The following is a 52223-nucleotide window of genomic DNA, read 5'->3' as shown; positions in this document are numbered from 1 at the left end:
GCCGTAACCCGGCGAGAATCCGTCGACGAACCGGTGCACGACGCCCAAAGCGTGGGCCGCGCCGCCGAGTCCGGCGATCGCGCCGGAGACGAGCATCGAGACGATGACCACCCTGGCGACCCGGATGCCCTGCGCGGCGGCGAACCTCGGGTTCAGCCCGGTCTGCCGCAGTTCGTAGCCGAACACCGAATGCTTGATCCAAACGGCGTAACCGGCGACCAGGATCAGTCCAATGAGGACACCCGAGGTGAGCGCGTAGGGCGGCAGCAGGTCGGGCAGCCAGGCCGGTCTGGCGATCAGCGGTGTCGCGGAGTTGGCAACACCCTTGGCCTGCAAGAACGACGTCACCAGCCAGCCGGCCAGGCCGGCCACGACGAAGTTGAACATCAACGTCACGACGACCTCGTCGACGTTCCACCGCGCCCGCAGCCAGCCGGGCAGCGCACTCACCGCGATGCCCGCGGCCATGCCGGCCAGCATCGCGGCCGGGATCGCCAGCGGCCCGCCGAGATGGGCGGCCACCGTCGCCGAGATCAGCCCGCCGAAGACGAACCCGCCTTCGACGCCGACATTGAAAACACCGGCCCGGAACGCGATCGCGGTCGCCAGACCGGTGAACAGCAGGGGAGTCGCGGCGCTGAGCGTGGCCGCGATCCGGTCCATCCCGCCGAAGGCTTCCCGGATGAGCAACTGATAGAAGGAGAGCGGGTTGTGCCCGGTCGCCAGCAGCACCACCGCGCCGATCGCCAGCGCGATCAGAAACGGCACGACCGCCCTGACCGTGCTGGTCAGGACTCGCGAATACCGGGAATCGGCCAGGACGCTCACGAGGGTTTCCTGCCCAGCATGAGTTCACCTACGGCGTAGCGGCTTTCCGGACCACCGGGCACCTCGCCGGCGACCGCACCGCCGTGCAGCACCACGATCCGGTCGGACAGTTCCAGTAGCTCGTCCAGTTGCTCGGACACCAGCAGAACGCCTGAACCGTTGTCCCGCAACGCCCGCAGTCGCGAGTGGATGAACTCGATGCCGAGCACGTCCACTCCGCGCGTCGGGCCCGCGGCCACCAGCAGCCGTGGTTCGCGGTCCAGCTCGCGGCCGATCACCACGCGCTGCTGGTTGCCGCCGGACAAGGTTCTGGCCGGCTGGGATGTCCGTCCATATCGGACTGAATAGCCGTCGAGCACGCGCTGGACGAACGCCCGCACCTTCGAGGGAGGCAACCAGCCGCGCCGCGCGAGCCCTCGGTGTGTGCCCGCGATCGTGTTGTCGGCAAGCGAAGCGTCCAATGAGAGACCTTCTGCTCCGCGCTCACCGGAGACGTAACCAAGGCCCAGGGCGCGACGTTTGTCTACCGGCAGGGCTGTGACGTCGTTGCCGTCGAGCACAATCCGCCCGGCGCATTTGCGCAGGCCGACGACACGCTCCACGAGTTCGTCCTGCCCGTTGCCCGCGACACCGGCGACGCCGACGATCTCGCCCGCCCGCACGGTCAGGGAAACCCGATCCTCCAGGAGCAAGACCTCGTCACCGAGCTGGGCCGACGAGACCTGGGCCGAGGAATCGAAAACACTGCTTTCCACGTGCGAGCCGACGATGAGTTCGACCAGTTCGGACCGGGTGACCTCGTCGACCGGGCGGGTCGTGACCACCTCGCCACCGCGCAACACCGTGATCTCGTCGGCGATCGCCAGGACTTCGTCGAGTTTGTGGCTGATGAAGACGACCGTCCGCCCGGCGTCGCGTAGCCCGCGAAGCAGCCGCAGCAGCTCATCGACTTGTGCGGGCGCCAAAGCGGCTGTGGGCTCGTCGAGGATCAGCACGTCAGCGCCGCGGCGCAACGCACGCAGGATTTCCACCTGCTGGCGGACACTGATCGACACATCGTCGGTCCTGGCCTGCCACGGCAGTTCGACGCCGGCACCCGCGGCCAGCTCTTCGGCCTCCGCAAGCGCTTTCGGCCAGTCGATCCGCGGTCCGCGACGGGGTTCGGCACCCAGGATCAGGTTCTCCAGCAGGGTCAACGAGCCCACCATGGCCAGTTCCTGTTGCACCAGGCCGATGCCGTGCTTGATGCCGTCCGCCGGGCCGCGCAATCTGACAGGACGGTCGCTGATCACGACCGTCCCGGAATCCGGCTGGTCAAGGCCGTACAGAATGCGCATCAACGTGGTCTTGCCGGCGCCGTTCTCGCCGACGACCGCGTGCACGGTGCCCGCCTGGACGTCGAGGCTGACGTGAGCGTTCGCGCGTACGGAACCGAATGCGCGTGACACATCGCGCGCGCCCAGTCGGACCGGCATCTCAGCCTTGCAGCCAGGCGGGGTAGCCCTGGTCGATGACGTTCCAGACCTTCAGCTGGCCGGAGATGATCTTGTTCTTCAGCTCGTCGACCTTGGCCCGGACCGGCGCGGGGATCTCGTTGCGGGTGAACTCGAAGTCCGTGAGGCCCACGCCGCCCTCCTTGAGACCGAGGTTGATCGTCTGACCGCCGGGGAACTTGTTGTCCGCGAACATTTCGACCACCTGGCGCACGGCGAGGTCGGTGCGCTTGAGCACGCTGGTCAGCACGAACCCGGGCGCCAGCTTGTCCTGGTTGTCGTCCACGCCGATGGCGTAGTGGTTGGCCTTCTTGGCCGCCTCGATCACGCCCGCCCCCGTGCCACCGGCAACGGCGTAGACGATGTCGGCGCCCTGCTGGAACATGGTGTCGGCCAGCTGCGCGCCCTTGGTCGGGTCACCGAACGAGTTGCTGTAGACGGTGAGCACCTCGATGGCCGGGTCCACGGCCTTGGCACCCTCGATGTAGCCGGACAGGAACTTGTCGATGCCCACCGACTTGGTACCGCCGATCACGCCGATCTTCTTGTCCGGGTTGATCTTCGGGTTGCCGGTCTGGGTGGTCATCTGCGCGGCGAGCGCGCCGGCCAGATACGAGCTGTCGTGCTCGGCGAACAGCACCGAGGCGATGTTCGGGCCGTTGATCTTGTTGTTCAGGAACGCGAAGTTGACGTTCGGGTAGGCCGAGGCGACCGTCGGCAGGATCTCGCCGTGGGAGAACTCGAGGTCGATCACCAGCCCGTAGTCCGAGGTGGCGGCGCGGCGCAGCAGCTGCTCGCCCTGCCCGACCACGTCGGTGGACTCGATCGGGCCGCCCTCGACGCCCTTCTCACGCTTTGCCGTGTTGAAGCCGGCCATGGCGAGGTCGTTGTACGACTCGTCGCCGAGACCACCCTGGGCGATCACCAGAGCGGCTTTCTTGGGCGGCGCCGCGGGCGTCTCGGACCCACACGCCGCTACCAGCGCGACCACGGACAGGAGACTTAACGAGACCAGACGGGTTCGCATAGACGGGGAACTTACACCGGGCCAGGCACTACCGAATCCCGCCCTTGTCCGGCTGTCGGCGAACAAGGGCGGGCGGGTGAATCCCGGGGTCAGACGGAGGTGAAGGCCAGCGCGACGTTGTGCCCGCCGAAGCCGAACGAGTCGTTGACCGCGGCCTTCAGGTCGATCTTGCGGGGCTCGCCTGCGACCACGTCGTGCAGGATTCCCGGGTCGACGTCTTCCAGGTTCAACGTCGCAGGTACCACACTGTCGCGAATGGACAGTACGGTCACGATCGCCTCGACCGCGCCGGCCGCGCCGAGCAGGTGGCCGAAGGAGCCCTTCGGTGCGGTGAGCACCGGGTGGTCGCCGATCGACTTGCGGATCGCGAGGGTCTCGGTCACGTCACCGACCGGGGTGGACGTCGCGTGGCAGTTGACGTGCCCGACGTCGGCCGGGTCGATCTGGCCGGTCCGCAGCGCGGCGGTGATCGCCCTGGCCTGGCCCGCGCCCTCGGGGTCCGGCGCGGTGATGTGGTAGCCGTCGGAGCTGGTGCCGACGCCGGCCAGCTTGCCGTAGATCTTCGCGCCGCGGGCTTTGGCATGGTCCTCGCGCTCGAGCACCATGATCCCCGCGCCCTCGCCGAGCACGAAGCCGTCGCGCTGGACGTCGAACGGGCGGGAGGCCTTCTCGGGCTCGTCGTTGCGGGTGCTCATGGTGCGGGCCTGGCAGAAACCCGCCATCGTGATCCCGGCGATCGCGGCCTCCGCGCCACCGGCGACGATCACGTCCGCCTCACCCGTCTTGAGCATCCGGTACGCCCAGGCGATCGCCTCGGCACCGGACGCGCAGGCCGACACCGGGGCGTGCACACCGGCGCGGGCCTTCAGCTCGATGCCGACGTGCGCCGCCGGCCCGTTGGGCATCAGCATCGGCACGGTCAGCGGCGAGACCTTGCGCAGACCAGGACCTTCCAGCAGGTCGTCCTGATTGAGCAGGGTGGACGCGCCGCCGATGCCGGTACCGATGATCACCGCGAGCCGGTCGGGATCGACCGAGTCCCCGGTCAGCCCGGCGTCCGCCCAGGCCTGCCGGGACGCGATCACCGCGACCTGTTCGCAGCGGTCCAGCCTGCGGGCCTCGACTCGCGGCAGCACCTCGGTCGGCTCGACCGCGAGGGTGGCGGCGATCCTGGTGGGCAGGCCGAAGTCCGTGACCCACCCGACGTCGAGTGTGGACACGCCACTCTTGCCGGCGAGCAGTGCGTCCCACGTGGACACGACGTCTCCGCCGAGCGGTGTGGTGGCGCCCAGCCCGGTGATGACGATGTCGTTGCTCAATTGAATCTCCGCCCCTGCACGGTTGGAAGCTTCGCGGGCCGGCGGCCGCCTCGGCGAGGTTCGCGCAAGGCGGGGACGCCGGCTCGTTTCACACGGTGTTCTTGGTGATGTAGTCGACGGCGTCGCCGACGGTCTTGAGGTTCGCCAGCTCGTCGTCCGGGATCTTCACGCCGAACTTGTCCTCGGCCTGCACTGCGATCTCCACCATGGACAAGGAGTCGATGTCCAGGTCGTCCACGAAGGACTTGTCGACGGTGACGTCGTCCTTGGCCACGCCGGCGACCTCTTCGACGATGTCGGCCAGGCCGTCCAGGACTTCTTCGTTCGCCATCGAAATTTCCCTTTCTGTTGCGGTAAATCCACCGGCGGGCAGTATGCCCGCCCGGGAGTCAGGGGCTGATCACTACCTGGCCGGCGTACGACAGGCCGGCGCCGAAGCCGACCATCAGCAGCACGTCGCCCGTGTTCACCCGGCCGGCCTTGCGCATGTGGTCCAGCGCGATCGGGATCGACGCCGAGGAGGTGTTGCCGGTGTAGGTGATGTCGTCGGCCACCTCCATCTTCTCCTTGGCGCCCGCCGCCCGTAGCTTCTTGGCGATCGCCTCGACGATGCGCAAGTTGGCCTGGTGCGGAATCAGTGCGTCCACGTCGGACGGCTGCAGGCCCGCCAGCTCCAGCGCGCGCATCGCGATCGGCGCGATCTGGCCGGTGGCCCAGCGGTAGACCGTCTGGCCTTCCTGGTAGATGTACCGGTTGTCCCGGTTGTAGATCATGTCGACCATGTCGCCCGCGCTGCCCCACGCGACCGGGCCGATGCCCGGCTCGTCGGACGGCCCGACCACGGCCGCACCCGCGCCGTCGGCGAAGATGATCGCGTTCGCCCGGTCGGTCGGGTCCACCCAGTCGGTCAGCTTCTCCGCGCCGATCACCAGCACCCGGCCGGCGGAGCCGGACCGGATCAGGTCCGAGGCGGTGGCCAGGCTGTAGCAGAACCCCGCGCACGCGGCGTTGAGGTCGAACGCGCCTGCGGCCTTCACGCCGATCCGGTCGGCGACCTGGGCGGCGGCGTTCGGGATGGGGGAGGGCATCGTGCAGTTGGCCACGATCACGGTGTCCAAATCGGACGGTTGCAGGCCGGCGTCCTGGATCGCGCGGGTGCCTGCGGTGACCGCCATGTCCACAAGGGACTCATCCGGACCGGCGTAGCGGCGCTCGATGATGCCGACCCGCGTGCGGATCCACTCGTCGCTGGTGTCCATCCGCTGTGACAGGTCGTCATTGGTGACGATGTGCTCCGGCCGGAAGCTGCCGACGCCGACGATGCGGCTGCCGGCCGGGCCGGTCGAGATGTTGAGCGTACTGCTCACTGGGTGCCCTCCACGAACTCCGCGATGGAGTCCAAGTCCTCTGGTGTCTTGAGCCGCACCCGCGCCACGGCGGGCAGCTCACGCTTGATCAGGCCGACGAGCGCGCCCGCGGGCGGCAGTTCGACGACCGCGGCGACCCCGCGCTCGCCGAGCGTAGCCATGCACGCGTCCCACCGGACAGGGCGTGTGACCTGGCTGACCAGCCTGGTCAGGGTCTCCGCGCCGGTGGTCACTTCGCCGCCGTCGGCATTGGACAGCAACGTCTTGGCTGGGTCCGCCGTGGCGACGGTCTCGGCGTACGCGCGCAGCGCGTCCTGAGCCGGCTCCATGTACTTCGTGTGGAAGGCGCCCGCCACCTTCAAAGTACGGGACTTCACGCTGGCCGGCAGATCGGCGACCAGCTTCTCCAGCGAGGCCAGGTCACCGGCGGCCACGATCTGGCCTGCGCCGTTCTGGTTGGCGGGGTCGACGCCGTACTCCGCCAGCTTGTCGACCACCGTCTGACGGTCGCCGCCCAGGATGGCGGTCATACCCGTCGGGTGCAGCGCGCACGCGGCGGCCATTTCACGGCCACGCACGGCGGCCAGGCCGACCGCGTCATCCGCGGTGAGCACACCGGCGACGGCGGCCGCGGCCAGCTCGCCCACCGAGTGACCGGCGACGATGGTGTCCGCGCCGAGCGTGAACCGTTTCTCCAGCTCGGCCTGCGCCAGCAGCGCGGCCGCGACGACCAGTGGCTGCGTGATCGACGTGTCGACGATCTCGTCCGCCGTCGCCGTGGTGCCCAGGCGTTTGAGGTCCAGGCCGGCGCGCTCGGACCAGCCGGCGAGACGCTCTTCGGCGCCGTCCAGCTCAAGCCACGGGGACAGCATTCCTGGCGTCTGGGAGCCCTGGCCGGGGGCGAGTATCGCGATCACACGACAACTGAACACTCTGACCACCGAGTATCGGGATGCTGCCAGTTACCAAGTACGACCCGCTATTTTGTAGCGTGTCTACAACCTGTACCCACAGATGACCGGCTGAAACGCGAAAACGTTGTGGACGTGAACGGTCGTCACCGATGCGCGCCGGGCGTTATCTCGGTCACCACAGGCCCCTCGCCCTGGCCAGGCGCCCCACCGCGAGGGCTACCCGCAGCACGAGCGAGTCCCTCGGGTCGTTGGCGTTGCGGCCGGTCAGTTCCGCGACCCGGCGCAGCCGGTAGCGCACTGTGTTCGGGTGCACGAACAGCTGCCGGGCACACGTCTCCAGGACCCCGCCGACCTCGAGATACGTGTCCACGGTCTCGAGCAACGAGCCGCCTGCGTCCTCCAACGGCCGCGCGACCCGGTCCACCAGCTGCCATTCGGCCTCCGGATCACCGGCGAGCGCCCGCTCGGGGAGCAGGTCGGTTGATCTTACCGGCCGGGGCGCGGCCGGCCAGCCGACCACCGCACGCAGGCCGGACAGCGCATCGGCAGCACTGCGGTGTGCCTCGGCAAGGCTTGCCACGGTCGGCCCCGCGACGACAGGACCGTCCCCGAACGCTGCCGTGATCCGGTCCAGCACAGCCTTGCTCGACGTGCGGCCACGGCGTTCTTCACCAGTCAGGTCGTCCGTCGGCCCCGCGAGCACGACGACAAGACGGGTGCCTTGCACGCTCAGCAGGACCGCGCGACCGGCACGCGCCGCACGGCTACGGACTTCGTAAACGACCGTCGGTGGGTCATCCGACGGCCTGTTGCCCACGAGCACAGTCGCCTCGGCTGCCGGATCCCACCCAAGCGCCGCGGCACGTGAGAGCAGCGCTTCTTCGGCGTCGCCACGCACGATGCCGTCCACGACGAGAGCTTCCAGCCGCGCGTCCCAAGCGCCCCGCGCCTCCGCGGCGGAGGCGTACGACATGGCGGAGGCGAACGCGACTTCCCGGCCGTACCGCAGAACCGCCTCACTGAGGATCGCGCGCTCGGTCGCGTCCGCGGCCAGGTCAGGGACTTGCCCTTCGAACACCTGCAACGCGACCCGCACCAGTTCGACGGTCTGCCGGAGGCTGATCCACCGGGACAGGTCACGCGGCGCGGCGCGGAACGCGTCGGTGGTCAGCCGCAGGGCTTCGTTCTCGTCCTTGAGCCATGCGGTGAACCCCGCGACGCCGGACTGCGCGATCAGCAGGACGCTGGCCCGTTGGTCCGCGGGCATCCGGCTGAACCAGGCGAACTGCGAGTCCATCGCGGCCAGGGTGGCGGAGGCCAGCTTGCCCGACGCCCGCTCCAGCTCGGCGAGCGTCCTGGCGGAAACGGCTCCTGCTCTCATCCGCCCAGCTTCGCACGGGCCGATACTGGGAAAAGTACTAGGCCCTCTGGAGTCCAGTGGGGTTTGGGGGCGCTGCCCCCGAAGAGTCCGGAACGGAAGTTCGGCGAAGGTGCGAAGCGCCGAAGTACTAGGCCCTCTGGAGTGTAGTGGTGCGCTGCACTCCAGAGGGCCTTCTCCCCGGTCCCCACCGGTAGATCCACTATGGACTGATCTTGATCACCGCGCCAGCGGTGTCCCCCGATCGTGGGACCGAGGTGTCCACAAGGGACGATCGGCGCCGGGGTGGAGAGGCAGCTCACACTCTGGCGCGGAACACCCCGGCGCGGTAGCACTGTTGCTGAGAGGCAATGGGGTGAGGAGGCTCGGGTGCGGTTCTTTCTGGATCACGGTGTCACCCTGCTGGGGCAGTGGACGTCCTACGCCGAACTGATCGGCCAGATCTGTGCGTTGGCCGTGGTGTTCCTGGCCAAGTACCGCACTCTCTGGACGTGGCCGGTCCAAGTGGCCGCGACCGTGATGCTCTTCAGCGTCTACATCTCGGCACACCTGGGCGGCCTGGCCGCACGCCAGGTCATCATCCTGCTGATCAGCATCTACGGCTGGTGGGCCTGGACCCGCCACCGCGATCCCGTCTTCGGCGTCGTGGTCCGCCGTTCGACGCCCCGCGAGCTCCTGGTGATCGTGGCGGCTCTTGCTCTGGGGACGGTTGCCACGGCCTTGCTGCTGGACGCCCTCGATGCCTCTTGGGCACCTTGGCCTGACGCCGCAATCTTCGTCGGAACGGTCGTCGCCTTCGCCCTGCAGGGCCGGGGCCTTGTCGAGTTCTGGCTGGTCTGGCTGGCCGTCGACGCGGTGGGTGTGCCCTTGCAGATCGCCTCGAACCTCTGGTTCAGCGCCCTGATCTACACAATCTTCGCAGGTCTGGTGATCTGGGGCTGGTTGTCCTGGACCCGCGACGCCAAACGCGCCAAGGCCGCCGTCTCGACCTAGCTGCTGTGGGGCCGGCGTGGCATCAGGAGCAACGCGCCGACGCTGAGTACCGCAACGACGATCAGCGTGAGGAAGACGTTGTGGATGCCGGTGTACAGGGTGTCCTTGTCGGGGGTCCGGCCGGCGAGCGTGCCGTTGACGATGGCGCCGAAGATCGCGACGCCTATCGCGCTGCCGATTGAGCGGGCGAACATGTTGGTCGCGGTCGCCACGCCCCGGCGTTGCCAGTCGACGGTCGTCTGGACGGCGACGAGGGTGGGGCTGGCGGAGAGGCCCAGGCCGACGCCCACCACGAACGCGGCCCCAGCCGCCTGCCAGACCTGGGCTTCGCGGCCCAGCAGCGCGACCAGGACCGCGCCCGCGATGACGAAGACCGAGCCGATCAGGGCGGTGTCCCGCATGCCTATCCGCATGTAGACGCGGCCGGCGAGGGTGGCCGAGATGGGCCAGCCGATCGTCATCGCGGCGAGGGCGAAGCCGGCGACCAGGGCGCCGGTGCCGATCACGCTTTCGACAAAGGTCGGCAGGTAGGAGGTCAGGCCCATCAGCATGGCGCCGACGATCAACGCCATGAGGTTGCCGCCGATCAGCGTCCGGTTGCTGAAGACCCACATCGGCAGTACCGGTTCGGCGGCGCGGCGCTCGACGAACACGAACGCCACCAGCACCGCGATCCCGACCGCGAAGATCAGCACACTCGGCACCGAGTCCCACGCCCACGCGATGCCGCCCTCGAGCAGCCCGAGCAGCACCAGGGCACATCCGACGGTCAACAGGGCGGATCCGGTGTAGTCGATTCTGTGTTTCCGCCGCTCGATCTTCTCGTGGAAGCCGCGGACCAGCATCCAGACCGCCAGCGCGCCGAACGGGATGTTCACGAAGAAGATCCATCGCCAGGAGATGTAGTCGGAGAACACGCCACCCAGCGCGGGCCCGACCAATGAGGCGGCGGCCCACACACTGGTCACGTAGCCCTGCACGCGGGCCCGTTCCTCCAATGTGTACAGATCACCCAGCATTGTCATGCTGATCGGCTGGACGGCACCGGCTCCGATTCCCTGAACGGCACGCGCGACGATGAGCACCGGCATGCTCCACGCGACTCCGCAGAGCACGGATCCGAGCAGGAAAACCCCGATCCCGAACAGCACGACCGGTTTGCGCCCGAACAGATCCGCGAACTTGCCGTACAGCGGGACGGTGACCGCCTGGGTCAGCAGATAAATGGAGAAAAGCCACGGGAACTGCGTGAAACCACCCAGATCCCCGACGATCGACGGCACCGCGGTGGCGATGATCGTGCTGTCCAGCGCCACCAGCGCCGTCGACAGCATGATCGAGCCGAGCACCGGCCCCCGTTCGGACCGCAGCCCGACAGCACGCTGGGCCGTCTCCGTCATGCCACCCCCAGGAAGTCATAGGTCCTCCCATCATCCCCCTGGAGTGCACTCCGCAACCCTGTGAAACAGGCGACAACAGACAGGACAGATCAACGGGAACGGCACGTCAAAGACCGTCGCAGGTGGCCTTCAGGACCGAGGCCAGGTTCGCTCGCGTGCCGGGCACGAGGTTGATCTGCTTCTGGCCGGTACTGGGATTCATGGTGAGGAACGTGAGGACCCGTCCTCGGTCGGTGAGGTCGATCGCGGACAGTGGGAGGCTGCGCCGCCGGCTCCCGGACCTGCCGCGGACCGCAGCGTAGAGCTGGTGCAAGGCGTCACGGTCGGCGCGCATCACCGCCGCATCCGACCATGCTCATGACAGGCAGTCCAGCAAAACAGGCGACAACAATCCCTCGCCTCACAGGAAACCCCCCAATGATCACCACAAAAACCCCGCACAACCATCCAAAAGCGTGACCGCAAAAGAACAGAAGCCCTCACCCAAAAGCGCCCAACCACGCTGGAACCCAAAGCGCACGAAGTGCGCAAGTGAGTGAAGAGCCACGCTGGAGAGCGAGGCGCGCGAAGCGCGCAAGTGAGTGAGAAGCCACAGCGAAAAGCGGGGCGGCCGAAGGCCGCACGTGGGGGGCTTGGGGGCTCGGCCCCCCAACATCGGACGGGCGACCCGGCTCGCGCTCTCCGCGAGCACACGTCACCCGAGCCCGTGGGCGTAGCAGGTTTCGAACCTGCGACCCCCTCCTTGTAAGGGAGGCTAGCCGTGAGCGGCCCGCTATCTGGTCGTTTACCAGGATAGCGGGGAGCGCAACTAGCCGAATGAGGGGATCGCTAAACGATCAAGGTCCGTCAATCAGTCTCAGCCTCGGCCGCATCGGGATTACCCGTGCACCGTCCGCCGTAACCGGCCCGAAGGCCTCCATGCCGAACGGGTCGCCTCGACTCGCCCTTGCTCGACTTGCGAGGGCGTCGAGGCCTTCGTGAAGTGCGGCGTACCACTCGTCCGTGGGCAGGTCCGGGTCGAGATGGATGGTGCCGGTGGCGTGGTCGACGACCCACGCCATGTCGTCGATCGCGGTGTGAGAGATCCGGATGGTGCCAGCTGCGGCGATCGCGGTTTGCAGCGCGATGAGCGCCCCCAGAAGATCGGTCATGCCCGATTCGTCGGTCTGCGCACTACGCCGCGTTACTCATATAAAGGCTATACACCCATTTGGAGCAATTTTCCGGTTTCGAGTTGTTTTCCCACGTCAGAAGGTGCAGGATCGCGGTCCTTTTGGGACTCTACGGCCCGGTCTGGCGACCTTGTGAGGCCTTTGGACTCTTGCGTCGCGACGTGTAGCGGTGACTGTCAGCAACTACCTCACTGGCCGTTGGCGCGTGGGTCTCCAGCAGTCGCCGCCGTACCTCGTTTGCGAGTTCCTCTGCGCTGAGTGACGCTGCGTCCAGGATGGGTTCGGCCGGCTGGCCCGCCTCGGCTGGCGTGAGGATGCCGGCGGCGACGAGGACCGAGAGGATTGGGTCGCTGAAAGCTGCTGCGACGGCTCGCGCGTTTTCGACGCTGACGGCGGCGCCGTTGCGCCAGGCGACCAGGCGGCTGCGGTTGATGCCTGATGCTCGTTCGAAGGCAGTCGTGTTCCAGTCCAGCTGATCTAGTCGGCGCTGGACGTAGTTCCACCATTGCGTGGAGTCACCCATAGACGTCGATGCTACGTGCTCGCACGCAACGTTTGCTAGGCGCACGGCACTGAATGCCGCTGGTGGGCGACGAACACCTGTGCACCTGTAGGCCGTTCGGCGTAATCACAAGTACCGACGCTAACGCGGCTCGTCTGTTGCGTCCGCGAACCGAGTGTTGCGCCCGCGCACGGCACCACGTAGTGTTTCGTTCGAGCACGAAACCGTTGCTCCCCGCACGAAACGCGAGGTGGAGATGCCGCAAGAGATCAAGGTCCGCAAAACCGGGTTCGCCGTCGCGCGCACCGAAGCGGGCTACAGCTCCGACTACGCGCTCGCCAAGGCAATGGGAGTGGCCCGGTCCACCGTCGTCCGCGTACTCGCCGACGAGATCCGGCCCGGCGGCGCGTTCATCGCCGGAGCACTCGCCGCCCTGCCGCGGCAGAAGTTCGAGGACCTGTTCGAGGTGCTCGGCGAGGCCGAGCAGTGACCACGACAAGCGAAAGCCCCGCGCAGCTGGCCGGCCGACGGGGCTTTCAGGGAGACGATCAGATCGGAATCCGATCGATGACGACAGCCTACGCCACGTCTGTATGGACGTTGGAAACCCTGCTCGCTCAGCCGTTCCGGGGTGTCGAGATCGTGCCGGACCACGACTACGGCGAACCGCAGCAGTGCGAGTGGTGCGGCGAGGCCGGAGCCCTCGCCACCGTGCGGGTCTACGGCGAACCGACCGAGGACATCGACGACATCGAGCCGATCCGGCTCAAGGAGATCTGCCCCGAGAACTGCGCTGCGGACGTGATCTTGCGCGCGGTCGCCGAGCAGGACCCGCGCTCGCGCAAGCCGATCCGGGTCGAGGTGGCCGCCTGATGGGACTCGGGAAATGGCTCACCGAAAAGGCCACCGATCTGGTCGTCGGCAAGCAGGAGAGCGAACGGGCGAAGACCGAGCAGGAACTCGACCAGCTGCTCAAAGACAACGCACCCAAGCCGAAGGACGGAAAGAAGAAATGAGCACGACCAACACCGAGGTTGCGACGACCGAGCAGCAGCCGCGCCGCGCTCCGATTGCGCTCGGCGGCCGACAGTCCGACTTTGACACCGCGTTCCGGCTGGCGAAGAACCTAGCCGTTTCCAGCCTTATCCCGAAGGACTTGCGCGGCAAGCCGTCCGACGTGCTCGTGATCCTGATGTACGGGCAGGAACTCGGACTCGCCCCGATGCAGGCCATGCAGGGCGTCTACGTCGTCAACGGCCGACCCTCCCTCGCAGGGCAAACGTGGCTTGCGCTCGCCCGCAAGGCCGGGCACCGGATCACCGTCCTGGAGAACGACGCCCAGCACGCCACCGTCAAGGTCACCCGCGGCGACACAGGAGAGTCGCACACCGAGACCTACACCATCGAGCAGGCCAAGCGCGCAGGTCTGACCAAAAAGGACATCTGGCAGAACCACCCGGAGCGCATGCTGATGTGGCGCGCGACCGGCCGCGCGTGCACCTTCCTGTGCCCGGAAATCGCGCTCGGCTTCACCGACGCCGAGCCGGGCGAGCTCGAACCGGAGCGGCCAACGCTCGCGACCGTGGTCGCCGAGCGGACCGACCAGCAGCGCGCCGATCGGGACGAGGTGCTCGCCGAGCAGGTGCGCGAGGACAACATTGCGCTGGCGCAGGACGAGGCCGCGATGCTCGCCGAGCTCGACCAGTTGAACCGGCACGGGGCCGCGCCAGACCTGGGGGAGCCGGTCGACGCGGACCTCGTCGACGAGCAGGACGGCGCGCTGTTCGAGCAGCCTGCCGCGTCCGAGTCTCAGCGGGACCGACTGTGAGCGCGCCCGAGTGGACGTTCGAGTCCACGATCACGACACCCGACGGTCTGCGCGCCGACGTGACGGTGACCGTCCCGCAGTCTCAGGCATGGCCAGACGTCGCTGAGGTCGCCGAGATTGCGCAGATCTGCGCGAGCCGGGCGGCGCAGCAGGCCACGAAGATGGTTCGCGAAAGCCGGGAACGGTGCCCGTTCTGATGACCACCACGGAGGCAGAGCGCACCACTGCGGACCTGTTGCTGGAGTGGGACCGTTCGCGGCCCCGCTCCCGGCAACGGGAACTCGGCTGGTCCGAAGTGGGCGGCTGCAAACGCCGCGCCGGATACCGGCTCGCCGGTACCGAGCCGTCCAATCCCGGCGGGAGCCTGCAGGCCGTCATGGGGACCGCGATTCACGACGCGGTACAACAGCGGCTCGCCGAGACCGCCGGGCCGGACGACCTGGTCGAGTACCCCGTCGTGTTCGCGGGCATCCCCGGGCACCTCGACCGGTACGAGGCAGACACCGGCGACTTGATCGACGTCAAAACGACCACGTCCCGGTGGCTTGAGCACATCAAGTTGCACGGGCCGGATAGGTCTCATCTGTGGCAGACGTGCGGGTACTGCGCGGCATTGCTGCAGAAGGGGATCAAGGTCAAGCGGATCGTGATCGACTACATCGCGCGCGACACCGGTGAGTTGTACCGGTGGACCGGGACATTCAAGATGCAGCACGTCCGGGACGCTTTGGCGTGGCTCGAATCCGTGCGCGGCGTCGAGCCGGAGATGCTGAACCGCGACTACGCCCCGGACTCCGCGTTCTGCGGCCACTGCCCGTTCCAGCGGATCTGTTGGGAGGGCGCCACTCCCGGCCGGGACCCGCGATCGGTGCTGTACCTGGAAGACCCCAACGGCCGCGAATGGGCCGAAAAACTGTGGCAAGCCAGGGAAGACAAACGCGCCGCCGAAAAGCGGGAGAAAGAAGCCAAGGGCGCGCTCGACGCCATCCGCCCGGCTGATCAGGACGAGGTTGTCGACGTCGGTTTCGAGCACGGCGGCCTGTTGTGGCTGGAGTCGACGTCTTGGCTGATCGATGGCGACACGGTCCGGCAGGACTACATCAAGGCCGGTTCGAAGGCGCCGACGAAGCCGAGCACGAAGACCACGCTGAAGTTCGTGCCGCGCCCGGACATCGAGGCGCCATGAGCGGCGGGTGCCCGTCGGGTAAGCGCGTGTTCCGGACCGAGGCCGCCGCCGACGCGGCGCTCTCGGCTATCTGGTCCACGCCCCGGCCCGGCGGGCGCCGCCTTGAGTGCCGCTACTACCAGTGCCACCTCTGCGAGCGCTGGCACCTCACGTCAAAACCCTTACGTCCACAAAGGATCGCATCATGACAGGACCCGAGCACTACCAGCGCGCCGAGTATTGGGCCGACACCGCCGAGCAGGCAAAGAAGAACAACTCGTCTGACGTCGCCGAGTTGGTCGGATTGGCACAGGTGCACGCGACGCTGGCGTTGGCCGCCGCGACCGCTTCCCCGCTCGTCCACAAAATGTGCGGCGACAGCAGCCGGACCACCGACTGGGGATACGCGATCGGCTGGGACACCGCGCCGGAAGCGAGGGCGACCAACTGATGAGCACCAAGCCGAAGCAGTACGACGGCCGGACGTGGAAGAACACCGACGGGGACAACAGCTTCGTCATGGAACCCACCCGAGCCAACGACAAGGGCATAGTCGTCTGGATCGCGGCGCCGAGCGACGGCCCCGGAACCCTGCTCGACCCGCAGCAAATGCGAGAGGCCGCGGCCGAGTTGGCGCACCGGGCCGACCTGCTCGACCCGCCACAGCGCGAACCGATCGGCGACGTCCCGGCCACGCCCGGCGCGATCATCCGGGACTTCTTGGCGTTCAGCAAGAAGCACTGCGACCGAGTGTTCGACGCCAAGGACGAGGAATTCCGGCACCGCACCAACCACATCATCAACGGGTTCACGATCGTGGCGCTCATGGCCGAACTGGAACGGCTCGCACCCACGCACGCCGCCCAGGTCGCCGAGTACCTCGCCGAAGCCTGGGACGACGGCGGCAGCGTCCACGAATGGCTGTGGGAGTGGAACGAGAACCACAAGGCAGGTAAGCCCGTGGGGTTCGACCCACCGGCCAGTTTGGACCTGGAGGTCAGCCGTGATTGAGATCCCGGGATTCACCGTGACCGAGGCCGACCCGGCGACCGCCGCCGTGTCGCTGCTCGTGATCGCCGAGGAGCTCGGCTACGTGCGCCCGTCGGACGAATGGGTCGACGGCACGGGCGAACCACTGCCAGACGACATGCAGGACGCCGCACACCGACTCGTCGAGGCCGGTCTGCTGCCCGAGTTCGAGGAGGCCATCCGTGGCTGATCAGCTCACCCTGGCGCTCGCCGACCGGCACGCCGGCCAGGCCGTCAACCTCGCCGCCGGAACCACCGGCCACCGGCAACACCGCGACATCGTCGAGCTCGCCGTCGCCATCTGCGCCAAGAACGGGCGCCCGTTCACCGCCGACGACGTCCACAAGCTCATCGAGCACGAACTCGAAGGCGCGCTGTACGACCGCAACCTCGTCTCGTCCGTGATGGGCGTGTGGGCACAACAGCACAAACTCGTCGAGGAACCGTTGCCCGGCATCGCATCCCGACAACGCACCAGGCGCGCGTCCCGCAACCGATGGTGGCGCGGCCGACGCGACGACACCGCGACCGTCCCGGAGGCCCGCCATGGCTGACCTAACCCCCATCTGGCAAGAAGACTGGCACGCGCGATGGATGTTCACCGTCGCCAGCGAACGCCAAGACGACGACCCATATTCCGGCTGGGTCGACATCGACGCAGACGCCCGCCGCGGCGTAGTCGAAATCAACGGCGTCGACTACACCCCCACTGAAGCCCGCAACTACGCCGAAGCGCTCCGACAGGCAGCCGACCACGCCGAACGGTTCGGACACCGCACAGCGGCCATGCTGTTCGACCTCACCTGCGCCGGCCGACTCCCGGAAATCGCACACCTGCCCTCCGAGCAACAGTTCGCGATCCGCGAGGCACTGCGCGCAGCGGGCGACCGCTACCGCAAAGGACAAGCCAAACCCGAGGAGACCCGCCGTGGCTGAGACCGCGCACACCGCTACGGCACGGAAAGCGTTCACCTGCCAGGGATACCGCTGTCGCCTCACAGTCGCGGTCGGCGAGGCGTACGCCCGACACGTCGCGTTCCCCGGCAGCGAAGTCAACGACGGACCGGCGCCCCTCGTGCTGAAGATCTGCGAACGCTGCCACACCGAGTACGGCAAACCGATGCCGACCCGCCGACTCAAGCGCCGAAGTGGCACCGCGGACCCACCATCACCACGTGCCCCACACCCCTGAACCACCGGGCCGCGCCCAACCACCAACGGGCGCGGCCCAAACACTCCCGGAGCACACCCATGCGAACCCCCACACCCGAGCAGTACGCCGACGACCTAAGCCACCTCGCCATGCGCCTCGTCGCCGCCGTCCACGACGAAGGCCCCGACGACATCCGCAGCGCCATCGCGTCTTTCTTCACCATCCCAACACCAGACGGCATCAGCCCAATCGTCGCGGCCATGACCACCCTCGCCGCAATGGTCCCGCCCAAAACCAGCCGCACCGACCTACTCGGCTGGGCGGAGAGGCTCATCCCCACCGACAGCCCGCCCATGCCAATCGAGGACATCAACGCCCTCGCTGTCGAAATGGGACTCTCCGGCCGGCTACCCGCTCACGCCCTCGCCGACGACGAAGTCCGCCAAGTTGTCCGGGAACTCATCACCCGCGGATGGTCCGAACCCGACATCGCCGAACACCTCGAAGCCGAACGCCACGACGTCCGCCGCTGGGCCAGCACCGAACGCGCCCGCATGCGCAGAGAAGCAGGTGCCGCATGACCACCACCGAACGTCCACACGGCCGACAGCGGTACAGCCTCGACGGCTGCCGCTGCACCACCTGCCGCACCGCAGCCACCACCTACAACAACTGGCTCCGCCGCCAACACGCCTACGGCCGCCCCCGCACCGTCGACGCCCAACCAGCCCGCGACCACGTCAACAAACTCCGCGCCGCCGGCATGGGCCTCCGCACCATCGCAGAAGCCGCCGGCACCGGCGACGGCCCCCTCTCCAAACTCCTCTACGGCATCCCATCCCAAGGCCGCGGCCCCAGCGAACGCCTATACATCACCACCGCCGAAAAAATCCTCGCCGTCAAACTCGAACTCGCCGACGGCGCCCGCATCCCCAGCCGCCCCGCCCGCCGACGAATCCAAGCCCTCGTCGCAATCGGCTGGTCCATCACCAAACTCGCCGCACACCTCGACATGCTCCCAACCAACCTCGCCCGAATCGTCGCCGACGACAACGACATCCTCGTCACCACCGACCGAGCCTGCAGAGCCCTGTACGAACGACTGTGGGACATGCCACCCGACGAAACCGACCTATATGACCGGATCGCGGCCACCAAATCCCGCAACCTCGCACAGCGCAAAAACTGGCCTGTCCCCATGTGGTGGGAAGCAGAACCCGAAGGCCGCATCGACGACCCCACCCCAACCCTCGACGAACGCCCCGCAATCGCCCGCCGCATGGCCAAACAAGGCGCCGGCGTCATGGCCATCGCCCGCGCACTCCGGGCCGACCGGCAAACCGTCCACAAACTCCTCCTGGAGGCCGCGTGATCATCGGCGGATTCGCTGGCCCTGGAGGGTGGTGCGAGGGTGCCAGAATCGCCGGCTACCAAGGCAAAATGCTTGGCGTCGACATCAGCCTCGACGCCTGCCGCACCGCGATGGCAGCCGGGCACGCGCGGGTGGTTGCCGACGTCGCCACGTTCCCGCTCGAACCGCTCGTCGGCCGGGTCGAGGGCGCAATCCTCTCGCCGCCCTGCAAAGACTGGTCGTCAACCGGCACGCTCGCCGGGTATGCCGGTGAAACCGGTCACCTCCTCCGTGAGCCACTCCGCTGGTGCCTCATGCTCCGCCCACTGTGGACCGCATGGGAATGCACCCCAAACAAGCCCGTCCGGGCACGTTTCGCGGCAGATGCCGAAGTGCTCCAACGCGCCGGCTACGACGTGTGGACCGGCGTACTGAACGCCGAAGACTACGGCGTCCCCTCGACCCGCAAACGAGCAATCCTCGTCGCCCACCGGGGCCGCACAGTCGGCCCACCAACCCCGACCCTGGGCGGCCCCGCCAGCATGGCCCACGCACTCGGCTGGGACGGCGCCGAACTCGTCTCCAACTACGGAACCGGCGGCGACGCCCAACGCCGCGGCCGACGACCCATGCACATGCCCGCGTTCACCATGACCGGCAAATGCGGCCGCAACAAATGGGCATGGCCCGACGGCACCACACGTCCCCTCAGCATCGACGAAGCCGCCCAACTCCAAAGCTTCCGCCCCAACTACCCGTGGCACGGCGGCAGCACCAGCCAACAGCAACAAGTCGGCGACGCAGTCCCCCCGCTCCTCGCCGCGGCCATCCTCCGGCCACTGATCAACAACGAAAGCAGCGCAGCAGCATGACGTGGTTCAAGGTCGACGACCGCTTCTACGACCACCCCAAGGTGCGTCGACTCGGCAAAGACCGCGCCGCCGCCATCGGCGTGTGGACACTCTGCGGATCATGGGCCGCCGACAAAGAAACCGACGGCTTCGTGCCGGCAGAAGTCGCGCAACGGTACGACCCTCGCGAGCGCATGGCCGCCCGTCTCGTCGCCGTTGGACTGTGGCACCAAGACACCGTCGAAGGCGAGACCGGCTACCGCTTCCACGACTGGCACATCTACCAGCCATCCGCCGAGAAAGCCCAGGCTAAACGCAAGGTACGGCAAGAGGCCGGACGCCGGGGAGGCATCAAGTCAGGCCAAACCAGGCGAAGCAAAACCGAAGCAAATGCTTCAGCAAAACCGGAAGCAAACCACGAAGCAAAAACGAACCCCGAACCCGAACCTATAGAAGCTCACCTACCAGCCCAAGGCACAACTACCGCTACGCACGCGCACGAACGCGAGCATGGCGAAACACCCACCGGCCCCGGCATCACCGGCCCCCGCTCCGCAGACGCCCTCCGACTCGTCGACCGAACCATCGGCCCAAACTTCCCAGCCGAAACCCGAACCGCCCTCGCCCGCGAGACCTCGACCCTCCTTGGCCAGTACGAGCCCGAACTCGTCGCCCAGGCCCTCGAAGCCTGGAAGACCCGAACCGGCATCGGCCCCCGCATCCTCCCCAGCCTCGTCGCCGACCTCGTGAAGACCGCGAACGGCGTACCCGAGCGTTCGGAACGCGTACGTTCCTCGCCGTCGCGCGCGCCTCACGGGGCCTCGACCGGGTCGAAGCGGGTCGACAAGGCGCTCGGGTTCCTGGACCAGGTCGAGATGGTCAAGGCCGAGCTTGCGGCCGAGCAGTCCCGGAAGTTGCTGGAAGGCGGTGTGTCGGCGTGACGATCGAGGAAGCGGCTCAGCTGCTGGTCATGGCAAAGGTGCTGGACTCGCGGTTTGTCGAGCCGGACGACGGCGGGTTCGTGCTCCGGTTGTGGTCGAGGTCGCTGGAGGACGTGCCGATGGCCGCGGCTGAGGAAGCGCTGGGGGAGTACTACCGGTCCGCTCGGTACCGGGAAACGCGGGATTCGATCATGCCTGCGGACATCGTGCAGTGGTACCGCGATCGGAAGCGGTATCCGCCGGCCAAGCGCGGGAAGCCGGTTGCGTTGCCGGACGAGATTCACGCGGGTGTGGACCGGGTGCTCGCTGCCTTGGCTGAACGGAAAGCGATCACGGCAGGGGAGGACCCGGCGACCGCGGCTGACATCGCCGAGGGTGAGACGGCTCGTCGTCGTTTGGTGCAGTCGGTGGCGTGCACGTGGCCGCCGTGCAAGGCGAGCGTCGGGAGCCCGTGCGTGGGGCCGCGGGGTGTGCCGTTGTCACGTGGTCGGGCGCACGAGGCCCGGGAGGCGGCCGCGGCGAAGCCGAGTGTTTCTCTCGCGAACTAGTTGTTGCGTGCGCGAACGCAACATGTGTATCGTGGACGGCACGTCACCGATTCTCGGTGACACCAAGGGAGACGATCATGCAGACCACCAACAGCCGCCCGGCCAGCGGCAACAACACCGAGCCGATGTTCGGCATGGGACTCACCGACCAGCCCGACCCGCAGCACGGCGCCCTGTTCGGCACCACGCTCACCGTCCCCGCCGACGAGGCCGCGCCCGCCGTGGCCGAACCGGTCCAGCCCACGTCGACCGAAACCGGAACCCACATCCTGGCCACCGCGAGCGTCGAGCGGCTGCAGAGCATGCTCGACAGCGCCGTGTCCCTGGTCAACCTGGCCCGCCCGGACCTGGGCATCACCCAGCAGCACATCCGCGCCGAACTGGCCCGCCGGGCCGACGAGCAGCCGGTCGAGGTCGAGCCGACCATCGCCGCGGGAACCACCGTCCGCATCGACGCTGGCCACCTGATCGACCCGACCGACAACATCGCGACCGTGGTCACCGACCACCTCGTGAACCCGGACGGCTCAAAGAACCACGACTACGTCTGGCTTCGGTTCGCCAACGGCACCGAAAACGGCTTCCCCGTCAACGCCTTGACGCCCGTCGAGCAGCCGAAGCCGCGCCGCAACACCACCATCACCGACCAGGCCCGCGCCATCGCCGACTTCATCGACGCCCACCCCGAGCTCGGCGAGCTCTTCACCCTCGACAGCAGGACGAACGAGGTCAGGGCACAGGTGACCGGCAACCGCCGCGCCGACGCCCTGCTCGCATGGTTCTACCGGCTCGACAACGCCGCGCTCTCCCGCACCGTTCACGAGTCCGCCACCCACATCCAGGTGACCGGCAAGTTCGCGGGCATCAACCTGTACGTCTACACCGGATTCTTCACCGAGCAGGCGGTCGCCGCGCTCGTTGACGAGCCGACCGTCCACACGCTCCGCCAGCTCCAGATCGCGAACGCCCGATGACCGCCACCATTGCGGGCCCGGCCTGCCGCCTCCCCATCGGAGGCGGCCAGTGCCGCTACCCCGCCGGCCACAACGGCGAATGCGACCCCAACCCCGTCACCGGCGCCGTCACCGACGACCCCGTCCTCAACGCGATCGACCTGCTCGCGTCCAAGGGCATCGACACCGCCGCCAAGTTCGACGCGCTCAAGGCCGCAGTCGAGGACACCCGGCCGATCGTGTGGTGCGACTGGACCATGGTCCCGGCCCGCACCGACGAGCACGCGGACGCGCACTACTGCGAACACTGCGGCGCCACCGACCACGAGACCTACGTGGACGGTTCCCGATGAGCGCCATCGCCACCACAACGCGCCTGAGCTGCGATCGCGTCGCAGCGAGCGGCGTGCGTTGCCACGTCTCGTACGAGCACCCCGGCGACGAGTACGTCACCCGCGACGCCGCATCAGCCCAAGGTTGGTCCCGGCCGCTAGGCCGTCTCGGCGAGTTCCGCGACATCTGCCCCACTTGCACTGCGGAGGGACACCGATGAGCGCGCAGCACACCCGCCACGACCGGCACCTCATGTGGACTCAACTCGGCGACCTCTGGGAGCAGGTACAGGGCTACCTCGCCATGCTCGCCGTCACCATCGTGACCGGCGGCGGCGCTGTCCTGTTCGGACTCGCCGTCGCCCGTACGGCAGGGAAAGCACCCGCCCTCACGTTCACGACGCTGCTCGGGCTCGGCCTGGTCGCGTTCGTCGCCTGGCGCTGGCGAGTGGCCGGCCGCCGCAACGCCACGCTCACCGACGAGCAGGTTGCCGAGCATGCACGGGCCGTCGTAGCACGGTCCCTCGCCCTGATCGACGCACCACCCGGATACGCCGAAGTCTGGGACCGGCACGCGGGATGCAAGGTCTGCTCGCAGTGCGGCGCACCGGTCGCCGCAGAGCCCTGCCCGACACACGGGCCAGCCGCAACCGACGCCGCAGCACAGGAGACCCAAGCATGACCGCGCGCAAGCCGAAGTGGTTCGGCGGCAAGGGAACCAGGCAGCCGATCGGCGACGCCTCGAACGACCCGATCGGCACCGTACGTCGCTCCCCGGACGGCCGCTGGATCGCGATCATGTGGCCGTCGCGCCCGCACCCGTCCACGTGGGCAATCACCGACTACGCCGGGGCAGCCGGATACGAGAAGCCCGAACGCATCGCGCACTGGCCGATCGTCGGCTCCGTGCCGTGCTCCCCGGCGGCCGGCATGCCGCTCAACCGCCACAAGGAAGACAGCCCCGACGAGCAGCTCGACCGCGTAATCGGCGTGGTCGCATCCGAGATCAGCGCGCAGGACTGCTACGACGCCGCCAAGAAAGGCGGGTTCGACGTCGCGACCCTCGTCGGCAAGGCGGCCGAGATCGCGGTCGAAACCCTGCGCGCCAAACAGAAAACCCACTGACGCAACCCCATCAGGGTGGTCCCGCCGAGCTTCCCCCGGCGGGACCACCAACCCACAGGGAGACCCGAGTGACCGACACGATCACCGTCTATGCCTCGATCGGCAACAGCGACAACAAACTCACACAGCAAGAGTGGGCGAACTTCCTGAGTGAGTTCCACAGCGCGATGGCCAGGCACGCCACCGGCTTCTACGGCCAGTGGTACTCCTCGCCGACCTCGCCGTTCCAGAACGCCTGCATCGCCATCCAGCTTCCGGCCGACAGCGCCGGCCTGCTCCGCAGCCTGCTGACCGAAATACGCCAGCGCTACCGGCAGGACTTGGTTGCGTGGGCCGTGGTTCCGGAAACGGAGTTCATCTGATGAGCGACCAGACGCGCCCACGAATCGTGTGCCTGTCCGGCAGCATGCGATTCTTCGACCAGATCCTGATCGTCGCCGCCGAGAACACAGCCGCCGGCCGGATCGTGCTCGCCCCGTTCTCGATCGTCGCCGCTGAGGACCAGGGCAACGCGGTCAAGCGGATGCTCGACGAGCTGCACTTCCGGAAGATCGACCTCGCGGACGAGGTAATCGTGGTCACGGTCGACGGATACATCGGCGAGTCCACCCGCCGCGAGATCCGTTACGCCGAGCAGCACGGGAAACCGGTGTGGTACGAGGACTTCGGGCCAGGCCCGGGCGTCGCCAAGATCGAACTGCCGCAGCCGACCGGGTACCCGTGCGCGCTCGGCGTGTTCTGCGACGAGTGCGAGACCAGGATCGTGGCCGACATCCTCGTGTCCGACCTCGACGACCAGGCCACCCGGTTCGGGTACATCCGGGCGCACGCCATCAAACACGGCTGGTCCTGCGACAAACGCGGCGACTTCTGCCCGGACTGCAAGCCCGCAGAGGTGACCGTCAATGCCTGAGCGGACTGTGTTGCAGCGCGCCGCGAACGTCGCGCGCCTGCTCGGCGACACCAACCACGCCGAGGCGTTCGCGGACGCCGACCAGAACCACCAGGCAGGTGGAGTCTGTGCCGCTGGCCTGTCGGGCAGGACGTGTCCCGTCGAGCAGCTCGCCCATTCCTACCTCGACGAACACACCGACGGCGACAACATCGTGATGCACATCGGGCCCACCGACGAACAAGCACGCCGCCTCGACAAAGCCCGCAGCATCTTCGACAAGTTCCGCGACGACCTGCAGCTAGCCGCGATCGCGCAACTCACCGACCAAAACCGCATGCTGCGTAACGACCTCGACGGCCGCGTCCGCGCGCTCGCCGTCGCGCTCGGCACCAAGCCAGACAACACACCAACCGGCGGCCTCTACCGCATGTGTCAGGAAGTCGCCGACATGCGCAATGAGCGGGACCTGTTGCTGTGGCTCCACGCCGAAGCTGTCCACGAACGCGACGTGGCCAAAGTGGACGCCGCTATCGAGATATCGGCCGATGAATGGCGCGCCGCGCTCGACGCGTACCGCGACCTGCTCGGCTGCATCTGGCTGTACGTCAACTGGCGGTACGTCACCAAACAGCTTGAGACCGTACAGAAAGACCTCTGGGCTGACGCCGTCGACCAGTTCGGCGACCCCGACGAGCGTCGGCCCGGCAAGGCTGACCGCTGGTGGCGCGACGACTCGCCGGCTGAACCGCGCACGTGGCGCGACCGCGAAGGGTCAATCTGGCGGCCGAACCCGAACGGCACGTACACCGCATACGAGCCGTTCGACGGCCAACCCTGCGCGCCGGTAGGCGAGTACTGCCACTGGCACTTGGGACGCGTCGAGCGGGAACTCGGCCCACTCACGGCCGTCACCGAGGAGGCCGACCGTGGCTGACAGCATGCCGTTCCTCGGCGACCACCTCAACACCGTGCTGAACCCGCCGTACGACTGCCCCGGCTGCCAGCAACGCGAACCCATGCACGTCTTCCGACACGGCGTCCGCTGGGCATGCGGCCACACCGGAACCCTGCCGCCGCTCGTCATCGGCACCAACCGGAAGCAGGCCACCCGATGACCGACACCACCACGGCGCCGACCGTGTACGAGCTCGACATCCCGCTCTGTCGGAACAAACCACCCCTCACCGCCAACCAGCGCCTGCACTGGCGGGAGAAAGCCCGCCGCACCCGCATGGTCCGCGAGATCACCCGCATACGCGCGCGACAAGCCGGAATCCAGCCGTGCGCCCGGATCACCGTGCAGCTGCACTACCGGCCCGGCGACAACCGGCGCCGCGACGCGCCGAACCTGCACGCCACAGCCAAGCCCGCCGTAGACGGCCTGGTCGACGCCGGGCTCGTGCCGGACGACACCGGCGAGTACGTCACCGAGGTAATGCCCGTGATCCACCCCGGACCGGGCAACCGTCGGCTCTGGCTGACTGTCGAGGTGACCAGATGATCCGCACCTACTTCGGCAAGATCGCCGGGCGAGTCGCCCGGCGAATCCTGCTCGGCCGCCGCACCCGGCTGCTGCGCAACGCGTTCCGGCGGTGGTTCCGATGACAAGCCATTCGGCCGAAATGCTCCACGGCGACGCGCTCGCCGTGCTCAGCGAACTGCCGACAGCATCGGTCGACGCCCTGATCACAGACCCGCCCTACAGCTCGGGCGGATTCACCCGCGGCGACCGAACGGCGGATCCTCGCCAGAAGTACCTCCAGGACGACTACGCCAACTTCAACCAGCTCGCCACCTTCGCTGGCGACAACCGCGACCAACGCGGCTACCTCGCCTGGTGCGCCCTCTGGCTGGCCGAGTGTCTCCGCGTAGTCAAGCCTGGCGGCGCCGCCGTGGTGTTCACGGACTGGCGACAACTGCCCATCACCACCGACGCACTGCAGGCTGGCGGTTGGGTGTGGCGCGGCGTTGGTGCATGGTCCAAACCGGACGCGCGGCCACAGCCCGGCCGGTTCCGGCAAGCGTGCGAGTTCATCGTGTGGGGCTCAGCCGGTCCGATGCCCATCATTCCCGGTACACCACCGTTGCCCGGCTGGTGGTCGATGATCGCGCCGAGGGATCGCGTGCACATCACCCAGAAGCCGCTCGACGTCATGCGCGATCTCGTCAAGATCGCGCCGCCTGGCGGCGTGGTGCTCGACCCATTCGCCGGGGCCGGTACGACCGGGATCGCTGCGGTGCTGGAGGGGCGATCGTTCGTCGGCATCGAGAACACCGCGCACTACCACCGTGCCGCCGCCGAGCGCATCGCCGACACGCTGCGCGGATACCGCACGCCGGATGACCAGCTGACGCTCACCGACGTTTCGGAGGTGACGACTTGAGCGCGCTCGCCGAGCCGCCGCGTATCCCGCGCGAGATCCCCGACTGGCACGACCTCAGCCTCTGCCGCCTGTTCCCAGAGCTCGACTGGATCGACGCCAAGGGCGACACCGCGACCGCCTGCCGCGCCATCTGCGCCGTCTGCCCGGTCCGGTACGCCTGCGCCGTCGGGTCGCTCGAACGCGGCGAACCATGGGGAATCTGGGGCGGCCTCGACCGCGCCGACCGCAAGCTGATCGCCGTCGAGTACGGCTACCCCGTGCCCGCCATGCTGCCCGACCACGGCACCAACGCCAGGCGCGTCAAGCACGGCTGTACCTGCCCGGACTGCAAAGCGGCCCACGCCCTCTACGAAGCCGAACGCCGCGCCCGTGCTCGCGCGAAGGCGAAAGCCCGTGGGTTGGGGTGGCCGCCCGTGCACGTCCTCGCCGAGCCGATCCGAATCGGCCGGCACCGGCTGTCGGTTGGGCAGTACCTGCTGCCGTTGCCCGGCCTGCCCAACCACCGCCGCGCCGAACCAGCCGACCTACCCGCCGTGGCATGACGTTTGGGCATCTGACATGATCCTGGCCCCCATGTCGAAATTCCCGAATCGGGCCGGTACCGTTGTCACTTGGCAAGGACTGGCACAAACAGTCCTGACCAGGGAGAATAGAGTCCGGCGCCGAGCCCGCAAGCTCGACGCCGGGTTGAAGGGATAGGAACGCGTCTACTCGCTACTTGCCTCCAAGCATCCGAGCGAGTCGACGAAGGCCCTTCGCCAGGACCCAGGCCAGCCCACGGCTGGCCGGGTCCTGGACCGCCCACACCTCGGCGATCTCAGCCGCCATACGTGCGATCCACGCCAACCAGTTGTTGCTCAACGAACACCTCCTCTCACACCTATGCGTAAGCCCCGATTACGGGCGGTGACGAGAAACGGAGTCTCGCGACCGCTCGACCGGAGCGATAGGACGACAATACTCCACCCAAGCCGGTCGGTGCACACGCCTCCAAGCCCTCATCCAGATGGATGTAAACCGTTCGGACGACCAAGTCGAGATGTTGAGACAAACAGCCTTCTACCTGCCCATACGATGCACACGGTCAGGAACTTCAAGGCTTCCCGTACTTAGCGGTTAGATTCTCGATAGAGTCCACGTTCGTACACACTTCAGGCATACGAACAACGGGATGTAATAACCGGCATTGTTTCCGTGGAAAACACTTGTCGAAATTACTCCGGCAATAAATTCTCCACGGGAAGCGCAACAGATGCAGGAACAGCGCGCGACAGCAACTACAAGCGTACGGCCAATGACACCGTCAACACGCGGGATCTACAGGAACAGTAACCGTGTCGGTTCCTACGTGGCTTGCGACTTCGCGTGCGCCTGCCACTGCCGCATGAACTCCTCGTGCGACGGCGGCAGCAGATGCCACGTGTGGTCAGGTCGCCGGGCATCCCAGCAGCGGTTGCACGACACGTACCGGTGGGGCGGGTCCCAACCGATGACGGTCTTGCCGGGTTCCAGCCGGTGTAGCCCGGCCTTGCACATCTCTGGGTAGACCTCGGCGACGGCCGTGCCGGGCCCGTACCGGTAGGCCAGGGGCCCGTCCGTCTCGTCATTCGAACCCATGTTCGACACCATACGGGTGACAACCAGGCCTGACCATCACGCGCGTGGCCAGGCTGAGCGACGAACTCAAAGCCGCGATCGCCGAGGACATCCGCGCGACCGCCGGCACCCCCGAGGGCAGCTACCGCAAAATCGCCGGACGCCACGGCGTCGGCCTCGCCAGCGTGCAGAAAGTCGCCCAACAAAACGGCCTCGCCGACGCCTGGCAGAACGGCCAGCAACAGACCGCCGCGGCCACCTCCGTCAAGCAGACCAACGCAGCCGAACGCCGCGCACAGCTACAACTTGACCTGCTCGGCGACGCACAAGAGTTGCGCGGCCGGCTGTTCGGCTACGTCACGCACCTGCACGTCGTCAAGAACATGGGTGAGAACGCCGGCGAATCGGTCGAGCACACCGAGCTACCGTCCGGGCCGCGCGAGTGGCGCGACACCATGTCCGCGATCGGCATCGCCAGCAGCAAGAGCGTCGAGCTCGCCCGGCTCGAAGCCGAGCAGGCCGGCACCGGCCAGGCGTCTGGGTTGCTCGAACAGTTCTTCCAGTCGCTCGAACGGGACCGGGCCGAGCGGGACAAGCAGACACCCAGCGAGCAGGGGTGACCGCGCCCGCTCCACCCCGGCCAGCCGAAGAGGCCGCCCGGCTGTCACCGAAACAGAAAGACTCGATCCTCGACGCGACGTGCCGTATCTGCGTGTGGGAAGGATCGATCCGGTCCGGTAAGACGATCGCGTCCATCCTGAAGTGGCTGCGGTACGTCCAAACCGGACCCAAAGGTCCGCTCGCGATCATCGGGCGCACCCGCGACACCATCGCCCGCAACGTCCTCGACGTCATCGCCGACATCGCACCCGGTGCGATCAGCTTCAACCGCGGCGCACCAACCTGCCGGATACTCGGCAGGCTCGTCCACATCATCGGAGCATCGGACGCGAAGGCCGAGAAGGTGCTCCGCGGTCTCACGCTCGCGGGCGCCTACGTAGACGAAGCCACCACCATCCCGGAAGACTTCTTCGTCCAGCTGCTCGGCCGCCTGTCCGTGCCCGGCGCGCAACTGTTCTGCACGACCAACCCAGACAACCCCGAGCATTGGTTCCGCAAGAAGTACCTGAAGCGCGCCAACGAACTCGACCTCGCCACGTGGCACTTCGTGATGGACGACAACCCATCACTCACCGAGGAGTACAAAACCAAGACCCGGGCCGAGTTCACCGGGCTCTGGTTCAAGCGCTTCATCCTGGGACAGTGGGTCGCCGCTGAAGGCGCCATCTACGACCTGCTTGACGACACAATCCACTGCCGACCCGCGCCGGCCAAAGACCAGTGGCTCACGGCGTGGATCGCGCTCGACTACGGCACCAGCAACCCAACCCACGCCGGTCTGATCGTGCTCGCTGTCGACGCACTCGGCGTGCCCGGCCTGTACGTGGTGTCCGAATGGGAGCACGACGGCCGCGCCAAAGGGCAACTCACCGACGCCGCGATCAGCAAACGGCTCAGCGAATGGGCACAGGAGCAACTCGCCGACACCGGGCTCGATCCCGTAGTCGCGCTCGACCCGTCCGCCGCGTCGCTCCGCACCCAAATGCGCGCCGACGGATGGCCCGGCCTGCGCTCCGCGGACAACCGGGTCGACGTCGGAATCCGCAACACCGCATCACTGTTCGGCGGCGGTCGCCTGTTCGTCGACGCCGAACGCTGCCCGGTGCTGTGGGAACAACTCTGCGGCTACGTCTGGGACGACGAGGCGCTCACCAAGGGCGAGGAGAAACCCAAAAAGGTCGCAGACCACGGTTGCGACATGCTGCGGTACGGCGTGCAGTCAGCCCGCGGGGTGTGGCGGCAGTGGCTCCCCGACCTCGCCGCCGCCGACGGCGGACTCGCCGACGCCGCCTGACCTCTTCTTCCCTCGGACAACCGCGGCACCAATGGCCACAACCAAACCGACAGCAAGCAACGGCCAACCCACCCACCCGCGAGAGGTCAACGCGTCCGAGCAGTCCGTCCGGTAGATGGTGGCCTGCCCGTCACTGGCCGGGGTGAACACCGCGCCACAGTCCACAGCCACATCAGTCCCAGACAGTCGGCCGGTCGCGTCCGCCGTGACAGGCGTGGCGAGGAACAGCACGCCTGCGAGCGCGACCAGAACGCCCAGGAGCATGACGAACGCGCGGATAGACATGGATGGCCCCTTGTTTGATGGTCGGTGTCCAGCATCGGCATATCCGAGTGGATCTCTCACGCGTTACGGGCCCAGAGTGACACTCGCGCGCGAGCGTGCGCGATGTGCTGATCGAGCCGAACACTCAATGGCCGCCGCCAGGCCACGACCGCCTGCGGACCCACTGGGAGTCGTGGCGTGCGTGGTGGTCCGGCGACATTCGCGAGCTCAAGAAGTACACGCCCCAGACCGCACCCGGTGGCTACTGGGAACGGAAGAGGAACAAGCCGGGTGGGCGTGAGATCCATCTACCGCTGGCTTCTGACATCGCGCGCACATCTGGCGAGCTGGTCGCTGGCGACACGCCAGCCTTGGACTTCGGCGACACGAGTCTGACGGGCCAATGGGATGACCTGTCGCAGACGATCGGTTGGGCGAACCGGCTGATCGAAGCGGCCGAGGTCGCGTCACCGCTCGGCGGTTCGTTCCTGCGCCCTGCTTGGGACGACAGGGTGGCCGACTATCCACTGTTGACGGTGGTACCGGGAGACGAGGCGTTGCCCGAGTTCCGGTTCGGCCACTTGTGGTCGGTCGTATTCGTCGAGGAACTCCCGCCCCCAGCGGGCTGGAAGGCGCAACGGTCCGGCGAAGTGTGGCGCCACCTGGAACATCACGAGCTTGGTCAGATCCGGCACGAATTGTGGCTCGGATCGTCGTCCGACGTCGGCCGGCAGTTGCCCCTTGCCGAGCATCCGTCCACGAACTACTTCCCGCACCAGATCGACACAACGCCGATTCGACCCGGACTGTTGTGCGAGTACATCCCGAACTACTTGCCAAACCCGCTCGTGCGGCTCCCGTTGGGGCGCAGCGACTACCAGGCAAACGAGACGTTCTTCGACGCACTCGACACGTCGTGGGACTCGTGGATGCGGGATATCGATCTCGGCAAGAACCGCCTGTTGATCTCACGCGAGATGCTCGACCCGGTCACGCAGACCGGCGGCAGAGGCGGTTTCCTCGGTCGCGGCAGGAAAGACACCCCGGCGAAGGCGTTCGATATCGACGCCGAGGTCTTCACTCCGTTGGAGATGCCAGCCGAAGACCAAGGCAAGCCCGCGCCGATCACTCCCGTGCAGTTCAAGATCCGGTATCAGGAGCACGCCGAGACGGTGGCTGCGCTGATCGAGCAGATTGTGTCGCGCGCCGGGTACGCACCCCAGACGTTCGGGATGCACGTCGAGGGTCAGCTTTCCGGTACCGCGATGCGGCGCCGGGAGCATCGTTCGTACCGCACCCGCGAGCGTAAACGCCGGTACATGCGACCCCCTGTCGAGCGTTGCGCCGAGACCCTGATGCTGATCAATCACGTCATGTTCAGCGGACCGAAGCCGACGAAGCGGCCGACATTGGCGTGGCGCGAGACCGACCAGGCTGACCCCAAAGAAACGGCCGAGACGGTCAACCTGTACCGGCAGGCCAAGGCCATGTCCTGCTACATCGCGGTCGCCATGGCGCACCCCGAGTGGGATGACGTCCAAATCAAAGAGGAAGTCGCCCGGATCGAGAAGGAAGAGGCCGAACTGATGGCGCCGCCTCCGACCGGGCACGAGCCACCGCCCGGAACCGATCCGAACCAGCCACCCCAGCAGCCGGAGGATGACCAGTGACCGCACCGAAAAACCCGACCCTCGTCGAGCTCGGCAAGATCCTCGGTGACCTTGTCGGGCCGCTGCAGTGGATCGAAGGCGCCCGGTCTGCGGTTGTGCGCGCCATCATGCAGGAGACCAACGCTGTTCTCGGTGGCACCACCATGACTGAGGCCAAGGCGTGTGTGGTCGCGTGGGCGGTGTTGACCGAGCTCGGCGCCTACGTCCGTGACATCGAGCCAGGCGACGAGGAAGAGCCCGGCGAGGCCGTCCCTGAGACGTTCGGCTGATGGCACGTGGTGTCGATCCGACAGCAGCGGGCGATGCTCTGAAGGCACTGCTCGATACCTGGGACGCCGCGGCAGAGCGGATGCTTGCCGCAGTCGCTCGTCGCCTGGCGCAAGGGATCGAGCAGGATGGCTGGGCGGAAGTCAAGGCACGCCAGGTGTTGTCCGTCCGGGACGAGTTGCGGACGATCCTGGCCCGGCTCGACGCCACCGTGCCCGAGCAGGCCGCCCGCGCACTGGACGAGGCATACAAGCTCGGCTGGCAGGTGGTCGCGTCGCGGGATCTGCCGGTCGCGATCGGCACCCGGCCCGGCCTGGTACAGCAGCTGATCGAGTGGCTGGTCGGACAGTTGGGCGGAATGTTCCTCCCCGTGCTGCGTGCGCAGACGGATCTGTTCCAGGTCGCGATCGGCCAGACGGAAGCGCTCATGGCGACCGGCACGATCACCCGCCGGGACGCGGTCGCCCAGGTCGTCGACCGGCTGCTCGCAGCCGGACACGACCGATTCCAGGACCGGGCCGGGCGCCGCTGGCACCTCGACAGCTACGCGCGCATGGCCGGGCGCACGGCCGCGCAACAGGCCGCGGTCGAGGGCGGGCTCGCGGAGCTGCAGGCGGAGGGTGTCGACATCGTGCAGCTGTCGGACTCGCCGCGTGAATGCTCGCTCTGTCGCCCGTGGGAACGCGAACTGTTGTCGATCACTGGCCGGTCGGTCGGGACAGAAGTGGACGGCAAACGCGTCACGGCGACGATCGCTGAGGCGCGTGCCGCTGGCGTGTGGCACCCGAACTGCACTCACCGCGCCGACGAGGTGATCCCTGGCCTGACCGACGTGCACCGGCCAGCCAAGCACAACCCGGACGGATACGAGGAGCAGCAGCGGCTACGGCAGTTGGAGCGCAAGGCTCGTGAACTGAAACGGAGGCTCGCCGCGGCGCAGGCGTTCGGCGACACGACCACGGCCAGAGCGCTCCGGCAGAAGGTCAAGGCGAACTCTGCGGCCATCAAGCAGCACGCAGTGGAGACCGGCCAGAACCGGCGCGGCGACCGTGAGCGGCCCGTCGACGGTGGCAAGTCACTGCGGCGCACTCCGGCGGCCGGCCAGTCGAGCAGCAGGCCATCGACCGCGGTCGGGCCGCAGGCGCCAACCGTCGGGCTTCCGGCGGGCGAGGAACGCAGGCTCGCGCATGAGCGCGCCGAGAACCAGCTTCCGCCGCTGCGCAAGGCGACCGCCGAGGACCTCGACGCCCGGTTGACGAGGGCGACCGAAGCGGAGGACTACGAGCGGCTTGACGCGATCGTTGCCGAGATGGAGCGCCGCGAGCAGGTCGCGGCGCGCCGAGCCGAGCGGGAGCGCGCACACGAGGAAGAGCGCTGGGCACAGCTGGACGCCCTGATCAACCAGGGCCACAGTGAAGAGGAAGCGGTCGCCGAGGTGTTCGGCCGGTCGGTCGAGCGGCAGCGACGCGACCGCGCGATCACAGAACTCCGGTCGCAGGGCTACACCGGCAAAGGCTTCGACGAGCTCGCGCGCCGGTCGTTCCGGGACTTCGTGTACGGCCGGTACATCGAAGCTGAGAACGTCACCCGCGGGCAGCTGCTCACCCCCGAAGCGCGCGCCGCCGGTATCGACCCGCATAGTCTGTTCGTCGGCCCGGCCGCTCGTGCACGCGCGCACGCGTCCGATGAGCTGAAAGCTTGGTGGGACTTGAACGGGCGCGTAACGTTGGAGCAGTACAAGGTCGATCTACTCGGCGACACAACGGGTTCGCTGCGTGCGCAGTTCCGCACGGGCGGAGAGGACTGGCTGCGATGAGCCATGCTGCAGAGATGCGCGCGGCGCTGCACGCTGGCCGGGCCGCGGCTGAGAATCGACAGCCGCCGGACAACCCGTACGCGCGTGGCGCGACCGCCCGGGAGCGGGTGCTCGCGCGCATGTGGCGTGTGGGCTACTCGGCAGGTAACCCAATCCCGAAGTAACAGCGTGGCCGCATCGTCCGCGCATGAACTGGGATGTCGTGTGGGGCTCGGTACTCGGCACGTTCGCGGTTGGGTTCGCTGTGTTCGAGACACTCGGTCTGAAAGCACGCAACCGTGGTGAGCAGTCCGGCACCTTGACAGCGACGATCCGTCGCTGGTTGGGGATCGATCCGCAGGCGCCGCGCCGTTGGTGGCTCGGCTCGCTGTTCGGCGCGTTCCTGGCGTGGTTCTTCGTCCACATCTTGACGCCGTGGCTGTGACACCCGGCGGCCACCGTGGACGGATGAGTGATCTCACCGAAGGCCGTACGCCTCGACACCCCGGTACTGCCAGCCTGCTCAAGTTCTTCGCCTACGACCACCTGCCGCCGCACCTGCAGGGCACGTCCAAGGCGTGCCACGACCTCGCGCACAAGATGGCGGACGAACTGGCCAGCGGCCCGGAATTGACCGTCGGCCTGCGCAAGTTGTTGGAGGCCAAGGACTGTTTCGTTCGGGCGTCTCTGAGCTGACACCGTGTGCGGCCCGGGTGACAGCGGGGCTGCACCGTCCGGGCCATGGCACGTACCGAAATCGTCAAGCAGACCACGACCCGGACCGGCGCCGCGCTCGGCTTCGCAGCCGTCGACGCTGCCGCCAGCCCCAACGGCATGTTCTACCGGAGCGACGGCACCGAGCTGATCGTCGTCAAGAACCTCGACGCCAGCCCGCACACCATGACCGTCGACATCCCCGTCACAGTGGACGGACAAGCCGTCACCGACAAGACCGTCACCGTCGCCGCAGGCGCAACCGTCGTCGCCGGGCCTTACGGTCCCGAGTACCGGCAGGCCGACGGCTCCGTGTGCCTCAACTTCGACAGCGCCACGTCGATGACCGTGGGTGTCCTGAACACCTGAGGTAACACCACAATCGCAGTCTCGGCCCCATGTCCGATGGAGCACCTTCCCCAACCCCCGTAGCGCCGACCGTGCCCCCGGCTGACCCGCAGGACGGTCAGTCGCCGGCACCGGTCCCGACACCGCCGCCGAATCCTCCGGCTCCGCCTGCAGGCGGGCAGCAGCCGCCCGCGAACGATGTCCAGCCTCCCGCCAACGGCGGGGAGAAGACGTTCACGCAGGCCGACGTCGATCGGTTCATCACCGATCGGCTTGCCCGGGAGCGCGATGCGCAGAACAAGCGCTTCGCTCAGGCATTCGGCATCGAGGACCCGAACGCTGCTCCGGATCCGGCCAAGGCAATTGCCGACGCGCGCACGGAAACTCAGGCCGCGAAGGACCTCGCCGTCGACGCCGTCGCGGAAGCGCTGGCGCTCCGCGTGGGCATCAAGCCTGAGCGGGTTGACACGTTCATCGCGGTCGCTCGACAGTCCGGCCTGTTCTCCAATGTGGACCTCACGGCGGCTGAGGCGAAAACCGCGCTTGCTGCGGCCCTCGCTGTCAAGGCCAACGAGTTCCCCGAGTGGAAGGCGGGCCCGACTCTGCCGTCTGCTTCAGGCGGCGACCTGCAGCAGCCTGCAAGCGGCAAGCCAACGTACACCAAGGCGCAGCTCGAAAAGATGTCGCCTGACGAGTTGGCCGAGAAGGCCGACGACATCCTCGCCGCTTACCGCGAAAACCGGATCGTCTGACCACACAGGAACCGGGCGGGTAACACCGCCCGGCCACGGTCACCTCACGTCCTTCGGGACGGGCACAACGGAGGTATCGCCCGAGTACTCCACGGGCCGCCACGGCGCGAGAGCCGGATTCACCCAAGGCGAGCCACGAGGAGTGAGGAGAAACCACCGTGGCCTACGACCGCATGGTCCCTGAGATTTGGTCGGCAGCTCTGCTGCGCGCCCTTCGCAAGGCCCTGGTCTTCGCTCAGCCCGGCGTTATCAACCGGAACTGGGAAGGCGAGATCAAGCAGCGCGGCGACACCGTCCGCATCAACAGCGTTGGTCGCCCGACCGTACGCAAGTACGTCAAGGGCACGCCGCTCGTTCGCGAGCAGCTCACCGACGCACAGCGAGTCCTGCAGATCACCGAACAGGACTACTACGACTTCGAGGTCGAGGACATCAACCAGGCTCAGGCCCAGGGCGATATCGTCACCGAGTCCATGAACGAGGCCGCCTACGCCATGGCGGACAACGTCGACAAGTTCATCGCGAGCCTGTACACGCAGGCGAACGCGGCGAACAACATCGGCACCGTCGCGGTTCCAGTTGCCACGCCGACCGACTTCTACGACAAGGTGCTCGTGCCCCTGTCCGTGAAGCTCGACGAGGCGAACGTCCCGACCGAGGGCCGATACTGCATCGCCCCGCCGTGGCTGCACGGCCGTGGCCTGCTGGACCCGCGGTTCATCAAGGTCAACGAGTCGGGCACCGAGCAGGGTCTGCGCAACGGCACCGTCGGCCGCGCAGCCGGTTTCGACATCATGAAGTCGAACAACTGCATCAACTCGACCGGTGACGACTACGTTGTCCAGGCTGGCACGTCTGCCGCGATCACGTTCGCCGAGCAGATCAACAAGACCGAGCCGTTCCGGCCGCACGACTCGTTCAGCGACGCCGTCAAGGGCCTGGCCGTGTACGGCGCGAAGGTCATCCGCCCCGAGTGCCTGGCGGTCGCGACCGTCTCGCAGACCTGATCGGAGGATCACCACAGTGGCACGCACAGCAGTCCCTCTGTCCAAGTGGGTCGGCAACGGCAACCTCGCTGACCCCGCCGGTACCGCGATCAACGCGGGCGTCGGCAACGGTCACAGCATCGCTGCGGCCCCGTCCGACCGCATGGTCCTCCGGGTCACCAACACCCACGGTTCCGCTCACCCGGTTGTGGTCAAGGCGGGCACATACCCGCCTGCGATTGCGGCCGGCCAGGGCGACCTGACCGTGAGCGTCGCGGCGACAACCGGGGTGCAGTGGATCGGTCCGCTGGAAAGCGGTCGGTTCATGCAGGCGGATGGGTCCATCCTGGTCGACATCGAGGCCGCGCACGCGGGCACCATCACGGCGTTCGAGCTGCCGAAGGCGGTCTGACCAATGGCCGAGACGATTCACCTTCGCGGCGAAGGCGGATATGTTCACGCGTTCGATCTGCCGTTGCCTGACGCGATCGGCGATCGGGTCAGCCGAGGCGAGATCGTTCGCGTGAACAAGGACGGTTCACCGTACGTCGAGGCGCCAGCCGAGAAGCCGCTCACGCCCAAGGAGAAGCTGCAGGCTGACGCCGCGGCGCTCGGGCTGGCGACGGACGGCACGGTCGCCGATCTGACGGCCCGGATCGATACCAAGGTGGCCGAGCTGCGCGAGCAGGCCAAGGAGCTCGACATCGACGGCGACAAGCTGTCTGCGGTCGAGCTGCAGGCCGCGATCGACGCGGCTCTCGCCAAGTAACCAGACTGGTAGCCCCGGCATCTCGCGGTAAAGACCTGGGGAAGGTGGGCCGCGGGGCCTGCTGGGGCTACCTCCTACACTGACCGGGGGTTGGAGGAAAGCATGCCGTGGTATGCGCAGCGTGCCGGCCTGCCGGATACGCATCGGCATCACGCCGACGAGGGCAGTGAGCTCGCGCGGGTGTATGAGCGTCTCGGCTATGTCGAGGTGCCGGCGCCGGGTGCGGGTGAGCCGGAGGAAACCGGCGTCGTGGTCGAGCCGGCCGTCGTCGAGGACGTGACGGTGGTCGAGGAGCCGAAGGCGACGAGCAGGCCGAAGGCGAGGTCGTGATGCCTACTTGGTTCACCAACCTGACCATCGGGCAGATCCTCCTGTTTGTCGGTGGGCTCGTGCTTGTGGTCGGGTTGTTCGCCAAGGTGTGGAAGGCGATCCGCCCTGTGTGGCGCGGCACTGGCAACTTCCTTGAGGACTGGAACGGTGAGCCGGAACGGCCTGGGGTGCCTGCCAAGCCTGGAGTGATGGAGCGGTTGCGCGCGATCGAGCAGAAGGTCGACGGGATCGATCACGAGCTGCACCCGAATTCCGGCCAGTCCCTGCGGGATCAGGTGGACTCAATCCGCACTGAGTTGCGGGAGCACATCGCGCAGCAGCAGGGGTGACACCCGGACCGCAGTGTCCGGGCCATGGCATGGCGCGTAGCTCGGAGTCTTGACGCCCTTCTCGGGCAGCTCAACGCGATGGCCCCAGGGCGCAGCAAGGTGTCTGACGGGTCCATTGGGGACACTAGCCACCAGAACCGGTCCAGCGACCACAACCCTTGGTATGGGCCGGGAATCGTCACGGCGCGGGACTTCACGCATGACCCTGCCGGTGGTCTCGACTGCAACTGGCTGGCTGACAAGCTGGTCCGGTCTGGTGATGCCCGGATCAAGTACATCATCTGGGACCGCCGGATTTGGCAGGCCGGTCGCTGGACCGGCTACAGCGGTATCAACCCGCACACTCATCACCTTCATCTGAGCGTCCAGGCGAATCCGTCGTGTGATGACACGCGCGCGTGGAACCTCGGCGCACCAACACCTTCCCGGGAGGCACCCGACGTGAACGCAGACGAGCACGCCTGGTTGGGCAACATGAACGCCCAGATCACGGGCAAGCACAAGTCGAAAGTCAACCCCGAGTGGGAGTGCACTCCGGTCGAGTTCCTCCAGTTCGCGGACCTGCACCTGACCGAGATCAAGGCGACACTCGCCGCCCAGTCCGCCGCGATCGCCGCGCTCAGCAACGACCAGGACCTGACGCGGGACGAGGTCGCGGCCATCATCCGCGACGCCGTCCAGCAGTCCATCCAGATCACGGGCGATGTCCGAATCACCAGCAAGGAGAGTCCACAGTGACCAAGTTCGTTCTGCCTCCGTTCGCGCGTGACCTCGCCGAGCGGGTCGCCGCCAGTTTCGCGGGCACGGTCGTGACCGTGCTCGGTGCCGACGTGGTCAACCTGGTCAACGTCGACTGGGGCACCACACTGAGCCTGGGTGCGGGCGCTGCGGTGGTGTCCGCGCTCAAGGGCATCGCGGCACGGTTCCGCGGCAACCCTGACTCGGCTTCGCTGTCCCGGCAGGTGTGACCGATGCCGTTGCCTGCGCAGTGGTCTACCCGGACGGTGGTCGGCTCGTGGGAGCCGCTCACCGGGTCGGCTGCTGCGACGGGCACGGTCCAGTTCATCCCGACAGGTAGCCCGTGGTGGACGGTCGCCGGTGTGACCGTGCCGCCGTCCACGATCACGGCCGACCTCGTCGGCGGCGAGATCTCGGTCGCCATCCCCACTAACGATGATCCTGATGTCCTGCCGACCGGCGGAACCTGGACGGTGCGCGAGGTCATCAACGGCGTCACGCGGCCGTCGTACGCGATCCAGGTCCCGGCCGGCGCCGGGACTCTGAACCTGGCGACGTTGGCGAGAGTGGCTCCTGTTGGTGCGGTCGAGCGTCTCGTTAAGACGGTCGGCGGCGTCCAGCCGGATGAGAACGGTGACGTCCCGGTCACCGCTCTGCAAGGTGCAACCGGAGCACAAGGACCGCCTGGCTCGGCGGGCGCAACTGGCGGCACTGGGGCGCAAGGACCAGCCGGGGCAACCGGCCCGGCAGGGCCACAGGGCGACCCTGGACCGACCGGCGCCACAGGTTCTCAAGGTCCGCAGGGCGAGACTGGGCCGCAAGGTCCCCAAGGCGAGCAAGGGCCACAGGGTCCGGCTGGAGCGACTGGTGCGCAGGGCACGCCCGGGTTGTCCGGCGAGCTGTACCCGCCATCCGCAGCCGGGTTGACCGAGTGGAGCATTGACCCGGCATTCTGCACAACCTCGTGGCAGTTGGGCAGCGGGACGTTGCTCCTCGTGCGCATGCGGTTCCGGCAGACAATCACGTTGGACGAGATCGGTTTCGTCGTCACCCAGGCCGGCGTCACGCCGGGCGCCTACTCGGGTGTCGCGGTCTACGAGGACGGTGCGGGCGTGGTGAACCGGCTCGCGCAGTCGGCCGATGCTGGCGCGACGTTCACAACCTTGGGTGCGAAGTCTGTTCCGCTCACGTCACCGGTCACGATCCCGGCCGGCGAGTATCGGCGAATCGGAATCCTGTGGCAGGGCAGCAGCGTGCCGCGCATCGCCGGAGCGCCCGCGACTGTGGACGCCGAGACTATGAACTTCGGCGCTCGCCGGGGGACGTTCCTTGGCAGCCAAACCGGTTTTCCGGCGACCCTCACCGTGTCGTCGATGACATTGAACAACGCCTCATACCTGCTGACTGGCAAGGACATCTGATGATCTGGGCGACGACTGCGGAGGTCCGCGACTACCTCAGCGACGACGACATCCTGCCGGCGGACTATGACGAGGCGACTCTGCAGCGGGACATTGACAAGGCCGTCCGGAAGATGGCGACGCAGATCCTTCGGTGGCCGTGCCTGAACGAGGATGACCGGCCGGACGACGAGAAGGTCCGCAAGGATGTGATCGCGGCGGTCGCCGAATTGATCAAGTATCGGCGTGAGCAGGCAGCTGCAGCCGAAGCGCTCGGTGGTGCGGGCACGGCCGAGATCCTTAAGGCTGGCGGGAGTATTAGCGCTGGGAAGACGTCTGTCTCTGGCGGGAAAGGCGCGAAGGTCGGCCGGTATGCGGACACACTGCCATGCGACACGGTGGAAGCACTGGAGGCCGCAGGCATGATCGGTGGGAGCGTGCCGACGTGGTGAGCCTGCTCGGATTCACCGGCACGCCGCACAAGGTGCTGCACGAGCCGTACCTCGGTGACGACGGCGTAGGACGGCCGAAGCACGGTCCGGCGGTCGAGGTGGCTGGCCGGGTCGAGGTGGTCTCGCGCAGGGTGCAGCTGGACACGGGACGCGTGGTCAAGCTGTCTGCCCTGGTGTTCCTTCCGGGCACGGTCGAGGTTGCGCCGCAGGATCGGGTGACGTACACGGCTCCCGGCCTGGCGGGTTCTGGTGTGCCGCACAAGGTCGAGCTCGTGGATAGCCCGGTGTGGTTTGACGGCAAGCCGATGCACCATGAGTGCGGCGTGACCTGATGGACGACTTTGAGGCGGTGCTTGGCGACGCTGAGCGGGCCGTGCGGCGCGGCACGGTCAAGGGCGTGCGTGGTTCCTGCCAGTCATTGAAGTCGGACTCACAAGACCTGGTGCCGTACCAGGAAGGCGACCTGTCCCGCTCCGCTGCGGTCAGCATGGACACGGCCGGAACCGAGGTTCAAGGCGCAGTCACCTACGACACGAAGTATGCCGCGATCCAGCACGAGGCGGAGGACTTCCGACACCAGGACGGACGGACCGCGAACTACCTCGGCGGGCCGTTGCGGGCGAACTCGGACCGGTATCTGGAGTACATCAACGGCCAGGTGGCGACGGAACTCGAAGGCGGGTAACACCCCGGCCTGACTGTGAGCGCGTGTTGTCGATGGCTCTCGCGCTGCATGTGCATGGGCTCGGCTTGGTCCGGTATCCGCCGGATGCGGGCGGAGATCCAGCGCTGCCGCCAGGGTTCATCGTCGACATGCCGTCCACACCGGACGCTTGCGTTCTCTTCAAACCCCGCCCTGGTTTCTCGAACGATGACCTTTCCGGCTACGAACTGGCCGAGCAGCAGATCATCGTGCGCACGCTCGCGGACGCGGGATACCGCGTCGGTTATGACCAGGCTAAGGCGATTCGGGACGCGTTGCACAACACCGGGCAAACCGTTTGGGCGCCCGGAACCGAGCATGAAGTTTCGATCGCGTGGTGCGACGCAAGCGATTCCGAACCCGTGTGGCTCGGCCGAGACGAACAAGACCGGCCGAAGTGGTCGGTGTCCATCCAAACCGAGGCACTGATCACGGAGGTCTAGCGTGCCTATCAAGAAGAGGCTCACCCGGTTCAACCGGATTCAGGTCAACACCGGCACCGAAGAGGCGCCGAACTGGGTCCTGGTCAGGGGATTGTCCACGATCGAGTTGTCGATCGAGCCGAACGAAGTCGACACGTCTGACTTCGATAGTGAAGGCTGGGACGGGTCGGTCACGACTCACCGCAAGTGGTCGCTCAGCCTGCAGGGGCAGGACGGCTACACCGGCCCGGACAACGCCCAGATCGACGACCCGGGCCAGGCGCACCTGAAAACCAAGGGTTTGCTCACCGGGCCGGAGGCGTACACGTTCGTGCGCTTCTACAGGATCGACAACAACCAGGGCTACACCGGCCGGGTGACCAGCAACTACAGTGGTACCGGCGGCGAGGTCAAGAGCGTGTCGCCGTTCACCTGCCCCTTGACCGGCGACGGCCAGCTGTCCGCATACACCCACGTCCCCTGATCGAGGTTGACCAGTGACCACCTTCCCCCCGCTCCGGCGCCTTCAGTCCGAGATCGACGGCGCCACGCTCGATCTTCCGTTGCGCGGCAAGGTCTACAGCTTCCCGATGGCTCTGCCGATCAGACTCGGCCTGAAGATGACCATCCTGCAAGAAGAAGCGCGCCGTCTTGAGCAGGCCAAGAAAGACGGCGTCGAGTACGAGGTCAAAGACGAGGCACGCGAGTGGATCGAAGACACCCGCATGCACGAACTGTTCCGCGAGCTGATCGGCGAGACCATGGTCGCACGGCTGACGGCCGACGGCGCGACCTGGCCGGAGCTGATCCACATCGGACAGACCCTTTTCGTATTCCATCAGTCCGGGCTCGAAGCCGCGCTGTTCGTCTGGCAGTCAGGCGAAGACGACGAAGCAGCCGAGGGTGATGCACGCCCCCCGGCCCGGAAGCCGGCAACCCGCTCCGGGTCGAGTCGGCAGACGACATCCCGGACTTCATCGACCAGGCAGAAGCCCGCCGCTACCAAGGGAGCGCGCTCGGGTGGGGCGACCTCCTCGAAGCGTGGGAGCTGATCGAGGCCGACTTTCATCGCGAGTATCACGTCGACTTGGCTGCGCCTGGCGTGTTCGATCTGTATACGTGGCGGTGGTTCGAGGTCAGGTTGTTTGGCTTGTCGGCGGAATCCCGGACGTGGCGGAAACTCGGGGAGAGCACACGGTCTTCAGGTGAGGAGACCAGCGTCGAGGATCTCGACCGGGAGCTCGGCATCACCCGGGAGTGACACCCGCACGCGAGCGTACGCCTTGTGGCCCTGAAGACCGGTGAGATCCGTGCCCTGATCACGGGTGATTACACCAGTTTCAAACGCGCCACTACGGCAGCGAAGCGGGAGGCCAAGGACACCCGCAACGAGCTGTCCAAGCCGATCACGATAAGCGGCACCGCTGCGCCCCTGCTGAAAGTCTTGGGTGGCCTTCCCGCTGCTGGCGTTCTGGCGGGCGCGGGCATGGCCGCGGGGTTGGCGTTGCCGTCGGCCGCGTTGGCCGGTATCGGGATCATGGCCGTCGCGCAGAGCGCGGATGTCAAGGCCGCGTATTCTGACATGGCCGAGGATGTTACGGCTGGTGTCCGGGGTGCGGCGCAGTCTCTGATCCCGTACCTGACCGGCATCGCTGATCAGATCGAACAGCGGTTCGTACGCGTGCAGCCGCAACTCGACCGCATGTTCGCCGGGACCGGACCGCACCTGGCGATTTTCGCTGATGGCGTGCTCGACTTCACGACAAACCTGTTGCCCGGTATGGAAGCCGCGATCCAACGGGGCAGGCCGGTCACGGAAGGGTTCGCCCGGTTCCTGGCGCAGGCCGGTTCTGGCGTGTCCAAGATGATGACCGAGTGGTCGCAGTCGTCCGACTCGGCCGGGCAGGCGATCGACGATCTCGGCGGTACGGTCGAGGATCTGCTGGAATTCGTTGGCCGACTAACGTCGTCCTTTGCGGACGACTTCGGGCCGCGTTTCGGCCAGGTGCAAGGCATCCTTGGCAAGACCGAGGACGCGGTCGCTGATCTCGCTGAGGGCGTGGGGCCGCTTCTGTCGGGGGCGCTTGGGATGGCCCTGGACGCTACCGCGGCGCTGTTGACCCCGGTTGCCGCGTTGGTGTCCGGGTTTGGTGACCTGCCGGCGCCGATCCAGGCTGCGTTGTTGGGTTTGGTCGCGTGGCGTGCGATGCAGTCTCGGATCGTCGGTGAACACGAGTCGCTCGGGGCTCGGCTTTCTGCGCCGTGGAAGCGGTTCGGTGACGAGGTTCGGCTGCAAACCGCACTCGCCGCGTCGGCTGGCGAGGGCAACATCAACCGGATTACCGCGTCCATGGCGGCGCTGGAGTCTCGCGTGCCCGCGATTGCGCGGATGGGCGAGGCCTACCGGTCTGCGTCGACGTCGGTCGAGCAGTACGTCCGTGCCCAAACAGCCGTCATGACGGGTCTGGGCGGGCTGGACGGGCACATGTCTGCGACCTCGACCGCGGTTGACAAGGCTGGTGGCGCAGTCGCTCGACTGGGTGGCGCGGCGGCGGGCACAGCGGCAGCGCTTGGTTCAGGTTTGAAGACCGCTGTCTCGGGCGTGGTCGGTGTCCTGGGTGGACCATGGGGTATCGCCGTCACTGCTGGCGTTGCGCTGCTTGGCGAGTGGATTTCCAGGTCGGCGAAGGCTAAGGCTGAGCAGCAGGATCTTGCCGCGGCGGGCGCGAGTGTCGCGAAAGCGTTGCGTGAGCAGAACGGCGTGATCAACCAGAGCGTACGCACGCAGGCTGCGAAGGTCGCGAGCGACAAGGGTCTGTTGGAGCAGGCCGAGAAGATGAAGCTCTCCACGTGGGATGTGGTGTCTGCGCTTCTCAACCAAGGCACTGCCTATGACGACATCAAGAAGAAGGCACAGGACTATGCCCAAGGCCTGAAAGATCTGTACAAGAACGGCCCGGCTGGATCGATCTCGATCGACCAGATGCTAGCCGGGATCGAGACGTCGGAGAAGTTCATTGCTGCGCTCGACGCCGTGCGAGGTGGCTCTGATGCTGAGGCAGCGGCGATCCGGCGGGTGGCCGAAGCGACTGGCGGGGCAAGCACTGCGATGGCGCAGGCGCCGGCTGCTGCTGGGCCGATGGCTGATGCCATGCGGAAGATGTCCGAGATCGGCGCTTCGGCTGAGGAGAAGATCAGCGCGCTTAAGTCCGCATTGGACGAAATGGCGGGTAAGCGCCACACCGTCGAGGATGCCAATCAGGCAGTCAACGATTCGTTGCGCGGCTTGGGCGACGCGTTCAAGGAAGCATCTGCAGAGGCGAAGAAGCACGGTCAACAGTTGCTGACCAACGAAGGTGCAGTCAACACTGCCACGAAGGCGGGCAGTGACCTAAAGAACAATGTGGACCAGATCGCGGACGCGTACCGGCAGCAGTACTCTGCGGCGTTCGAAGCTGCTCGGGCGCAGGGGAAAGACATCCCGGAAGCGTCGGCGATTGCTGCTGCGGCGGCTTCGCAGACGCGCGATCGGTTCTTGAAGGTGGCCGAGCAGTTCACCAAGAGCAAGGAGGAAGCCCAGAAGCTGGCGGACTTCTACGACATCATGCCGGCCGTGCAGGCGACACAGATCACGCAGCCGGGTATGAGCAATGCGCAGATCGCGATGAACCTGTTGCGGGAATACGTGGTCAAGGTCCCGGGGGATAAGTCGATCATCGTGTCGAGCAACGCGGCTCCGGTGATTGAGACGGTCAGGTCGTTGGGTTTCCAGGTGCAGAACCTGAAAGACGGGTCGTTCAAGATCATTGCGGATACGGCGACCGCTCAGAACCAGATTACCTCGTTCATCCGGGACAACACCGGCAAGGTCATCACGCTGCGCACGGTGACCACAACCGGCGTGACCACGTCGTCGGCCGGTGGCATGAAGTTCCAGGCGTCCGGCCAGATCATGGAGTACTTCGCCAACGGCGGCTTGCGGCCGATGTCGGCGAGTTCCGGCGCGATTGTCGCGCCGTACACCCGCACCGGCGTGGTTCGGGGAATCGGCGACAACCCGCGGTTCGACGAACTGTTCCTGCCGCTGGACCGGTTCTCTGCGCGCTCGCAAGGTCTGCTCGACGAGGCGCTTCGGCGGATGCGTCCGGAGTGGTTCTCGCGGCAGTTCGTTCCGATGGCGGCTGGCGGTATCTGGTCGGGCGGGGGTTGGAGCGGCGGTTCGTCGTACGACAACTCGCGGCGTACGAGCATCACGGTCAACGGGTACAGCAGCCGTGATGTGGTGCAGCAGATTGCCGAGCAGCAGCGTAGGGAGGAGTTGCTGTGGCCCGCGAACTGATTTGGTACGGCGGCGACGGCTGGACACAGGTCCTGAATGACCGGCCGACCGGTTATCGCGTCCATGAGGGAGTGACGGGGCTCGGCGCTCCGCCGCGGCAGTTGGTGGCGGATACGTCGCCGCTTGTGGACGGTGAGGTGATCACGGACGAGTGGGACATGGCTCGCACGATCATGCTGCCGATGACTGTGTGGGGCCCGGACAACGAGACGTTCCTCGCGCGCATGCGGGCGTTGGCGTTGTCGCTGTCGGCGCCGGGTGAGCTTGAGCTCGGCCAGGCGGACGGGCGTCGGCGGCGGATTCGCGCGCACTATGCCGGCGGGCTGGAGGGCGACGAGGCGAAAGACCTTGGTGGGGACACGACGTGGGCGAGGTTCGTGCTGTCGCTGCGCTGCCCGGATGCGTACTGGTTCGATCCAACACCGGTTACCCAGCTGTGGCAGCACAGTGGGTCTGCGGCTTTCTTGGGTGACCCGTTCTTTCCGCTCCGGATCGGCTCGTCGCAGGTGCTCGGCGACACGACCACGACCAACCCTGGCGACGTGATCAGTTGGCCGACATGGGAAATCACACCGCCCGGGTCAGGGTTGGTGCTGAAGAACCGGGACACTCTTGAAGAGCTGGAAGTGTCGGGCTCGATACCGGCTGGCCGGACGCTGAAGATTGTGACCGAGCCGGGCAAGCAAGAGGTATCGCTTTCGGACGAAACTGACTGGTGGGATCACCTCGAAGGCGTGCCGGTGTTTTGGCCGATCCAGCGTGGTGTCAACAACATCAGCGTGACGCTCACGGGTGCGTCGACGGGGTCGAGCGTATCGCTGTCGTACAACCCTCGCTATAAGACGGCGTGGTGACCCCATGAGCATGCCGACTGTGTGGCTGGTTCGCCCGTCTGGCGCGACGGCGGGCACGCTCGCGTACACGCGGCTCACGGCCGTGCCGAAATACATCGACGTCGGCACGTGGGTTGTCGATTGCCCACTCAATGCACGAAACGCGATCGCGGCCGAGGACGGTGTCGCTGGGTGGCGGCTGGCCATTATGGATGGCACAGAGCCGATCATGGCAGGCCCGGTCGAGGGCTGCGAGATCCTGCTCGGCGACGAGCAGGGTGGGCGCACGGCGACGATCAGGTATTCGGGTGTCGATGACATGGTGTGGTTGTCGCGCCGAAACGTCAGGCCGGTGCCGGCGAACACCCTTGCCGCTCAGACGGTCGGCTATGACGTCCGGACCGGTTTGGCTTCGACGGTGCTCACGCAGTACATCGATGTGAACGCGGGCCCGTCGGCGCGCAGTGAACGGCGCGTCGCCCACCTCACTGTCGACCCGATCAGCACGCCGTTCGGAGCGAGCGTCACCGGGCGTGGCCGGTTCCAGAGTTTGCTAGAACTCGCGCAGGATATCGGTGTGGCTGGCGGGATCGGTGTCCGTGTCCGGTCGGACATGACTGCGGCGCGGCGCGTCCAGCTGTACGAGCCGAGAGACCTCACGGGGCTGGCGCGGTTCTCGCTGTCGCTGCGCAACTTGCGCCGGGTGCGGTGGTCGATCGCTGCGCCGGAGGCCACGACGATCGAGGCTGGCGGCCGGGGCGAGGAGGACGCGCGCGAGTTCATTAGCGTCACCGACTCCGGCGAGGAAACCAGCTGGGGCCGCCGTGAGGGCTTCTACGATTTTAGATCTGCGTCCGGTTCGGACAGTGGCGCCGAGCTCACTGCTGGCGCGAATAAGCGCCTCGACGAGGCGGGCCAGACACAGCAGGTCGAGGTGACGCCGGTGGACACGACGCGGATGACGTACGGCTTGGGGTACGGGCTTGGTGACCTGGTGACGGTGGACGTGTACGGCGGGATCACGATGGAGTCCGTCATCCGCGAGGTTGAGATTACCGTGGACCGGTCGGGCGACCGTCCAACGCGGACCGTGGTGCCGCGCGTCGGCGACATCGGTACCGCGTCGCCGAACGCTACGACCAACACGGTGATCAAGCGGCTGACTGGTCGGGTGTCGAGGCTGGAACGGCGGTGACACCTCGACCACAGCATCAAGGGCGTGGGTGAGGCGAGCTACCCGTTTGACTCGGGTCCGGGCACGGCGGTTGACGAGGCCCGTTGGCGCGGCATGGCGAGGCATTACCTGCCGAACGGCGTCATTGGCCTGTCCACACGCGACAGCGCAGACACGTCGCTGAAGGTCACCCTGGGCAGCGGCCTGACGTTCAACATGGCCGACGGTGGCGCGATTGTCGACGGCCTGCGGTACGAGGCAACCGCCGGACCACTCTCGAAGACGGCGTCGGCCAACGGCAATACGCAACCGCGGATCGACCGGCTGGCCTTGCAGTTGAACACCACGAACAACCAGATCATCGCGGTTATCAAGCAGGGCACGCCTGGCGCGTCGCCGTCGCCGCCCGCGCTGACGTTCGACTTGACCACTGGTGTGGTCGAGGTCCCGCTCGCACGCGCAACCTGCCCCGGCTCTGCGTCCGCACAGAACTACAACACGTTGGTCGACGAGCGAACGTTCATCGGCATGGCAGGCGTGGTCGGTTCAGGGGACCCGTTCCTGTGGAGCCCCTTGAAAGCCGGCGACATCCTGTATGCGCCGGACTTTGACACGCTGTCTCTCTATTCGGGCGCTGCCTATCGCGGGATTCGCGCCGAGCAGTTTGCCGGGGTCCCGGTCAACTCGTCCGGTGTTGCGAACGTCAACGCTGGTGTTGAGACGACGTATGCCTCGATCACGGTGCCCGCTTTCGGGTGGCCGTACAAGATCAGTTTCTCGGCGCATCACCACATGCTGGGGCTCGCGTCGGGTGGCGGCTATTCGCTGGGCAAGATCCGGCAGGACGTCGCGGCCTCGGGCACGATCGTTGCGGAGGGCTCTCAGCCGACGGCCACTACGGGCCTGGACACGTCGCTGTCGATACCGCAGAGCGCGCCGATCACGATCAGCGACGGCCTTCAGCACGTGTTCTACTTCCGGGTGACGCCGTCGCACAACGCGACGTTTTTTTGGAACATCCCGACGAACTACTTCAGCGCGATCGTCACGCCGGAGTGGTGACCGCGGCCCCCGCCGTAACGGGGGCCGCACTTGTCACCGGTCGAAGCGGCCAGTCTTGATCGCGTCAACGGCGTGCCGCACGGTGGCCCACTCGGTGGTGAGCGCGTCCGCCGGGTTCTTACTGTCCCGGATGCCGTGACGCGACACCTCCACACAGTCGCCGCCGTCGCCGTTTGATCTGCTGGACTTCCTCCACTCAGTGGTGTCCGTGGCCATGACGACCACCCTTTCCTTGCCCGGGGTTATGCCGCTCTCAGCGTAGTAAGCAGGGAAATCGTGTCTTCAGGTGACAGTGCAAGATCACAAAGCCGGGCGAATACCAACCGGTAGCGCTCGTAATCGCTCGGCCCATCGGGGTAGAGCGCCCCGTCTGGTACCTCCACATAGATCGTTCCCAACCCAGCGTCGGCAGGGAACGTGAGCAGCTTGAACGGGCCCTTCATGGCCGGGTGCGCGCCTACACCGAACGGCAGGATCTGCAGCGTGATGTTCGGCCGGTGCGCCATCTCGACGAGGTGGTCGAGTTGCTCCCGCATGACCTCGGCGCCACCGACGGTGCGGCGGATGGCCGCTTCGTCGACCACCAGATGCAGCCGTGGGGGTGCTTTGCCTTCGAGCCGTGCTTGTCGCGCCTGCCGGAAGGCGACGAGCTTTTCGAGGTCGGCGGCCGGCCGCTCCCGCGCCTCGGCGGTGACTGCCCGGATGTAGCCAGCCGTCTGAAGCAGGCCGGGAACGAACCCCAGGTCGAAGCCGCGGATTTCGATGGCTTCGGATTCTTCCTTCACATACCGCTCGAAGTAGTTCGGGACGGTGCCGCTGTATTCGAGCAGCCATCCGCGGTCGTCAGAGCGCTCAGCTTGTTTGAGCAGGTGGTCGAGCATTGGCTGGCCGACGCCGTACGCGTGGCACAGCTTCAGGACGGTGGCCGGGGTGATGACCTGCTTGGCGGACTCGACCCGGCTGATTGTGGCGTGGGTGAGGCCGGCTTGTTCGGCCGCGGCTGACATTGTGGTGAAGCCGGCTGCGAGCCGCAGGTCTCTGAGCTGGCGGCCGAGTTGGCGTCGCCGGTAGGCCGGGCCAGGTTCGTCCGACATGCGGTTGCACTCCTCCGGGGTTGTGGTTGGTGCCAAGTGTGCACGTTGGGCACGCAGAGTGGTCCGCGGTTCCCCCGGTCGGCTTATGCCGCTGTGTACAGTTAACCATGTACTGTACTTGGACCGGCGGCTTGCCGTTGGTGGCCCGCTCCGCCGATATGCCCCTTGCCCGGGGAACCGGCGGGGCCGGGTCGGATTCAACCATTTCGACCGGGAGGAGGTGCCGGGCATGCCCGCCGGAGCCAAGCCCGGATGCGAGCGGTTCGAGTGGCGTGTAGACATGTTCCGCCCAGAGCTGGTTCATCTCGCCGACCTCACCAGGAAGCTGTACATAGCCCAGGGCCGCCATTGGGTCTTCGCCGTCGACAAGCGCACCGCGGACATCAACCGGCCTGAGATCCCTGGCCGGACTTCCCGCTGCCCGGACTGCCAACTGTGGGCACAGAACCACGGACACCCGTCATGAGCACAGGAATGTGGCACGCGTGCGGGTGCGGGTGCGGCCTGTGGCACCGGGTCGTCGACGGCCAGGTGCAGTGTGAGCATCCCAGCCTCGCCGAACTCTGCTCAGGCGAGGGCGTGCCGTGGGTCCGGCAAGCGAACCTGATGTGTCGTCCTTGCCTGATCGTCCAGGGCCAGCACATAGCCAGCCCCGACGGCTTGCGCGGCGACCTCGCACGCCACAAACACGACATCTTGGACGCGATGGCCGAGGGCATCGAAGCAATGCGAAAGGCTGTCGAGGCAGAACTAGACCGGCGTGACCTCGGTCCGGGAAACGACGCGTCATGAGCGCCCGCGCCCGGTGTGCCCGCCGCCTGTCCTCCCTGCTGTCCACCGACACCAGCGGCCACTACATCCGCGTGCAGTACGACCGGCCGACAGGCCGGTACTGCGTGCATTGGACCGGCGGCCCGACCACGGCCCGGATGCGAGAACTCGCGGCCCGGCATGCGGACGAGGTGCCGCTGCTCGACCTCGACGACCTCGACTGGGACCGCAAGTGAGCAAGAACTCCCGCCGGGCCGCTTCGGATGCCAAGAGGGATATGAAGGCTGAAGGCCTCACCACATCCACAGTGTGTCAGCACGGCCGTACCACCGAGCGCACGATCGTGATGTCCGGGCACAACACCGTACGGACAACCTGTTCAGACTGCTCGAAGGTCGTGAGCGAGGTCCCGGAACCCCCGCCGCCGCTGCGTGGCTGAAAGACCGGGGTAGCACTGGGGCGCGGCCCTCGTTGAGTCTGGGCATCGCTCAACGAGGGCCGCTGTTTACCTGTCAGCGGCGCGCCCGTGCCTTCGCGCTTTTGGCCGAAAGG

General features: G+C 67.0%; 79 protein-coding genes (2 of these 79 running past the window's edge). 60 read left to right on the top strand and 19 right to left on the bottom strand.

Annotated features, from left to right (window positions below):
* The 8 genes from JOF56_RS57460 to JOF56_RS57425 form a co-directional block, all read right to left on the bottom strand.
* Positions 1–828, bottom strand: the 5' portion of a protein-coding gene (locus JOF56_RS57460; RefSeq protein ID WP_209647902.1) for an ABC transporter permease. 195 nt of this gene lie to the left of the window's left edge; 828 of the gene's 1023 nt are visible here — the first part of the coding sequence; it begins with the start codon at positions 826–828; its stop codon lies beyond the left edge, outside the window.
* Positions 825–2303 (bottom strand): ABC transporter ATP-binding protein, encoded by a 1479-nt coding sequence (locus JOF56_RS57455; RefSeq protein ID WP_209647901.1) that lies wholly within the window; start codon positions 2301–2303, stop codon positions 825–827. The genes JOF56_RS57460 and JOF56_RS57455 overlap by 4 nt, the downstream gene beginning before the upstream one ends.
* A gap of 1 nt (position 2304) precedes the next feature.
* Positions 2305–3348, bottom strand: a complete 1044-nt coding sequence (locus tag JOF56_RS57450; protein ID WP_209647900.1) for a BMP family lipoprotein — start codon at positions 3346–3348, stop codon at positions 2305–2307.
* Positions 3349–3437: 89 nt separating this feature from the next.
* Complete coding sequence (locus JOF56_RS57445; protein ID WP_209647899.1) at positions 3438–4667, bottom strand: beta-ketoacyl-[acyl-carrier-protein] synthase family protein; 1230 nt, start codon at positions 4665–4667, stop codon at positions 3438–3440.
* 88 nt (positions 4668–4755) lie between these two features.
* On the bottom strand, positions 4756–4998 hold the full coding sequence (locus JOF56_RS57440) for an acyl carrier protein (protein WP_209647898.1): 243 nt from the start codon (positions 4996–4998) through the stop codon (positions 4756–4758).
* A gap of 58 nt (positions 4999–5056) precedes the next feature.
* Positions 5057–6034 carry a beta-ketoacyl-ACP synthase III gene (locus JOF56_RS57435; RefSeq protein ID WP_209647897.1) on the bottom strand — a complete coding sequence of 326 codons (978 nt, stop codon included), beginning with the start codon at positions 6032–6034 and terminating at the stop codon, positions 5057–5059.
* Positions 6031–6951 carry an ACP S-malonyltransferase gene (locus tag JOF56_RS57430; protein ID WP_209647896.1) on the bottom strand — a complete coding sequence of 307 codons (921 nt, stop codon included), beginning with the start codon at positions 6949–6951 and terminating at the stop codon, positions 6031–6033. The genes JOF56_RS57435 and JOF56_RS57430 overlap by 4 nt, the downstream gene beginning before the upstream one ends.
* A gap of 169 nt (positions 6952–7120) precedes the next feature.
* Positions 7121–8329 carry a PucR family transcriptional regulator gene (locus JOF56_RS57425; protein WP_209647895.1) on the bottom strand — a complete coding sequence of 403 codons (1209 nt, stop codon included), beginning with the start codon at positions 8327–8329 and terminating at the stop codon, positions 7121–7123.
* 366 nt (positions 8330–8695) lie between these two features.
* Here JOF56_RS57425 and JOF56_RS57420 point away from each other — a divergent pair, with 366 nt between their 5' ends.
* Positions 8696–9319: a nicotinamide mononucleotide transporter family protein gene (locus JOF56_RS57420; protein WP_209647894.1), complete on the top strand. Its 624-nt coding sequence runs from the start codon at positions 8696–8698 to the stop codon at positions 9317–9319.
* On the opposite strand, the gene JOF56_RS57415 is transcribed toward JOF56_RS57420, so the two are convergent.
* From JOF56_RS57415 to JOF56_RS57400, 4 genes are all read right to left on the bottom strand, one after another.
* On the bottom strand, positions 9316–10719 hold the full coding sequence (locus tag JOF56_RS57415; protein ID WP_209647893.1) for an MDR family MFS transporter: 1404 nt from the start codon (positions 10717–10719) through the stop codon (positions 9316–9318). The two genes, JOF56_RS57420 and JOF56_RS57415, sit on opposite strands and share 4 nt — an antisense overlap.
* 106 nt (positions 10720–10825) lie before the next feature.
* On the bottom strand, positions 10826–11053 hold the full coding sequence (locus JOF56_RS57410; protein WP_209647892.1) for an ESX secretion-associated protein EspG: 228 nt from the start codon (positions 11051–11053) through the stop codon (positions 10826–10828).
* Between the two features lie 502 nt (positions 11054–11555).
* Positions 11556–11870 carry a hypothetical protein gene (locus tag JOF56_RS57405; protein WP_209647891.1) on the bottom strand — a complete coding sequence of 105 codons (315 nt, stop codon included), beginning with the start codon at positions 11868–11870 and terminating at the stop codon, positions 11556–11558.
* 130 nt (positions 11871–12000) lie between these two features.
* Positions 12001–12414: an XRE family transcriptional regulator gene (locus JOF56_RS57400; RefSeq protein ID WP_209647890.1), complete on the bottom strand. Its 414-nt coding sequence runs from the start codon at positions 12412–12414 to the stop codon at positions 12001–12003.
* Positions 12415–12649: 235 nt separating this feature from the next.
* On the opposite strand from JOF56_RS57400, the gene JOF56_RS57395 reads away from it, so the two are divergent.
* From JOF56_RS57395 to JOF56_RS57260, 28 genes are all read left to right on the top strand, one after another.
* Positions 12650–12883, top strand: coding sequence for a transcriptional regulator (locus tag JOF56_RS57395; protein ID WP_209649125.1), 234 nt, complete (start codon positions 12650–12652; stop codon positions 12881–12883).
* Between the two features lie 77 nt (positions 12884–12960).
* Positions 12961–13266, top strand: a complete 306-nt coding sequence (locus JOF56_RS57390) for a hypothetical protein (RefSeq protein ID WP_209647889.1) — start codon at positions 12961–12963, stop codon at positions 13264–13266.
* Entirely contained in the window at positions 13266–13409 is a 144-nt protein-coding gene (locus tag JOF56_RS57385; protein WP_209647888.1) for a hypothetical protein, read from the top strand. The genes JOF56_RS57390 and JOF56_RS57385 overlap by 1 nt, the downstream gene beginning before the upstream one ends.
* Positions 13406–14221 (top strand): recombinase family protein, encoded by an 816-nt coding sequence (locus tag JOF56_RS57380; protein ID WP_209647887.1) that lies wholly within the window; start codon positions 13406–13408, stop codon positions 14219–14221. Before JOF56_RS57385 ends, JOF56_RS57380 begins: the two co-directional genes overlap by 4 nt.
* Entirely contained in the window at positions 14218–14418 is a 201-nt protein-coding gene (locus tag JOF56_RS57375) for a hypothetical protein (protein ID WP_209647886.1), read from the top strand. Before JOF56_RS57380 ends, JOF56_RS57375 begins: the two co-directional genes overlap by 4 nt.
* Positions 14418–15407 carry a CRISPR-associated protein Cas4 gene (locus JOF56_RS57370; RefSeq protein ID WP_209647885.1) on the top strand — a complete coding sequence of 330 codons (990 nt, stop codon included), beginning with the start codon at positions 14418–14420 and terminating at the stop codon, positions 15405–15407. Before JOF56_RS57375 ends, JOF56_RS57370 begins: the two co-directional genes overlap by 1 nt.
* Before the next feature lie 184 nt (positions 15408–15591).
* Positions 15592–15837, top strand: coding sequence for a hypothetical protein (locus tag JOF56_RS57365; protein ID WP_209647884.1), 246 nt, complete (start codon positions 15592–15594; stop codon positions 15835–15837).
* A complete protein-coding gene (locus JOF56_RS57360; RefSeq protein ID WP_209647883.1) occupies positions 15837–16397 on the top strand; it encodes a hypothetical protein in 561 nt (186 codons plus the stop codon). Before JOF56_RS57365 ends, JOF56_RS57360 begins: the two co-directional genes overlap by 1 nt.
* Complete coding sequence (locus JOF56_RS57355) at positions 16390–16605, top strand: hypothetical protein (protein WP_209647882.1); 216 nt, start codon at positions 16390–16392, stop codon at positions 16603–16605. The genes JOF56_RS57360 and JOF56_RS57355 overlap by 8 nt, the downstream gene beginning before the upstream one ends.
* Entirely contained in the window at positions 16598–16969 is a 372-nt protein-coding gene (locus tag JOF56_RS57350; RefSeq protein ID WP_209647881.1) for a hypothetical protein, read from the top strand. Before JOF56_RS57355 ends, JOF56_RS57350 begins: the two co-directional genes overlap by 8 nt.
* Positions 16962–17351, top strand: a complete 390-nt coding sequence (locus JOF56_RS57345; RefSeq protein ID WP_209647880.1) for a hypothetical protein — start codon at positions 16962–16964, stop codon at positions 17349–17351. The genes JOF56_RS57350 and JOF56_RS57345 overlap by 8 nt, the downstream gene beginning before the upstream one ends.
* Entirely contained in the window at positions 17344–17607 is a 264-nt protein-coding gene (locus tag JOF56_RS57340) for a hypothetical protein (protein ID WP_209647879.1), read from the top strand. The genes JOF56_RS57345 and JOF56_RS57340 overlap by 8 nt, the downstream gene beginning before the upstream one ends.
* Before the next feature lie 59 nt (positions 17608–17666).
* A complete protein-coding gene (locus tag JOF56_RS57335; protein ID WP_209647878.1) occupies positions 17667–18149 on the top strand; it encodes a hypothetical protein in 483 nt (160 codons plus the stop codon).
* A complete protein-coding gene (locus JOF56_RS57330) occupies positions 18146–18940 on the top strand; it encodes a hypothetical protein (protein ID WP_209647877.1) in 795 nt (264 codons plus the stop codon). Before JOF56_RS57335 ends, JOF56_RS57330 begins: the two co-directional genes overlap by 4 nt.
* On the top strand, positions 18937–19791 hold the full coding sequence (locus JOF56_RS60630; protein ID WP_307855761.1) for a DNA cytosine methyltransferase: 855 nt from the start codon (positions 18937–18939) through the stop codon (positions 19789–19791). Before JOF56_RS57330 ends, JOF56_RS60630 begins: the two co-directional genes overlap by 4 nt.
* Positions 19788–20711 (top strand): hypothetical protein, encoded by a 924-nt coding sequence (locus JOF56_RS57320; RefSeq protein ID WP_209647876.1) that lies wholly within the window; start codon positions 19788–19790, stop codon positions 20709–20711. Before JOF56_RS60630 ends, JOF56_RS57320 begins: the two co-directional genes overlap by 4 nt.
* Entirely contained in the window at positions 20708–21259 is a 552-nt protein-coding gene (locus JOF56_RS57315) for a zinc finger domain-containing protein (protein WP_209647875.1), read from the top strand. Before JOF56_RS57320 ends, JOF56_RS57315 begins: the two co-directional genes overlap by 4 nt.
* Before the next feature lie 77 nt (positions 21260–21336).
* Complete coding sequence (locus JOF56_RS57310) at positions 21337–22233, top strand: hypothetical protein (protein WP_209647874.1); 897 nt, start codon at positions 21337–21339, stop codon at positions 22231–22233.
* Complete coding sequence (locus JOF56_RS57305; RefSeq protein ID WP_209647873.1) at positions 22230–22565, top strand: hypothetical protein; 336 nt, start codon at positions 22230–22232, stop codon at positions 22563–22565. Before JOF56_RS57310 ends, JOF56_RS57305 begins: the two co-directional genes overlap by 4 nt.
* A gap of 196 nt (positions 22566–22761) precedes the next feature.
* Positions 22762–23226, top strand: a complete 465-nt coding sequence (locus tag JOF56_RS57300; protein WP_209647872.1) for a hypothetical protein — start codon at positions 22762–22764, stop codon at positions 23224–23226.
* Positions 23223–23669 (top strand): hypothetical protein, encoded by a 447-nt coding sequence (locus tag JOF56_RS57295; RefSeq protein WP_209647871.1) that lies wholly within the window; start codon positions 23223–23225, stop codon positions 23667–23669. The genes JOF56_RS57300 and JOF56_RS57295 overlap by 4 nt, the downstream gene beginning before the upstream one ends.
* A 68-nt stretch (positions 23670–23737) precedes the next feature.
* Positions 23738–24031 (top strand): hypothetical protein, encoded by a 294-nt coding sequence (locus tag JOF56_RS57290; RefSeq protein WP_209647870.1) that lies wholly within the window; start codon positions 23738–23740, stop codon positions 24029–24031.
* On the top strand, positions 24031–24582 hold the full coding sequence (locus JOF56_RS57285) for a hypothetical protein (RefSeq protein WP_209647869.1): 552 nt from the start codon (positions 24031–24033) through the stop codon (positions 24580–24582). The genes JOF56_RS57290 and JOF56_RS57285 overlap by 1 nt, the downstream gene beginning before the upstream one ends.
* Positions 24575–25498 (top strand): hypothetical protein, encoded by a 924-nt coding sequence (locus JOF56_RS57280; protein WP_209647868.1) that lies wholly within the window; start codon positions 24575–24577, stop codon positions 25496–25498. Before JOF56_RS57285 ends, JOF56_RS57280 begins: the two co-directional genes overlap by 8 nt.
* Complete coding sequence (locus tag JOF56_RS57275; RefSeq protein ID WP_209647867.1) at positions 25491–25679, top strand: hypothetical protein; 189 nt, start codon at positions 25491–25493, stop codon at positions 25677–25679. Before JOF56_RS57280 ends, JOF56_RS57275 begins: the two co-directional genes overlap by 8 nt.
* A complete protein-coding gene (locus JOF56_RS57270) occupies positions 25676–26065 on the top strand; it encodes a RusA family crossover junction endodeoxyribonuclease (protein WP_209647866.1) in 390 nt (129 codons plus the stop codon). Before JOF56_RS57275 ends, JOF56_RS57270 begins: the two co-directional genes overlap by 4 nt.
* 100 nt (positions 26066–26165) lie before the next feature.
* Positions 26166–26948, top strand: coding sequence for a DNA-methyltransferase (locus JOF56_RS57265; protein ID WP_209647865.1), 783 nt, complete (start codon positions 26166–26168; stop codon positions 26946–26948).
* Positions 26945–27490: a WhiB family transcriptional regulator gene (locus JOF56_RS57260; RefSeq protein ID WP_209647864.1), complete on the top strand. Its 546-nt coding sequence runs from the start codon at positions 26945–26947 to the stop codon at positions 27488–27490. Before JOF56_RS57265 ends, JOF56_RS57260 begins: the two co-directional genes overlap by 4 nt.
* 172 nt (positions 27491–27662) lie before the next feature.
* Here the strand turns inward: JOF56_RS57260 and JOF56_RS57255 are convergent, their stop codons facing one another.
* Together JOF56_RS57255 and JOF56_RS57250 are read right to left on the bottom strand one after the other, a co-directional pair.
* Positions 27663–27809, bottom strand: a complete 147-nt coding sequence (locus JOF56_RS57255) for a hypothetical protein (protein ID WP_209647863.1) — start codon at positions 27807–27809, stop codon at positions 27663–27665.
* A gap of 483 nt (positions 27810–28292) precedes the next feature.
* Positions 28293–28565: a hypothetical protein gene (locus tag JOF56_RS57250; protein WP_209647862.1), complete on the bottom strand. Its 273-nt coding sequence runs from the start codon at positions 28563–28565 to the stop codon at positions 28293–28295.
* Between the two features lie 44 nt (positions 28566–28609).
* Between JOF56_RS57250 and JOF56_RS57245 the strand changes: the two genes are divergently transcribed.
* Both JOF56_RS57245 and JOF56_RS57240 read left to right on the top strand, forming a co-directional pair.
* A complete protein-coding gene (locus JOF56_RS57245; protein WP_209647861.1) occupies positions 28610–29164 on the top strand; it encodes a hypothetical protein in 555 nt (184 codons plus the stop codon).
* Positions 29161–30459, top strand: coding sequence for a PBSX family phage terminase large subunit (locus JOF56_RS57240; RefSeq protein WP_209647860.1), 1299 nt, complete (start codon positions 29161–29163; stop codon positions 30457–30459). The genes JOF56_RS57245 and JOF56_RS57240 overlap by 4 nt, the downstream gene beginning before the upstream one ends.
* Here the strand turns inward: JOF56_RS57240 and JOF56_RS57235 are convergent.
* Positions 30385–30744, bottom strand: a complete 360-nt coding sequence (locus JOF56_RS57235; RefSeq protein WP_209647859.1) for a hypothetical protein — start codon at positions 30742–30744, stop codon at positions 30385–30387. The genes JOF56_RS57240 and JOF56_RS57235 overlap by 75 nt on opposite strands.
* Positions 30745–30839: 95 nt before the next feature.
* Between JOF56_RS57235 and JOF56_RS57230 the strand changes: the two genes are divergently transcribed.
* The 22 genes from JOF56_RS57230 to JOF56_RS57125 all read left to right on the top strand — a co-directional run bounded on the left by JOF56_RS57230 (position 30840) and on the right by JOF56_RS57125 (position 43450).
* Positions 30840–32393 carry a phage portal protein gene (locus JOF56_RS57230; protein WP_307855760.1) on the top strand — a complete coding sequence of 518 codons (1554 nt, stop codon included), beginning with the start codon at positions 30840–30842 and terminating at the stop codon, positions 32391–32393.
* Positions 32390–32662 (top strand): hypothetical protein, encoded by a 273-nt coding sequence (locus JOF56_RS57225; RefSeq protein ID WP_209647858.1) that lies wholly within the window; start codon positions 32390–32392, stop codon positions 32660–32662. The genes JOF56_RS57230 and JOF56_RS57225 overlap by 4 nt, the downstream gene beginning before the upstream one ends.
* Positions 32662–34476 carry a phage minor capsid protein gene (locus JOF56_RS57220; RefSeq protein ID WP_209647857.1) on the top strand — a complete coding sequence of 605 codons (1815 nt, stop codon included), beginning with the start codon at positions 32662–32664 and terminating at the stop codon, positions 34474–34476. Before JOF56_RS57225 ends, JOF56_RS57220 begins: the two co-directional genes overlap by 1 nt.
* Positions 34473–34640, top strand: a complete 168-nt coding sequence (locus tag JOF56_RS57215; RefSeq protein ID WP_209647856.1) for a hypothetical protein — start codon at positions 34473–34475, stop codon at positions 34638–34640. The genes JOF56_RS57220 and JOF56_RS57215 overlap by 4 nt, the downstream gene beginning before the upstream one ends.
* 23 nt (positions 34641–34663) lie before the next feature.
* On the top strand, positions 34664–34900 hold the full coding sequence (locus JOF56_RS57210) for a hypothetical protein (protein WP_209647855.1): 237 nt from the start codon (positions 34664–34666) through the stop codon (positions 34898–34900).
* 23 nt (positions 34901–34923) lie between these two features.
* A complete protein-coding gene (locus JOF56_RS57205) occupies positions 34924–35151 on the top strand; it encodes a hypothetical protein (protein ID WP_209647854.1) in 228 nt (75 codons plus the stop codon).
* Positions 35152–35196: 45 nt separating this feature from the next.
* Complete coding sequence (locus JOF56_RS57200; RefSeq protein WP_209647853.1) at positions 35197–35538, top strand: hypothetical protein; 342 nt, start codon at positions 35197–35199, stop codon at positions 35536–35538.
* Positions 35539–35567: 29 nt separating this feature from the next.
* Positions 35568–36269 (top strand): hypothetical protein, encoded by a 702-nt coding sequence (locus tag JOF56_RS57195; protein ID WP_209647852.1) that lies wholly within the window; start codon positions 35568–35570, stop codon positions 36267–36269.
* Positions 36270–36427: 158 nt separating this feature from the next.
* A complete protein-coding gene (locus JOF56_RS57190) occupies positions 36428–37276 on the top strand; it encodes a phage major capsid protein (protein ID WP_209647851.1) in 849 nt (282 codons plus the stop codon).
* Positions 37277–37292: 16 nt separating this feature from the next.
* Positions 37293–37667 (top strand): hypothetical protein, encoded by a 375-nt coding sequence (locus JOF56_RS57185; protein ID WP_209647850.1) that lies wholly within the window; start codon positions 37293–37295, stop codon positions 37665–37667.
* Between the two features lie 3 nt (positions 37668–37670).
* On the top strand, positions 37671–38024 hold the full coding sequence (locus JOF56_RS57180; RefSeq protein WP_209647849.1) for a hypothetical protein: 354 nt from the start codon (positions 37671–37673) through the stop codon (positions 38022–38024).
* A gap of 102 nt (positions 38025–38126) precedes the next feature.
* Positions 38127–38354 (top strand): hypothetical protein, encoded by a 228-nt coding sequence (locus JOF56_RS57175; RefSeq protein WP_209647848.1) that lies wholly within the window; start codon positions 38127–38129, stop codon positions 38352–38354.
* Positions 38354–38683 carry a hypothetical protein gene (locus JOF56_RS57170; protein ID WP_209647847.1) on the top strand — a complete coding sequence of 110 codons (330 nt, stop codon included), beginning with the start codon at positions 38354–38356 and terminating at the stop codon, positions 38681–38683. Before JOF56_RS57175 ends, JOF56_RS57170 begins: the two co-directional genes overlap by 1 nt.
* 24 nt (positions 38684–38707) lie before the next feature.
* Positions 38708–39421: a hypothetical protein gene (locus JOF56_RS57165; protein WP_209647846.1), complete on the top strand. Its 714-nt coding sequence runs from the start codon at positions 38708–38710 to the stop codon at positions 39419–39421.
* A complete protein-coding gene (locus tag JOF56_RS57160) occupies positions 39418–39651 on the top strand; it encodes a holin (protein WP_209647845.1) in 234 nt (77 codons plus the stop codon). The genes JOF56_RS57165 and JOF56_RS57160 overlap by 4 nt, the downstream gene beginning before the upstream one ends.
* Before the next feature lie 3 nt (positions 39652–39654).
* On the top strand, positions 39655–40842 hold the full coding sequence (locus JOF56_RS59930) for a collagen-like protein (protein WP_209647844.1): 1188 nt from the start codon (positions 39655–39657) through the stop codon (positions 40840–40842).
* Entirely contained in the window at positions 40842–41273 is a 432-nt protein-coding gene (locus JOF56_RS57150; RefSeq protein ID WP_209647843.1) for a hypothetical protein, read from the top strand. Before JOF56_RS59930 ends, JOF56_RS57150 begins: the two co-directional genes overlap by 1 nt.
* Entirely contained in the window at positions 41267–41605 is a 339-nt protein-coding gene (locus JOF56_RS57145) for a hypothetical protein (protein ID WP_209647842.1), read from the top strand. Before JOF56_RS57150 ends, JOF56_RS57145 begins: the two co-directional genes overlap by 7 nt.
* Positions 41605–41958, top strand: a complete 354-nt coding sequence (locus JOF56_RS57140; RefSeq protein WP_209647841.1) for a hypothetical protein — start codon at positions 41605–41607, stop codon at positions 41956–41958. The genes JOF56_RS57145 and JOF56_RS57140 overlap by 1 nt, the downstream gene beginning before the upstream one ends.
* Before the next feature lie 32 nt (positions 41959–41990).
* A complete protein-coding gene (locus JOF56_RS57135) occupies positions 41991–42419 on the top strand; it encodes a minor capsid protein (protein WP_245381292.1) in 429 nt (142 codons plus the stop codon).
* 1 nt (position 42420) lies between these two features.
* On the top strand, positions 42421–42882 hold the full coding sequence (locus JOF56_RS57130) for a phage tail tube protein (protein ID WP_209647839.1): 462 nt from the start codon (positions 42421–42423) through the stop codon (positions 42880–42882).
* 13 nt (positions 42883–42895) lie between these two features.
* On the top strand, positions 42896–43450 hold the full coding sequence (locus JOF56_RS57125) for a DUF7426 family protein (protein ID WP_209647838.1): 555 nt from the start codon (positions 42896–42898) through the stop codon (positions 43448–43450).
* A gap of 149 nt (positions 43451–43599) precedes the next feature.
* Here JOF56_RS57125 and JOF56_RS57120 read toward each other — a convergent pair whose 3' ends face one another.
* Positions 43600–44196 (bottom strand): hypothetical protein, encoded by a 597-nt coding sequence (locus JOF56_RS57120; RefSeq protein WP_209647837.1) that lies wholly within the window; start codon positions 44194–44196, stop codon positions 43600–43602.
* On the opposite strand from JOF56_RS57120, the gene JOF56_RS57115 reads away from it, so the two are divergent.
* Genes JOF56_RS57115 through JOF56_RS57100 form a run of 4 tightly spaced genes read left to right on the top strand, consistent with a single transcriptional unit; the run spans position 44179 to position 49806 of the window.
* Positions 44179–46737 carry a hypothetical protein gene (locus JOF56_RS57115; protein WP_209647836.1) on the top strand — a complete coding sequence of 853 codons (2559 nt, stop codon included), beginning with the start codon at positions 44179–44181 and terminating at the stop codon, positions 46735–46737. The two genes, JOF56_RS57120 and JOF56_RS57115, sit on opposite strands and share 18 nt — an antisense overlap.
* Entirely contained in the window at positions 46722–47591 is an 870-nt protein-coding gene (locus JOF56_RS57110; protein WP_209647835.1) for a phage distal tail protein, read from the top strand. The genes JOF56_RS57115 and JOF56_RS57110 overlap by 16 nt, the downstream gene beginning before the upstream one ends.
* A 4-nt stretch (positions 47592–47595) precedes the next feature.
* Complete coding sequence (locus JOF56_RS57105) at positions 47596–48765, top strand: siphovirus ReqiPepy6 Gp37-like family protein (protein WP_209647834.1); 1170 nt, start codon at positions 47596–47598, stop codon at positions 48763–48765.
* A gap of 24 nt (positions 48766–48789) precedes the next feature.
* Positions 48790–49806, top strand: coding sequence for a hypothetical protein (locus tag JOF56_RS57100; RefSeq protein ID WP_209647833.1), 1017 nt, complete (start codon positions 48790–48792; stop codon positions 49804–49806).
* Positions 49807–49839: 33 nt separating this feature from the next.
* Here JOF56_RS57100 and JOF56_RS57095 read toward each other — a convergent pair whose 3' ends face one another.
* Together JOF56_RS57095 and JOF56_RS57090 are read right to left on the bottom strand one after the other, a co-directional pair.
* Entirely contained in the window at positions 49840–50022 is a 183-nt protein-coding gene (locus JOF56_RS57095; RefSeq protein WP_209647832.1) for a DUF397 domain-containing protein, read from the bottom strand.
* A 26-nt stretch (positions 50023–50048) separates the two neighbouring features.
* Positions 50049–50900, bottom strand: coding sequence for a helix-turn-helix domain-containing protein (locus JOF56_RS57090; protein WP_209647831.1), 852 nt, complete (start codon positions 50898–50900; stop codon positions 50049–50051).
* A gap of 229 nt (positions 50901–51129) precedes the next feature.
* On the opposite strand from JOF56_RS57090, the gene JOF56_RS57085 reads away from it, so the two are divergent.
* The 3 genes from JOF56_RS57085 to JOF56_RS57075 are packed head-to-tail and all read left to right on the top strand — an operon-like array spanning position 51130 to position 51907.
* On the top strand, positions 51130–51366 hold the full coding sequence (locus JOF56_RS57085) for a hypothetical protein (RefSeq protein ID WP_209647830.1): 237 nt from the start codon (positions 51130–51132) through the stop codon (positions 51364–51366).
* Positions 51363–51692 (top strand): hypothetical protein, encoded by a 330-nt coding sequence (locus JOF56_RS57080; protein WP_209647829.1) that lies wholly within the window; start codon positions 51363–51365, stop codon positions 51690–51692. Before JOF56_RS57085 ends, JOF56_RS57080 begins: the two co-directional genes overlap by 4 nt.
* On the top strand, positions 51689–51907 hold the full coding sequence (locus JOF56_RS57075) for a hypothetical protein (RefSeq protein WP_209647828.1): 219 nt from the start codon (positions 51689–51691) through the stop codon (positions 51905–51907). The genes JOF56_RS57080 and JOF56_RS57075 overlap by 4 nt, the downstream gene beginning before the upstream one ends.
* Before the next feature lie 276 nt (positions 51908–52183).
* Here JOF56_RS57075 and JOF56_RS57070 read toward each other — a convergent pair whose 3' ends face one another.
* Positions 52184–52223, bottom strand: partial view of a hypothetical protein gene (locus JOF56_RS57070; protein WP_245378832.1) — the 3' end only. It continues 224 nt past the right edge of the window; the window shows 40 of its 264 coding nt (coding positions 225–264); its start codon lies off the right edge, out of view; the stop codon is at positions 52184–52186.

The organism is Kibdelosporangium banguiense (genome assembly GCF_017876405.1).
Taxonomy (GTDB): Bacteria; Actinomycetota; Actinomycetes; order Mycobacteriales; family Pseudonocardiaceae; genus Kibdelosporangium; species Kibdelosporangium banguiense.
The sequence above is the reverse complement of the archived record's forward strand: the minus strand, read 5'-3'. Positions and strand labels throughout refer to the sequence as shown.

Excerpts from the sequence above, each read along its gene's own strand:
- JOF56_RS57455 (WP_209647901.1), bottom strand. The coding sequence starts at position 2,303 with ATGCCGGTCCGACTGGGCGCGCGCGATGTGTCACGCGCATTCGGTTCC.
- JOF56_RS57450 (WP_209647900.1), bottom strand. The coding sequence starts at position 3,348 with ATGCGAACCCGTCTGGTCTCGTTAAGTCTCCTGTCCGTGGTCGCGCTG.
- JOF56_RS57440 (WP_209647898.1), bottom strand. The coding sequence starts at position 4,998 with ATGGCGAACGAAGAAGTCCTGGACGGCCTGGCCGACATCGTCGAAGAG.
- JOF56_RS57425 (WP_209647895.1), bottom strand. The coding sequence starts at position 8,329 with ATGAGAGCAGGAGCCGTTTCCGCCAGGACGCTCGCCGAGCTGGAGCGG.
- JOF56_RS57415 (WP_209647893.1), bottom strand. The coding sequence starts at position 10,719 with ATGACGGAGACGGCCCAGCGTGCTGTCGGGCTGCGGTCCGAACGGGGG.
- JOF56_RS57410 (WP_209647892.1), bottom strand. The coding sequence starts at position 11,053 with ATGCGCGCCGACCGTGACGCCTTGCACCAGCTCTACGCTGCGGTCCGC.
- JOF56_RS57405 (WP_209647891.1), bottom strand. The coding sequence starts at position 11,870 with ATGACCGATCTTCTGGGGGCGCTCATCGCGCTGCAAACCGCGATCGCC.
- JOF56_RS57400 (WP_209647890.1), bottom strand. The coding sequence starts at position 12,414 with ATGGGTGACTCCACGCAATGGTGGAACTACGTCCAGCGCCGACTAGAT.
- JOF56_RS57395 (WP_209649125.1), top strand. The coding sequence starts at position 12,650 with ATGCCGCAAGAGATCAAGGTCCGCAAAACCGGGTTCGCCGTCGCGCGC.
- JOF56_RS57390 (WP_209647889.1), top strand. The coding sequence starts at position 12,961 with ATGACGACAGCCTACGCCACGTCTGTATGGACGTTGGAAACCCTGCTC.
- JOF56_RS57385 (WP_209647888.1), top strand. The coding sequence starts at position 13,266 with ATGGGACTCGGGAAATGGCTCACCGAAAAGGCCACCGATCTGGTCGTC.
- JOF56_RS57380 (WP_209647887.1), top strand. The coding sequence starts at position 13,406 with ATGAGCACGACCAACACCGAGGTTGCGACGACCGAGCAGCAGCCGCGC.
- JOF56_RS57370 (WP_209647885.1), top strand. The coding sequence starts at position 14,418 with ATGACCACCACGGAGGCAGAGCGCACCACTGCGGACCTGTTGCTGGAG.
- JOF56_RS57365 (WP_209647884.1), top strand. The coding sequence starts at position 15,592 with ATGACAGGACCCGAGCACTACCAGCGCGCCGAGTATTGGGCCGACACC.
- JOF56_RS57360 (WP_209647883.1), top strand. The coding sequence starts at position 15,837 with ATGAGCACCAAGCCGAAGCAGTACGACGGCCGGACGTGGAAGAACACC.
- JOF56_RS57345 (WP_209647880.1), top strand. The coding sequence starts at position 16,962 with ATGGCTGACCTAACCCCCATCTGGCAAGAAGACTGGCACGCGCGATGG.
- JOF56_RS57335 (WP_209647878.1), top strand. The coding sequence starts at position 17,667 with ATGCGAACCCCCACACCCGAGCAGTACGCCGACGACCTAAGCCACCTC.
- JOF56_RS57330 (WP_209647877.1), top strand. The coding sequence starts at position 18,146 with ATGACCACCACCGAACGTCCACACGGCCGACAGCGGTACAGCCTCGAC.
- JOF56_RS57320 (WP_209647876.1), top strand. The coding sequence starts at position 19,788 with ATGACGTGGTTCAAGGTCGACGACCGCTTCTACGACCACCCCAAGGTG.
- JOF56_RS57310 (WP_209647874.1), top strand. The coding sequence starts at position 21,337 with ATGCAGACCACCAACAGCCGCCCGGCCAGCGGCAACAACACCGAGCCG.
- JOF56_RS57305 (WP_209647873.1), top strand. The coding sequence starts at position 22,230 with ATGACCGCCACCATTGCGGGCCCGGCCTGCCGCCTCCCCATCGGAGGC.
- JOF56_RS57300 (WP_209647872.1), top strand. The coding sequence starts at position 22,762 with ATGAGCGCGCAGCACACCCGCCACGACCGGCACCTCATGTGGACTCAA.
- JOF56_RS57295 (WP_209647871.1), top strand. The coding sequence starts at position 23,223 with ATGACCGCGCGCAAGCCGAAGTGGTTCGGCGGCAAGGGAACCAGGCAG.
- JOF56_RS57285 (WP_209647869.1), top strand. The coding sequence starts at position 24,031 with ATGAGCGACCAGACGCGCCCACGAATCGTGTGCCTGTCCGGCAGCATG.
- JOF56_RS57280 (WP_209647868.1), top strand. The coding sequence starts at position 24,575 with ATGCCTGAGCGGACTGTGTTGCAGCGCGCCGCGAACGTCGCGCGCCTG.
- JOF56_RS57270 (WP_209647866.1), top strand. The coding sequence starts at position 25,676 with ATGACCGACACCACCACGGCGCCGACCGTGTACGAGCTCGACATCCCG.
- JOF56_RS57265 (WP_209647865.1), top strand. The coding sequence starts at position 26,166 with ATGACAAGCCATTCGGCCGAAATGCTCCACGGCGACGCGCTCGCCGTG.
- JOF56_RS57250 (WP_209647862.1), bottom strand. The coding sequence starts at position 28,565 with ATGGGTTCGAATGACGAGACGGACGGGCCCCTGGCCTACCGGTACGGG.
- JOF56_RS57235 (WP_209647859.1), bottom strand. The coding sequence starts at position 30,744 with ATGTCTATCCGCGCGTTCGTCATGCTCCTGGGCGTTCTGGTCGCGCTC.
- JOF56_RS57220 (WP_209647857.1), top strand. The coding sequence starts at position 32,662 with ATGGCACGTGGTGTCGATCCGACAGCAGCGGGCGATGCTCTGAAGGCA.
- JOF56_RS57215 (WP_209647856.1), top strand. The coding sequence starts at position 34,473 with ATGAGCCATGCTGCAGAGATGCGCGCGGCGCTGCACGCTGGCCGGGCC.
- JOF56_RS57210 (WP_209647855.1), top strand. The coding sequence starts at position 34,664 with ATGAACTGGGATGTCGTGTGGGGCTCGGTACTCGGCACGTTCGCGGTT.
- JOF56_RS57205 (WP_209647854.1), top strand. The coding sequence starts at position 34,924 with ATGAGTGATCTCACCGAAGGCCGTACGCCTCGACACCCCGGTACTGCC.
- JOF56_RS57200 (WP_209647853.1), top strand. The coding sequence starts at position 35,197 with ATGGCACGTACCGAAATCGTCAAGCAGACCACGACCCGGACCGGCGCC.
- JOF56_RS57195 (WP_209647852.1), top strand. The coding sequence starts at position 35,568 with ATGTCCGATGGAGCACCTTCCCCAACCCCCGTAGCGCCGACCGTGCCC.
- JOF56_RS57180 (WP_209647849.1), top strand. The coding sequence starts at position 37,671 with ATGGCCGAGACGATTCACCTTCGCGGCGAAGGCGGATATGTTCACGCG.
- JOF56_RS57175 (WP_209647848.1), top strand. The coding sequence starts at position 38,127 with ATGCCGTGGTATGCGCAGCGTGCCGGCCTGCCGGATACGCATCGGCAT.
- JOF56_RS57170 (WP_209647847.1), top strand. The coding sequence starts at position 38,354 with ATGCCTACTTGGTTCACCAACCTGACCATCGGGCAGATCCTCCTGTTT.
- JOF56_RS57165 (WP_209647846.1), top strand. The coding sequence starts at position 38,708 with ATGGCATGGCGCGTAGCTCGGAGTCTTGACGCCCTTCTCGGGCAGCTC.
- JOF56_RS59930 (WP_209647844.1), top strand. The coding sequence starts at position 39,655 with ATGCCGTTGCCTGCGCAGTGGTCTACCCGGACGGTGGTCGGCTCGTGG.
- JOF56_RS57150 (WP_209647843.1), top strand. The coding sequence starts at position 40,842 with ATGATCTGGGCGACGACTGCGGAGGTCCGCGACTACCTCAGCGACGAC.
- JOF56_RS57140 (WP_209647841.1), top strand. The coding sequence starts at position 41,605 with ATGGACGACTTTGAGGCGGTGCTTGGCGACGCTGAGCGGGCCGTGCGG.
- JOF56_RS57135 (WP_245381292.1), top strand. The coding sequence starts at position 41,991 with ATGGCTCTCGCGCTGCATGTGCATGGGCTCGGCTTGGTCCGGTATCCG.
- JOF56_RS57115 (WP_209647836.1), top strand. The coding sequence starts at position 44,179 with ATGGAAGCCGCGATCCAACGGGGCAGGCCGGTCACGGAAGGGTTCGCC.
- JOF56_RS57105 (WP_209647834.1), top strand. The coding sequence starts at position 47,596 with ATGAGCATGCCGACTGTGTGGCTGGTTCGCCCGTCTGGCGCGACGGCG.
- JOF56_RS57095 (WP_209647832.1), bottom strand. The coding sequence starts at position 50,022 with ATGGCCACGGACACCACTGAGTGGAGGAAGTCCAGCAGATCAAACGGC.
- JOF56_RS57090 (WP_209647831.1), bottom strand. The coding sequence starts at position 50,900 with ATGTCGGACGAACCTGGCCCGGCCTACCGGCGACGCCAACTCGGCCGC.
- JOF56_RS57085 (WP_209647830.1), top strand. The coding sequence starts at position 51,130 with ATGCCCGCCGGAGCCAAGCCCGGATGCGAGCGGTTCGAGTGGCGTGTA.
- JOF56_RS57080 (WP_209647829.1), top strand. The coding sequence starts at position 51,363 with ATGAGCACAGGAATGTGGCACGCGTGCGGGTGCGGGTGCGGCCTGTGG.
- JOF56_RS57075 (WP_209647828.1), top strand. The coding sequence starts at position 51,689 with ATGAGCGCCCGCGCCCGGTGTGCCCGCCGCCTGTCCTCCCTGCTGTCC.